This is a genomic window from Ideonella sp. (assembly GCF_041287625.1).
Classification (GTDB): domain Bacteria; phylum Pseudomonadota; class Gammaproteobacteria; order Burkholderiales; family Burkholderiaceae_C; genus Ideonella.
Window position 1 is genome coordinate 1 of sequence record NZ_JBGGNH010000052.1, and the last position, 57,671, is coordinate 57,671.

Consider the following 57,671-nt stretch of genomic DNA (forward strand, 5'->3'; position numbering starts at 1 on the left):
GATGGCCGAGGTGGCGTTCAAGAACATTGGCTCCACCGATCCGATCTATGCCTCGAAGATCGCCACGGCCCGCTTCTACTTCCAGCGGCTGCTGCCGCAAACGGCGGCACTCTGCGGCGAAATTCGGGCCGGGTCGTCCGCAGTGATGGAGCCGGCGATCGAACTCTTTTGATGGCGGCGCCACGGCAATGGCCCTGGGCAAGAAGATCAAGAAGACGTCGGTCGTGCCGGCGTATGCGACGGCTTCATCGGCAATCGCATGATCGAGCAGTACAGCCGCCAGGCCGGCTTCCTGCTGGAAGAGGGCGCCACGCCAGCGCAGGTGGACAAGGCGGCCGAGAAGTTCGGCTTCGCGATGGGGCCGTTCCGCATGGGCGACTTGGCCGGCAATGACGTGGGCTGGTACATCCGCAAGCGCCGCTACCTGGAGAAGCCGGACCTGCGTTACTCCAAGACGGCCGACCTGCTGTGCGAGATGGGCCGCTTCGGCCAGAAGACCGGGGCCGGCTGGTACGACTACGTGCCCGGCAAGCGCGACGCGATCCCGTCGCCGCTGGTCGAGCAGATGATCGCCGACTACCGCAAGGACCTGGGCATCACGCCGCGCAAGATCAGCGACGACGAGATCGTGCACCGCCTGGTGTTCGCACTGGTCAACGAAGCCGCGCGGCTGCTGGAAGAAGGCATTGCGCAGCGCGCGTCGGACGTGGACATGGTCTACCTGACCGGCTATGGCTTCCCGCTGCACCGCGGTGGCCCGATGTGCTATGCCGACACGGTCGGCCTCTACAACGTGGTGCAGATGATGAAGCGCTTCGCGCAGAACCCGCACGACGACGCGAGCTTCTGGCAGCCGGCTCCTTTGCTGGCCAAGCTCGCCGCCGAAGGCAAGAGCTTCAGCTGATGGCCCACCCCCGAGCGGCTTTGCCGCTCCCCCTCAAGGGGGCGACACCAGCGGCCCGGCAAAGCCGGTTCCGCGGCGTCCGCTTGATGGGTTTCTGCACCGCCCACGTTACGCAGTATTCAGGAGTCAACTCATGACCGATGCCGTCATTGTTTCCACCGCACGCACCCCGCTGGCCAAGAGCTGGAAGGGCGCTTTCAACATGACCCATGGCGCGACGCTGGGCGGCCATGCCGTCAAGGCCGCCGTCGAGCGCGCCGGCATCGAAGCCGGTGCCATTGAAGACGTGCTGATGGGCTGCGCGAACCCGGAAGGTGCCACCGGCGCCAACATCGCGCGCCAGATCGCGCTGCGCGCCGGCCTGCCCATCACGGTCAGCGGCGTGACCGTGAACCGCTTCTGCTCCAGCGGCCTGCAAACCATCGCGATGGCCGCGCAGCGCGTCATTGCCGGCGAGGGCGATGCCTATGTCGCCGGTGGCGTGGAAAGCATCTCCTGCGTGCAGCAGGAAATGAACCAGCACATGCTGCAGGAAAGCTGGCTGATGAAAAACAAGCCTGAGATCTACTGGAGCATGCTGCAGACCGCCGAGAACGTGGCGCAGCGCTACAAGATCTCCAAGGAGCGCATGGACGAATACGGCGCCGCCAGCCAGCAGAAGGCCTGCGCCGCCCAGGAAGCCGGCCTGTTCAATGCCGAGATCGCACCCATCACCGTGACGGCCGGCGTGGTCGACAAGGCCCTGGGCCTGCGCAGCAAGGAGGTGACCTGCAGCGCCGACGAAGGCTTGCGCCCGGGCACCACGCTGGAAGCGGTGCGCGGCATCCGCACCGCGCTGCCGGGTGGCGTGATCTCCGCCGGCAATGCCAGCCAGTTCAGCGACGGCGGCGGCGCCTGCGTGCTGGTCAGCGACAAGTACGCGCAGCAAAAAGGCCTGACGCCGCTGGGCCGGTTCCTCGGCTTTGCGGTGGCTGGCTGCGAGCCCGACGAGATGGGCATTGGCCCTGTCTTCGCGGTGCCCAAGGTCCTGAAGCGCCTGGGCCTGACGGTCGCCGACATCGACCTCTGGGAGCTGAACGAAGCCTTCGCGGTGCAGGTGCTGTACTGCGCCGACACGCTGGGCATTCCGATGGACAAGCTCAACGTCAACGGCGGCGCGATTGCGGTCGGCCACCCGTACGGCGTCTCGGGCCAGCGGCTGACCGGCCATGCGCTGATCGAAGGCAAGCGCCGCGGCGCGAAGAAGGTCTGCGTGACCATGTGCATCGGCGGGGGCATGGGCGCTGCCGGCATCTTCGAGGTCCTGTAAAGCCATGGCCAGCGGCACCGCGCGCCCTCAGCGCGCGGGCTGCTGCCGCATGGGCGGAGCGATGCTGCCGCCCGTCATTGCAAAGGAGGGGCCATGCGCGCCCTGGTGGACTTTTTGCTGCGTGACTGGCTGCATGCCGACACGCTGACCGAGCGGCCGCGTTTTGCCGACCACAGCCCCGAAACCTTCAACCAGGTGCTGGACACCTGCGAGCGCATCGCGCGCGAGAAGTACGCGCCGTTCAACCGCCTGGTGGACACAGAAGAGCCGAGGTTCGACGGCGAGAAGGTGATCCTGCCGCAGGCCACGCACGACGCAGTGAAGGCCTACGCGGCCTCCGGCATGCTCAGCGCTGCGCAGGACTACGAACACGGCGGCATGCAGCTGCCGTACACCGTTGAAGCCGCGGCGAATGCGTTTTTCGCCAAGGCCTCGGTGAGCATTGGCACCGGCATGCTGACCACCGGCAATGCCAACCTGTTGATGAAGCACGGCACCGAACTGCAGAAGACGGTGTTTGCGCTCAACGAGTTCAGCGGCCGCTGGTCCGGCACGATGTGCCTGTCCGAGCCGCAGGCCGGCTCCAGCCTGTCGGACGTGGCGACCAAGGCCGTGCCCGATGGCGACGACTTCGAGGCCGATCCCTTCGGCGCCCGTTATCGGCTCACTGGCAACAAGATGTGGATTTCGGCCGGCGAGCATGAGCTGAACGAAAACATCATCCACCTGGTGCTGGCCAAGATTCCCGGGCCGGACGGCAAGACTGTGCCCGGCACGCGCGGCATCTCGCTGTTCATCGTGCCGAAGAAGCTGGTGGACACGAAGGGCCAGCTGACGGGCGAGCGCAACGACGTGGCGCTGGCCGGCCTGAACCACAAGTGCGGCTGGCGCGGCACCACCAACACCTTGCTGAACTTCGGCGAGGGCAGGTTCCCGGTGCGCGGCGGCGCAGGGGCCATCGGCTACCTGGTCGGCCGGGCCGGCGAAGGCCTGCGCTGCATGTTCCACATGATGAATGAGGCCCGCATTGGCGTAGGAATCGCGGCGACCATGCTGGGCATGGCGGGCTATGAAGCTTCGCTGGCTTATGCGCGGCAACGGCCACAGGGCCGGCCGATGGCAGAGGGCGGAAAAGACGCGACCCAGCCGCAGGTGCCCATCATCGAACACGCCGATGTGAAGCGCATGCTGCTGGCGCAGAAGGCGTATTGCGAAGGCGCATTGGCGCTGGAGCTGTACTGCGCGCGGCTGGTGGACGAGTCGCACACCGGCACGCCGGAGGCAGTCGCCGAAGCCGCGCTGCTGCTGGAGGTGCTGACGCCGATTGCCAAGAGCTGGCCCAGCGAGTGGTGCCTGGAGGCCAACAGCCTGGCCATCCAGGTCCACGGCGGTTACGGCTATACGCGGGACTTCCCGGTCGAGCAGTACTGGCGCGACAACCGCCTGAACATGATCCACGAGGGCACGCACGGCATCCAGGCGCTGGACCTGCTGGGCCGCAAGGTGGTGATGCAGGGCGGCGCCGGCCTGAAGCTGCTGGCCACGCGTGTGGGCGAGGCCATCCAGCGCGCCGGCCACGTGGAAGGCCTGGCCGAGCCGGCCAACGGCCTGGCGGCGGCGCTGCAGCAACTGGGTGCCGCCACCAAGTCCGCCTGGGCTACTGGCGTGCCCGAAGAGGCGCTGGCCAACGCCACGCCTTACCTGCAGGCCTTTGGCCATGTGGTGCTGGCGTGGATCTGGCTGGAACTGGGCCTGGCCGCCAAACAGGCTGCGCCGGCGAGCGAGCAGGCCGCCGCGCGCAACGCCGGCCTGCTGGCCGCGATGCGCTACTTCCACGTCTACGAACTGCCCAAGATCGGCGCCTGGCTGGCCGTTGTCAGCCAACGCGAAGCGGTCTGCCGCGAAATGCAAGACGCCTGGTTCTGATCACACGCACACACAAGGAGACGCAGACATGAGCACCCCGATTGCCAAGTTGATGGACCTCACTGGCCGGACGGCCCTGGTCACCGGCGGCTCGCGCGGCCTGGGCCTGCAGATTGCCGAGAGCCTGGGCGAGGCCGGCGCGAAGATCGTGCTGAGCTCGCGCAAGGCTGGTGACCTGGAAGAGGCCGCGGCCATCCTGAAGGCCAAGGGCATTGACGCCAGCTGGATCGCGGCCGATGCCAGCCAGCCCGAAGACGCCAAGCGTGTCGTGGCCGAAGCCATGCAGCGCCTGGGCCAGATCGACATCCTCGTCAACAACGCCGGCGCCACCTGGGGCGCACCGGCCGAGGACCATCCGCTGGAGGCCTGGGACAAGGTGATGAACCTGAACATCCGCAGCCTGTTCGTCTTCAGCCAGCTGGTGGCGCAGGCCAGCATGATCCCGCGCCGCCACGGCCGCATCATCAACGTGGCCAGCATCGCCGGCCTGGGCGGCAACCCGAGCGAGATGAAGACCGTGGCCTACAACACCAGCAAGGGCGCGGTGGTGAACTTCACCCGCGCGCTGGCAGGCGAGTGGGGCGAATACGGCATCACCGTCAATGCGATTGCGCCGGGCTTTTTCCCCAGCAAGATGACCAAGGGCCTGCTGGCCGCGCTGGGCGAAGACAAGATGGCCGCCAAGGCGCCGCTGCGCCGCATTGGCGACGACGACGACCTCAAAGGCGCGGCGCTGCTGTTCGCCTCGGCTGCGGGCAAGCACATCACCGGCCAGATCCTGGCGGTGGACGGCGGCGTCAGTGCCATCCATGCGGGATGATCAGGGCTGTGCCGCCGGCTCGGTTTGTCGGCGGTTTAGCTTCCTGAGGATTGCATGTCCAACGCCACGCCCCAAGCCTTCCCGATCCCCATCCCGTTCGCCCACCACCTGGGCCTGCAGTTCTACGGCTGCACCGAAGACACTGCCGAGGTACGGGTCTGGCTGCAGCCGCCGCACCTGAACGGCTGGGACGTGGCCCACGGCGGCCTCTTGATGACCATGCTGGACATTTCGATGGCGCTGGCCGCGCGCAGCGGCCAGATGGAAGGCCCCGGCGTGGCCACCATCGAGCTGAAGACCAGCTTCCTTCGACCCGCCGAAGGTGAACTGCGGGCCATCGGCCATGTCTTGCAACGCACCGTGACGATGGCCTTCTGCGAGGGCCGCATCCTCAACAGCGCCGGCGACCTGTGCGCCCACGCCACCGCCACCTTCAAGTTTCTCCGCGCGATGCCGGTCAACCCGCATCGTGTCAACCCCGCTCAGCGCGGCACGCCCTCATCGGGCGACGCCTGAGCGCCCCCCACATCCACAAGGACCATCACCATGTCGCTCGTCAACCGCCAGATCCTGCTCGACAACCGCCCCACCGGCGAGCCCAGCGTCGCCAACTTCAAGCTGGTCGAGACGCCAGTCTCGGCGCTGGCCGACGGCGAGGTGCTGGTGCGCAACCACTACCTGAGCCTGGACCCGTACATGCGCGGCCGCATGAACGACGGCAAGAGCTACGCGCAGCCGCAGCCGCTGGGCGAGGTGATGATCGGCGGCACCGTGGGCGAGGTCGTCGAGTCGCGCAACAGCCATTTCAAGGCCGGCGACAAGGTGGTCGGCATGGGCGGCTGGCAGGAGTACCTGCGCGTGGACGCCAACCAGCGCGGCGTGCTGCAGAAGGTCGACACGACGCACATCCCCCTGTCCGCCTACCTGGGCGCGGTCGGCATGCCGGGCGTGACCGGCTGGTACGGCCTGGTGAAGATCATCAACCCCAAGGCCGGCGAGACGGTGGTGGTCAGTGCGGCCAGCGGTGCCGTGGGTGGCGCTGTGGGCCAGCTGGCCAAGGCGCGTGGCTGCCGCGTGGTCGGCCTTGCCGGTGGGCCGGACAAGTGCGGCCAGGTCGTCAGCGAGCTGGGCTTTGACGCCTGCATCGACTACAAGGCCCACCCGGACCTGAAGTCGCTGTCCCGGGCGCTGAAGGAAGCCTGCCCGGACGGCATCGACGGCTACTTCGAGAATGTCGGCGGCATGATCCTGGACGCGGTGATGCTGCGCTGCAATGCCTTCAGCCGCATTGCCTTCTGCGGCATGATTTCCGGCTACAACGGCGACCCGATCCCGATGACCAACCCGTCGTTGATCCTGGTCAACCGCATGAAGCTGGAAGGCTTCATCGTCAGTGAGCACATGGGTGACTGGCCTGAGGCGCTGAAGGAGCTGGGCGCCATGGTGGCCACCGGCCAACTGAAGTACCGCGAGACCGTGGCCCAGGGCATTGCCGCCGCCCCGGAGGCCTTCCTCGGGCTGCTGAAGGGCAAGAACTTCGGCAAGCAGCTGGTGAAGCTGGTCTGATGGGCGGGGCGCTGGCACTGCGCTGGCAGTGGACTCGCTTCGACGCGCTGTCGCTCCATGACCTGTACGACGCGCTGCGGCTGCGGGCCGAAGTCTTCGTGCTGGAACAGAACTGCCCCTACCTGGACGTGGATGGTGTGGACCCGCACAGCTGGCACCTGCTGGGCCACCTGGCGCAGCCGTTTGGCGAGCTGCCGGCCGGCCAGCTGGCGGCCTACCTGCGCATGGTGGACCCGGGCGTGAAGTACGCCGAGCCTTCGATGGGCCGTGTGGTCAACGACCCGCGGCTGCGCGGGCAGGGCGTGGGCCGGCTGCTGGTCGGCGAGGCCTTGCGCCGCGCCGATGAAGTGTGGCCCGGCCTGGGCAACCGCATCAGCGCGCAGGCGCACCTGGCGAAGCTGTACGGCGAGTTCGGCTACACGCTGGTGGGCGAGCCCTACCTCGAAGACAACATTCCCCATCACGAAATGTGGCGGCCCCCGGCGGTTCTGACGGGCCGCGCTTGAGTGGCCACACAAGGTGCAACGCAAGATAAGGAGACAGGCATGAAGACATTCCAAGGGCGCACCGCCGTCATCACTGGTGCGGGCTCCGGCTTCGGGCTGGAGGCTTCGCGCATTGCGGCCCGGGAGGGCATGCGCATCGTGATGGCCGACGTGCAGCAGGACGCGCTGGACAAGGCCGTGGCCGAGGTCCGCGGCCTGGGTGCCGAGGTGCTGCCGTTCCAGCTGGACGTTGCCAAGGCCGAGCGCGTGGAAGCCATGGGCGCGGCCACGCTGGAGACATTCGGCGCGCCGCACTTCGTGTTCAACAACGCAGGCGTTGGCGCGGGCGGCCTGATCTGGGAGCACACGCTGAAGGACTGGGAATGGGTGGTGGGCGTGAACCTGATGGGCGTGGCCCACGGCGTGCGCGTCTTCACGCCAATGATGTTGGAAGCTGCGAAGGCAGACCCGTCCTATGAAGGCCACATCGTCAACACCGCCTCGATGGCCGGCATGCTGAACGCGCCCAACATGGGCGTCTACAACGTGACCAAGCATGCGGTGGTGGCGATGAGCGAAACGCTCTACCAGGACCTGGCTTTGGTGACCGACCAGATCGGCGCCAGCGTGCTGTGCCCCTACTTCGTGCCCACCGGCATCCACCAAAGCGAGCGCAACCGGCCGGCAGACTTCAACGATGGCGACCACAAGCCCACCAGGAGCCAGCTGATCGCCCAGGCCATGTCCGACAAGGCGGTGACCAGCGGCAAGCTCACGGCTGCGCAGGTCGCGGAATGGGTGTTCGAGGCGATGCGCAAGCGCCAGTTCTACATCTTCAGCCACCCGCACGCACTGGGCGGCGTGCAGATGCGCATGGAAGACATCCTGCAGCTGCGCAACCCGACCGACCCGTTCAAGGAGCGGCCGGAGGTGGCCGCGAACCTGCGCGCGCAACTCCGCGGCTGAGCCACCATCCCGTTCGGACTGAGCCACCATCCCGTTCGGGCTGAGCCTGTCGAAGCCTTTCCCCTGCCGTTCAGGCTGCGCAGCCGGCTCAGGCCTTGAGGGTCGGGCTGCGCTTGCGGGCCACCTTGACCTGCACGGCCGGCGTGGACTCGTTGGCATGCGGCCCCGGCCTCACCGAGTCGCGCCACACCACCTCGGGCGGGAACTCGCGTTGCACCGGCAGCGAGAGGCCGTAGCAAAGGTTCAGCAGGAAGCGGCAGCCGTTGGCGGCCATGTCCACGCTGGGCACGCGCACGGTGCTCAGTGCGGGCGTGGTGTAGCGGGCCAGCACGCTGTCGTCGAAGCCCAGCACCGAGAGCTGGTCCGGCACCTTCAGGCCATGTTTGCTCAAGCAGGCAATCGCGGCCATGGCCATGGTGTCGTTCGCGCAGAAGAGGGCACTGAATTCCAACCCCTGTGCCAGCAGCGCTTGTGCGGCGGCATGCCCGCCGTCGAAGCTGAACTGGCCTTCGCGCTGGCGCGAGGCCGGGATGACGACGCCATGCTGCGCCAGCTCGGCATGGAAGCCGGCCATGCGCAACGCGTTGTCTGGCGCGGTCTGCAGGCCGCTGATGCAGGCCAGTTCGCGGTGGCCCTGCTGCAGCAGCGCATGCGCAGCCAGCCGGCCGGCGAGTTCGTGGTCGGTCGAAAAACAATGCTCCGGCCTGGACGAGCTGGTCTGGTTCAGGACCACCAGCGGCGCTTTTTCGCGCCACAGCATGTCCAGGTCTTCGGAGCTGAGGGCGTTGCTGACCACCAGCACGCCGTCGCACTCGCGCTCGATCAGGAAGCGGATGCCGTCCAGTGCACGCTGGCGGGAATCTGCGTCATCGGCACCGCCCATGCCACCCAGGCCGCAGCCGTTGGCCGCCACCATGTGCCGGTTCGCGCCGCGCAACTCGCCGTCCACTGCCTGCAGGATGGGGCCGAAGAAGTCGCCAGCGAAATCGTGCACGTAGATGCCCACCATGCCGGTACGCTTGGTGGACAAGGCGCGCGCGGCGTTCGAAGGCCGGAAGTTCAGCGCGGCCACTGCCTCGCGCACACGCTGCAGCGTCTCGGGCGCGACCGCGCCGTTGCCCGAGATGGCGCGCGAGGCCGTGCCTTTGCCCACGCCCGCGAGGCGGGCGACGTCAGCGATGGTGGGGGTGCGGGTCATCAGGGCAGGATTGTCCTGGAAACGCTCACAGTCGAACCTGTGTTTGCGGATCGAACAGCGACACGTGCGCGGAATCCAGCGAGAAGCCCACGTGGCCGTCCACGACCTGCGTCATCTCGGCCTGCAGGTCGGCCGCCAGCGACAGGCCTTGCGCGTCCAGCCAGATGATCTGGTGGGAGCCCATCGGCTCGACCATCGAGACCTGGGCCCGCCCTGCGGTGCCGGCGGCCTCCGACGATGTCAGCGTCACATGCTGCGGGCGCACGCCCAGCACCACGGGCTGGCCGGCCTCGGGCGGCTGGGCAAAGGGATAGGCCGTCACGTCGAGCTGCAGCGTGGGTGAGACGAAGCGCAGCGCGTCACCATTGCGTTGCAGCTGGCCGCTCACGAAGTTCATGCTTGGGGCGCCGAGGAAGCCTGCGACGAACATGTTGGCCGGCTTGGCGTAGACGGCGGCCGGCGTGTCGATCTGCTGGATCACGCCGGACTTCATCACCGCGATGCGGCTGGCCAGCGTCATGGCCTCGACCTGGTCGTGGGTCACGTAGATCATCGTCGCACCCAGTTCCTGGTGCAGTTGCTTCAGCTCGCGACGCAGCTCACCGCGCAGCTTGGCATCCAGGTTGGACAGCGGTTCGTCGAAGAGAAACACGGAGGCCTCACGGACCAGCGCGCGGCCAATGGCCACCCGCTGGCGCTGGCCGCCGGAAAGCTGGGCCGGCTTGCGGTGCAGCAGCTCGGTGAGCTGCAGCATGCTGGCCGCGCGCTTCACGCGCTTGGCGATCTCGGCCTTGGGCACGCCGGCAATGCGGGGCGCGAAGGACAGGTTCTTCTCGACCGACATCGTCGGGTACAGCGCATAGGACTGGAACACCATGCCGATGCCGCGATCCTTCGGGTCGGCCCAGGTCACGTCGCGCCCGCCGATGGCCATGCGGCCGTCGTGCACGTCGATCAGGCCGGCAATGCTGTGCAGCAGCGTGGACTTGCCACAGCCCGAAGGGCCGAGCAGCACCAGGAATTCCCCGGTGCCGACCTCGAGGTTCAGCTGGCGGATGATGTCGACGCCCGAGAGGCGGATGTCGAGGTCTTCGATGGTGACGGATGACATGTTCGGAAATCCTTTAGCCGATGCGGGACTGCCGCCGGGCCGCCCCAAGGCTGGCCCGCGCCCCCTCGGGGGGCTGTGAACGAAGTGAGCTGGGGGTCAACCTTTCACGGCGCCAGCGGCGATGCCGCGCACGAACCAGCGGCCGGAGACCAGGTAGACCACCAGCGGGACCAGCGAGGTCAGCAGCGTGGCGGCCATGTTGACGTTGTAGAGGCGCTCTCCGGTGGTGGTGTTGATCACGTTGTTCAGCTGCACCGTCATCGGCAAGTTCTCGCGGCCGGCAAACACCAGGCCCAGCAGGAAGTCGTTCCAGATGTTGGTCAGCTGCATGATGACGGCCACCGCGATGATGGGCAGCGACATCGGCAGCATCAGCTGGAAGAAGATGCGCCAGAAGCCACCACCGTCGATGCGCGCGGCCTTGAACAGCTCGCCAGGCACGCTGGCGTAGTAGTTGCGGAACAGCAGCGTCATCACCGGCATGCCGAAGATGGTGTGGACCAACACGATGCAGGGCAGGGTGCCGAACATGCCGGCGGCCGAGAAAATGCGCACCAGCGGGTACAGCGTGACCTGGTAAGGCACAAACGCGCCGAACATCAGCACGCCAAAGAGCACGCCGGCCCAGCGCACGCGCCAGAAGGACAGCGCGTAGCCGTTCAGCGCGCCGAAGAAGATCGACAGCACGGTGCTGGGCAGCACGATCTTCACCGAGTTCCAGAAGCCGACCTGGATGCCGTTGCAGTCCAGCCCGGTGCAGGCGCTGGACCAGGCGTCGACCCAGGCGGCGGCGGTGGCATGCGTGGGCAGTGCAAACAGGTTGCCCAGCCGGATCTCGACCATCGGCTTGAGCGAGGTCGAGATCATCACGTACAGCGGCACCAGGAAGAATGCCGCGGCGCTGATCAGCAAGGCGTACAGGCCGATGCGCGCCGGGCTGAACATGCTGCGCTTGGGCCGCGTTGCATGGCGCGACCCAGGCTTGGCCGGTGGGGCGACGGTGGGCATGGGGGTGGTGGCGGTGTTCATGCGTGACGCGCCTTCTTGGCCTGCACCGCGCGGGCATACCACCAGGGCGTGAGCAGGGCCAGCACGGTCAGCAGCATCACGGTGGAGGCAGCGGAAGCCAGGCCCACGTTGGCGCGGCCGAACAGGTTGTCCATGATGAACTTGGCCGGCACTTCGCTGGCATTGCCGGGGCCGCCCTGGGTCATGGCCACGACCACGTCGAAGACCTTGACCACGCCGACGGCCAGCAGCACGAACGAGGTGCCAATGGCGGGGCCCAGTTGCGGCAGCACGATGCTGAGGTAGTAGCGCCAGCGCGGCACGCCGTCGACCCGCGCGGCATGCCACAGCGATTCATCCACGCCGCGCAGCCCCGCCAGCAGCACTGCCATCACCACGCCCGAGGCTTGCCAGACGGCGGCGATGACGATGGTGTAGATGACCTGGTCCTGCTGCACGATCCAGTCGAACTTGAAGTCCGGAAAGCCCAGCGCCCGCACGGTGGACTGGATGCCCAGCTCGGGGTTCAGCATCCACTGCCAGACCAGGCCGGTGGCGACGAAGGACATCGCATAGGGGTACAGGAAGACGGTGCGCAGCACACCTTCGCCTCGCACATGCTGGTCCAGCAGCACCGCCAGCAGCAGGCCCAGCACCAGGCAGGCCGCGATGAACAGCACACCGAAGACGGCGAGGTTCTGCACCGAGACATGCCAGCGCTCGGTTTCGAACAGGCGCTGGTATTGCGACAGGCCGACAAAGTCGTCCCGCGGGAAGATGCGCGAGCTGCTGACCGAGATGCGCATCGACCACAACACGGTGCCGATGTAGACGCCCAGCGCGGTCAGCGCCATTGGCAGCAGCGCAATCTGCGCTGTCAAGGCCCGCCATGGCCGTGCCCGGCCCGGCCTGTGTCCGGAAGAAGAAGTGGCCATGGCGGTTCCTGTTTCAGCGCCTGGCGGCGCTCAGCCCTTGATGGCGCCTTGCAGCGCCTTCACGACGTCGTCAACCGACTGGTTGCTGTTCCAGAACTTGGTGATCACGTCCTGCACCGCGCCCACCATGTCGGGCGTCATCAGCATGTCGGGATTGGCAATCTGCCGCGACGCGTCCTTCATCGCCGCCACGCCAGCCTGGGCGCAGACATCCATCTTGCCGGTGTCGACGTCGGTGCGGATCGGGATCGAACCCTTCTTGTTGTTGAACGCCACCTGCGTGGCCGGCGAGGTGAAGACGGTGGCCAGCTTGTGCTGGGCGTCGATTTGCGCCTTGTTGGTCGTCTTCGGGAAGACGAAGACGTCGCCCGCCACCATGTAGGGTGCGCTGGGCCCGAAGCCGGCGAAGCAGCCGAATTCCTTGCCTGCTGTCTGGCCTGCGGCGCCGAACTCGCCCTTGGCCCAGTCGCCCATGATCTGGAAGCCGGCCTTGCCGCTGATGACCATCGCGGTGGCGTCGTTCCAGTTGCGGCCTGGCGAGCCGGCGTCCACATAGCCGTGCAGCTTCTTCAGCGCCGTCATGGCCTTGCGGAAGGGCTCGGAGTTGACGCTGGCCACGTCATGGTCGCGGAAGAACTTCAGGTAAGCGTCCCGGCCGCCCACGTGCAGCACGAAGCTGTAGAAGGTGATCCATTCCTGCCAGCTCTGGCCACCCAGGGCCAGCGGCACCAGACCGGCAGCCTTGAGCTTGTCCAGCGCGGCGAAGAATTCATCCACCGTCTTGGGCTCGGCAGCCACGCCGGCCTTGGCCAGTGCGGACTTGGAGTACCAGAACCAGGTCGGGTTGTGGATGTTCACCGGGACCGCGTAGTAGTGGCCCTTGATCTTGATGCTGTCGATGATGGGCTTGGGCAGGATCTTGTCCCAGCCTTCCTTCGCCGCCACCGGGTCGATGTCGTTCAGCAGGCCCTCGTCGATCACGTCGTGGTACTGCTTGGAGGTGTTGAACTGGGCGGCGGTCGGCGGGTTGCCGCCGGCGATGCGGTTGATGGCGGCGGCGCGGGCGTTGTCGGCACCGGCCACGGCCGCGTCGACCCAGGTGCCGCCGGCCTGGTTGTAGGCATCGGCCAGGGTCTTCACCGCGGCGGATTCACCACCTGATGTCCACCAGTGGATCACCTCGGCCTTCTGGGCGTGGGCGGCGTTGGCGGCCAGCGCGACGAAGGCGGCAGCAGCGAGGGTCTTGAACTTCATTTGGGCCATGGCTTGTCTCCAGTATCTGTCTTTGAAATGACCGGGGGAGGGGCCGCTTGGCGGCCTGTTGGGGAAAGCGAGAAAGGGGCCGGGTGCTCAGCCTTGCCTGCGGGCGGCGAGGAAGGACTGGAAGGCCAGCGCGCTGTCTTTCAGCGTGCGCTGCTGGGTCTGGTAGTCCACATGCACCAGGCCGAAACGGCGCTCGTAGCCGAAGGCCCATTCGAAGTTGTCCATCAGCGACCAGACGAAATAGCCGCGCACGTCCACGCCGGCTTCGATGGCCCGCGCCACTGCGGCGAAATGCCGGTTCAGGAAGCTGATGCGCTGCGCGTCGTGAACCTGGGCGGCTTCGACCTTGTCGTCCGAGGCCATGCCGTTTTCGGTGATGAAGACGGGCGGCAGGTTGGGGTAGCGGGACTTGAAGTCGCGCAACAGGTCTTCCAGGCCTTGCGGGTAGACCTCCCAGCCCATCTGCGTGCGCTCGACGTTGGGCACCTCGGTCTCGATGTAGCCGTGCCCGCCGTCGCTCTTCAGCTGGGTGCGGAAGTAGTAGTTGGCGCCGAGGAAGTCCAATGGCTGCGCGATGGTGGCCATGTCGCCTTCCAGCACCAGTGGCGCGCTGTCCGGCCACAGGCTGTCCAGGTCGGCCGGGTAGGCGCCCTTGAGCAGCGGGCCGAGGATCCAGTCGTTGTGCTGCAGCTCGAACAACTGGGCAGCGCGCACGTCGGCCGGGCTGCTGGTCTCGGGCGTGCCGCGGCCGAAGTTGGCCACGATGCCGCGCTGCGCGGCGGGGTCGTTGGCCTCCAGCGCCTGCAGCGCCAAGCCGTGGCCCAGCAGCAGGTGGTGCATGGCCTGGCGGGCATAGCGCACGCTGCTGCGGCCGGGGGCGTGGTGGCCGTTGCCGTAGCCCAGGTAGGCGGAGCACCAGGGTTCGTTCAGCGAGGCCCAGGAGGTCACGCGGCCCTGCAGCTCGCGGCTCATCAGGTCGGCGTATTCGGCGAAGCGGTAGGCGGTCTCGCGGTTCAGCCAGCCGCCGCGGTCTTCCAGGTGCTGCGGCAGGTCCCAGTGGTAGAGCGTGACGAAGCGCTGCAGGCCCTTGGCTTCGAGGCGGTCCAGCAGGTGCTTGTAGAAGTCGATGCCCTTCTGGTTCGGCCGGCCCTTTTCGTCCATGACCCGCGGCCAGGCCAGCGAGAGGCGATAGGCGTCCACGCCCAGCGCCGCGATCATGTCCACGTCGGCTTCCCAACGGTTGTAGTGGTCACAGGCATTCGCGCCGGTGTCGCCGTTCAGCACCTTGCCGGGCGTGTCGCAGAAGGTGTCCCAGATCGAGGCCAGGCGGCCGTCCGCATGCGTGGCACCTTCGATCTGGAACGAAGCGGTCGCCACGCCCCAGGTGAAGCCGGGCAGCGCCATGGGCGACTGCGGCGGCGGGGCGAGCGGCGGCAGGGTCGAAGGCGATGGGCTGGACATGAGACGTTCCTTGGTGGGAGCTTGCGGAGCCATGAGCGGTCCGGTTGTGGGTGCGTTGGGTGGATCGGCTATGGAACCGGTTCCAATGGCTCGCATTGCACCAACGTTGGCCATGGCCGTCATCAGGGAGAACCCGGGGTTGCGCTGTCCCGCGCCTCGCGTCGGCTGGCATGCCCAAAGCGTCCCTGGCGCTTGGCTTCTGGCAAACTGCAGCGCTCTCCCGGTCATTGAAGACACGAGTTTTGGAAAAGATCCTGTTGCAAATTGCGGCCGAGCTGAAAGCTCGGCCAGCGCAAGTCCAGGCGGCCGTCTCCTTGCTGGACGGCGGCGCCACGGTTCCCTTCATTGCCCGCTACCGCAAGGAAGCCACCGACGGGCTGGACGACATCCAGCTCCGCGAGCTGGAAGCCCGGCTGGGCTACCTGCGCGAGCTGGAAGACCGGCGCGAGGCGGTGCTGAAAAGCATTGCCGAGCAGGGCAAGCTGACGCCGCAGCTGCAGGCCGCCATCGAGGCGGCGCCGACCAAGCAGGAACTGGAAGACCTGTACCTGCCGTACAAGCAGAAGCGCCGCACCAAGGGCATGATCGCCCGCGAAGCCGGGCTGGAGCCGCTGGCGGACAAGCTGTTTGCCGACCCGACCCTGGACCCGATCACCGAGGCTGCGGCCTTCCTGAACGCCGACGCCGGCTTTGCCGATGCGTTTGCCGTGGTGGATGGCGTGCGCGACCTGCTCAGCGAGCGCTGGGCCGAAGATGCCGCGCTGGTCGGCAAGCTGCGCGAGTGGCTGTGGGCAGAAGGCCTGCTGCGCTCCAAGCTGGTCGACGGCAAGGACCCGAACAACGCGGACCACGCCAAGTTCCGCGACTACTTCGAGTACGACGAGCCGATCCGCACCGTGCCCAGCCACCGCGCGCTGGCCGTGTTCCGCGGCCGCACCCAGGAAATCCTGGACGCGAAGCTGGTGCTGGACGAAGAGGTCATCCCCGGGCAACCGACGCTGGCCGAAGGCCGCATTGCAGGCCACCTGGGCTGGCGCCATGCCAAGCGCACGGGCGACGAGCTGATTCGCAAGACGATTGCCTGGACCTGGAAGGTCAAGCTCTCGATGAGCCTGGAGCGCGATTTGTTTGCGCGCCTCCGTGAAGACGCCGAGAAGGTCGCGATCAAGGTCTTCGCCGAGAACTTGCGCGACCTGCTGCTGGCGGCGCCGGCCGGCAAGCGCGTGGTGATGGGCCTGGACCCGGGCATCCGCACCGGCGTGAAGGTGGCCGTGGTGAGCGACACCGGCAAGGTGCTGGACACCCACACCGTCTACCCGCACGAGCCGCGCAAGGACTGGGAAGGTTCCATCCACACGCTGGGCCGGCTGTGCGCCACGCATGGCGTGAACCTGATCGCGATCGGCAACGGCACCGCGAGCCGCGAGACGGACAAGCTGGCGGGTGACCTGATCAAGCGCATCCAGCAACTGGCCCCGGGCACGCTGATCGAGAAGGTGGTCGTCAGCGAAGCCGGTGCTTCGGTGTATTCGGCCTCCGAGTTCGCGTCGAAGGAGTTGCCTGATCTGGACGTGAGCCTGCGCGGCGCGGTCTCCATCGCCCGCCGCCTGCAGGACCCGCTGGCGGAGCTGGTGAAGATCGATCCAAAGAGCATTGGCGTAGGCCAGTACCAGCACGACGTGAACCAGAGCGAGCTGGCACGCACGCTGGACACGGTGATCGAGGACTGCGTGAACTCGGTCGGCGTGGACCTGAACACCGCCTCGGCGCCGCTGCTGGCGCAGGTCTCAGGCTTGTCGAATGCAGTCGCAGCAAGCATCGTGCGCTGGCGCGACGCCAATGGCGCATTCCGCAACCGCCAGCAGCTGATGGAAGTGGCCGGACTGGGGGCCAAGACCTTCGAACTGGCGGCCGGTTTCCTGCGCATCCGTGGTGGCGACAATCCGCTGGACTTCTCCGGCGTGCACCCCGAAACCTACCCGCTGGTGCGGCGCATGGCCGAGAAGCTGGGCCGCCCGGCGGGCGAGCTGATGGGCAAGAGCGACGTGATCCGCACGCTGAAGCCCGAAGCCTTTGCCGACGAGAAGTTCGGTGCCATCACGGTCAAGGACATCCTGGCCGAGCTGGAAAAGCCCGGCCGCGATCCGCGCCCGGACTTCAAGGTGGCACGCTTCAACGACGGCGTCGAAGACATCAAGGACCTGCAGCCCGGCATGACACTGGAGGGCACTGTCAGCAACGTCGCCCAGTTCGGCGCGTTTGTGGACCTGGGCGTGCACCAGGACGGCCTGATCCACGTCAGCCAGCTGTCGAACAAGTTTGTGACCGATGCGCGAGAGGTCGTGAAGACCGGCGACATCGTCAAGGTCAAGGTGCTGGAGGTCGACCTGTCCCGCCAGCGCATTTCGCTGACGATGAAGCTGGACGCGCCCACCGGCGCGAAGGCCCAGGCCGCCCGCGGTGACAACAATTACCGCCCGGCCGCCCGAGGCGAGCGGCCGCAGGGTGGCGGCCAGCGGCAGGCTGAGACGCCCAGCGCGATGGCGGCTGCGTTCGCCAAGCTCAAGCGTTGAGCCAGCCGGTGCGGGCACTGCGCATCCTCGCCGGTCCACGGGCGCGGCAGCACTTGCGCGAACGTGGGCTGTCGCCGGCGGATGTGCGCGTCATCCCTGCTGCGGCCGGTGGGCCGAAAGGCCTGGCGCTCAATCCGCTGGACCAGTTCCTGTTCGGCGACTGGTTGCCGCAGTCCTCGCAGACGGTGCACCTGCTGGGCGCTTCCATCGGCGCCTGGCGCATGGCCTCTGCGTGCATGAGCGATTCGAAAGCGGCGCTGGCACGGCTGGCGGAAGACTACATCGCGCAGGACTATCCGCATGCGCCAGGCAAGGCGCCGAGCGCAAGGGTGGTCAGCCAGATCTTTGGCGAGCAGCTGGGTCATCACTTCGGCGGACGCGAGGCGGAGGTGCTGCAGCACGCGCGCTACCGCCTGCATGTGTTCACCAGCCGCGGCCGGCATGTGCTGGGCCGGGAAGGGCGGCTGCGCACGCCGCTGGGCTACGGCGGCGCGTTTTTCACCAACCTGGTGGCGCGCAAGGCACTGGGCCACTGGCTGGAGCGCGTGGTGTTCTCGGACGCGCGCGACCCGCTGCCGATGCCGCTGGACGACTACCGCAGTCGCCAGGTGACGCTGGACGCCGCGAACCTGGCGCCGGCCATCCTCGCCAGCTGCTCCATTCCTTTCTGGCTGCAGGCGGTGCACGACATTCCCGGCGGCCCGCGTGGCGCCTATTGGGACGGCGGCATCACCGACTATCACCTGCACCTGCGCTATGCCCAGATGCAGGACGGCCTGGTGCTGTACCCGCACTTTCAACCCAGCGTGGTGCCGGGCTGGCTGGACAAGGCGCTGGTGCATCGCCACAGGCCCAGCGCTGCACTGGACAACCTGGTGTTGCTCGCGCCTCGCGCCGAGTGGATCGCCACCTTGCCCAATGCCAAGCTGCCGGACCGCAATGACTTCAAGTCGTTCGGGGACGACCTGCAAGGTCGCATCAAGGCCTGGCGGCGGGCCGTGGCCGAGAGCCAGCGACTGGCGGACGAGTTCGCCGCCGCGGTGTCCCAGCCAAGCGGCATTGACGCTGAAGCCTTGTCGTGAGGCCGCGCGATGGCGCATTTGTCATGCACCGCTTGAAAAGCTGCCGCTAGAATCCCAACTCCATCCAGATGCAAGAACGGGAAAGGCAGCACGGGTTATGACACCGCGAACTACGACCTTCGTCACTGAGGATTTAGTCGGCCGCGGCAGGTAAATACACGTCACTGTTTTTGTTCCTGCACCCAATAGCGCGGCCTTGATGCCGCGCTTTTGTTTTTCTGGGGCCCTGAAATGCGCCCCGCCCCTGGAGTCTCCTGATGATCACGATCACGCTGCCTGATGGCGCGAAACGCGAATATCCCGCCCCGCTGACGGTGGCCGAAGTGGCCGCCTCCATCGGCACCGGCCTGGCCAAGGCCGCGCTGGGTGGCCGTGTGGGCACTGGCGAGGCCAGCAAGCTGGTGGACACCAGCTACCTGATCGAGGTCGACACGCCGCTGGCCATCGTCACCGACAAGGATGCCGACGGCCTGGACATGATCCGCCACTCGACGGCGCACCTGCTGGCCTATGCGGTGAAAGAGCTTTTCCCCGAGGCCCAGGTCACGATCGGCCCGGTGATCGAAAACGGCTTTTTCTACGACTTCTCCTACAAGCGCCCGTTCACGCCGGACGACCTGGTGGCCATCGAAGCCAAGATGGGCGAGCTGGCCAAGAAGGACGAGAAGGTGCAGCGCCGCGTGCTGCCGCGCGACGAGGCAGTCGAGTACTTCAAGGGCCTGGGCGAGAACTACAAGGCCGAGATCATTGCCAGCATCCCGGAAGGCCAGGACGTTTCGCTGTACCGCGAAGGCGCCTTCGAGGACCTGTGCCGCGGCCCGCACGTGCCCAGCACCGGCAAGCTGAAGTTCTTCAAGCTGATGAAGGTGGCTGGCGCCTACTGGCGTGGCGACCACCGCAACGAGATGCTGCAACGCATCTATGGCACGGCCTGGGCCAGCAAGGAAGCGCTGCAGCAGTACCTGACGATGCTGGAGGAGGCCGAGAAGCGCGACCACCGCCGGCTCGGCAAGGACCTGGACCTGTTCCACATCGACGAGCATTCGCCCGGCACGGTCTTCTGGCACCCCAAGGGCTGGACGGTCTGGCAGGAGGTGGAGCAATACATGCGCCGCGTCTACCGCGAGAACGGCTACCTGGAGGTCAAGGGCCCGCAGATCCTCGACCAGGGCCTGTGGGAGAAGACGGGCCACTGGGACAAGTACCGCGAGAACATGTTCGTCACGGAATCGGAAAAGCGCGACTACGCGCTCAAGCCGATGAACTGCCCCGGCCACATCCTGATCTTCAAGCAAGGCATCAAAAGCTACCGCGACCTGCCGCTGCGCTACGGCGAGTTCGGCCAGTGCCATCGCAATGAGCCGACCGGCGGCCTGCACGGCATCATGCGCGTGCGCGGCTTCACGCAGGACGACGGCCACATCTTCTGCACAGAAGACCAGATCGAGTCGGAGGTGGTGGCCTTCACGACCTTGCTGCAAAAGGTCTACAGGGACTTCGGCTTCAGCGACATCATCTACAAGCTGTCGACGCGGCCGGAAAAGCGCATTGGGACAGAGGAAAGCTGGGACCGCGCCGAGGCAGCGCTGGCCAACGGGTTGCGTGCGGCGAACTGCGATTTCGAGTACCTGCCAGGCGAGGGCGCGTTCTACGGTCCGAAGATCGAATACACGCTGAAGGACGCGCTGGGCCGGCCCTGGCAGTGCGGCACGATCCAGATCGACCCGAACATGCCAGAGCGCCTGGACGCCGACTTTGTCGGTGAGGACGGGGCGCGGCATCGGCCCATGATGCTGCACCGCGCCATCGTCGGCAGCCTGGAGCGTTTCATCGGCATCCTGATCGAGCAGCACGCTGGCGCGCTGCCGGTGTGGCTGGCGCCGACGCAGGTCGTGGTCGCCTCCATCACCGACGCACAGGCCGACTATGTGCACGAAGTGGTGAAAGCCTTGCAAAAACAAGGAGTTAGGGTGAGCGCGGATTTGCGCAACGAGAAAATCACGTATAAAATACGCGAGCATTCGTTGCAAAAGGTCCCGTTTATCCTGGTCGTAGGTGACAAGGAAAAGGCAAGCGGGGCCGTCGCGGTGCGCGCCCGAGGCCAGCAGGACCTGGGTGTGATGGCCCTCGCAGACTTCCAGTTGAAGCTCGCAGGTGACATCGCAGCCAAGGCCTGAGCAGTCGCTTTGGTGCCGCGCGCCGATTTTATTTTTTTGGGCCCCTCTCTTGCCTGGGCGCCTGTTTGAGGGGTTTGCACCATCGCTACCTTTGCCGACCGTCGGATGCCTAACGTCGAGCGCAAGCATCGACTGAACCGTGAGATCACTGCCTTGAATGTGCGCCTGAACGGCGTCGAAAACGAGCCTTTGGGCATCGTCAGCATTCAGGACGCCTTGCGCATGTCAGCCGAAGCCGACGTGGATCTGGTCGAAATTGCCGCCACCGCCGATCCGCCCGTTTGCCGGCTGATGGACTACGGCAAGTTCAAGTACCAGGAGCAGAAGCGCGCCGCTGAAGCCAAGTCCAAGCAGAAGGTCATCGAGGTCAAGGAAGTCAAGTTCCGTCCGGGCACGGACGAAGGCGACTACAACATCAAGATGCGCAACCTGCGCCGCTTCATTTCGGAAGACGGCGACAAGGGCAAGGTCACGCTGCGCTTCCGCGGACGCGAGATCACCCACCAGGACATCGGCATGCGGCTGCTGGAGCGCATTCGCGATGAGTTGTCTGACGTGGCGCTGGTCGAGCACATGCCCAAGCTCGAAGGCCGGCAGATGATCATGGTGCTGGCTCCGAAGAAGAAGTCCTGATCGTTCTGATTTAGAGATTCACGCCGCGGTTTCGCGACCGCGGTGTTGAAGAGAAGCCACTGCAGGCCATCAAGCACGTTGCAATCGCAGCGTCGCCCAGCAGAGGTGTCAAAAAGGAGCATGCAATGCCCAAGATGAAGACCAAGAGCAGCGCCAAGAAGCGCTTTCGCGTTCGCCCGGGTGGCACCGTCAAGCGCGGTCAAGCCTTCAAGCGTCACATCCTGACCAAGAAGACGACCAAGAACAAGCGCCAGCTGCGCGGCTCAGTGAATGTGCATGAGACCAACATGGGTCACATGGCGCAGATGCTGCCGTTCGCCGGCCTGTAATTCCACCAAGACTCAAGGAGAACTCACATGCCTCGCGTCAAACGTGGTGTTACCGCTCGTGCTCGTCACAAGAAGATCCTGGCCCTGGCCAAGGGCTATCGCGGCCGTCGCAAGAATGTCTTCCGCATCGCCAAACAGGCGGTGATGAAGGCTGGGCAATATGCCTACCGTGACCGCCGCGCCAAGAAGCGCGTCTTCCGTCAGCTGTGGATCGCGCGCATCAACGCCGGTGCTCGCAGCCTGGGCCTGACCTACAGCAAGTTCATGGCCGGCCTGAAGAAGGCCTCGATCGACATCGACCGCAAGGTCCTGTCGGACATGGCCATCCACGATCCGGCAGCTTTTGCCAGCATCGTCGACAAGGTGAAGGCCCAACTCGCTTGATTCCCTAACAGGGCCCGGTCGTCTGTCTGCAGGCGGTCGGTTGCCCGATCAGGCTCTCGAAGGCCGTCACCTCGTGGTGCGGCCTTTTTTATTTTTCCGCAGACATTTCCCCTCTTCATGAACGATCTCGATCAACTGGTGGAGAACGCGCGCGCCGAGTTCGCGGCGGCTGCCGCGCCTGCCGAGCTGGAGAATGCCAAGGCCCGTTACCTGGGCAAGTCCGGTCAGGTGACCGAGCTGCTCAAGGGCATGGCGGCGCTGTCGCCCGAAGAAAAGAAGACCCGCGGCGCCGAGATCAACCAGACCAAGCAGCGCATCGAGGCCTTGCTGACCGAGCGCCGCCAGGCCCTGGCCGACGCCGAGCTGGCCGTCCAGCTGAAGGCAGAGGCGCTGGACGTCACGCTGCCGGGCCGGCAACGCGGCAGCAGCGGCGGCCTGCACCCGGTGACACGCGCGATGGAGCGCATCGAGGCCATCTTCGGCTCGATGGGTTTTGACGTTGCCGATGGTCCCGAGATCGAGATCGACTGGTTCAACTTCACCGCGCTGAACACGCCGGCGGATCACCCCGCGCGTTCGATGCACGACACCTTCTATGTCGAGGATGGCCACGTCCTGCGCACCCACACCAGCCCGATGCAGATCCGCTACGCGGTGCAGCACGTCAAGAAGCACCAGCACCTGATTGATGCCGGCGAGCCCATGCCCGAGATCCGCGTCATCGCGCCGGGCCGCACCTACCGCGTGGACAGCGACGCGACGCATTCGCCGATGTTCCACCAGGTCGAAGGCCTGTGGGTGGGTGAGAACATCAGCTTCAAGGACCTGAAGTCGGCCTACATCAACTTCATGCACGCGTTCTTCGAGACGACGGACATGGAGATCCGCTTCCGTCCCAGCTACTTTCCGTTCACAGAACCCAGCGCCGAGATCGACATGATGTTCGGCTCCGGTCCGCTGAAGGGCCGCTGGCTGGAAGTGTCCGGCTCGGGCCAGGTGCATCCGCAAGTCATCCGCAACATGGGCCTGGACCCGGAGCGCTACATCGGCTTTGCCTTCGGCTCCGGCATCGACCGGCTGGCCATGCTGCGCTATGGCGTCAACGACCTGCGGCTGTTTTTCGATGGCGACCTGCGTTTCCTGACGCAGTTCAAGTGAGTCCCGCGCGGCTTTGAGTGCCGCGCCCGCAGCCTTCGAAAAACAATCATCCGGAACCTTTCATGCAATTCCCCGAATCCTGGTTGCGCGAGTTCTGCAACCCGCCTGTCAACACCGAAGAACTGGCCCGCCTGCTGACCATGGCGGGCCTGGAAGTGGAAGAGCTGCGGCCTGTGGCGCCAGCGTTCCACGGCATCGTCGTGGCCGAGATCGTCGAAGCCGAACAGCACCCCAACGCCGACCGCCTGCGTGTCTGCCGCGTGGACGCCGGCCCGCACAGCAAGGACGGCCCGCTGCAGATCGTCTGCGGTGCACCGAATGCGCGTGTCGGCATCAAAGTGCCGCTGGCCATCGTCGGCGCCGAGCTGCCGCCAGGCGAGGATGGCAAGCCGTTCAAGATCGGCACCGGCAAGCTGCGTGGCGTCGAGAGCTTTGGCATGCTGTGCTCGGCTCGCGAACTCAAGCTCAGCGAGGACCACGGCGGCCTGCTGGAACTGGCGGCCGACGCGCCGCTGGGCCAGGACATCCGCGAGCACCTGAGGCTGGACGACACGCTCTTCACGCTGAAGCTCACGCCCAACCTGGCGCATTGCCTGTCGGTCTACGGCGTGGCCCGCGAGGTCTCGGCACTGACCGGCTCGCCGCTGCTGCAGCCCGACCTGCAAGCGGTCGTGCAGGCGCACACCGACGTGCTGCCGGTCACCGTGCAGGACAGCGACCTCTGCGGCCGCTTCTCCGGTCGCATCGTGCGCGGCGTGAACCCCACGGCAGCCACGCCGGCCTGGATGGTCGAGCGCCTGGCGCGCTGCGGCCAGCGCAGCGTCTCGCCGCTGGTGGACATCTCGAACTACGTGATGTTCGAACTGGGCCGCCCGTCGCACATCTTCGACCTGGACAAGATCCACGGTGGCCTCGCCGTGCGCTGGGCCAAGGAAGGCGAAAGCCTGAAGCTGCTGAATGGCAACACCGTCGCGGTGGACGCGCAGGTCGGCGTGATCGCCGACGACCAGGCCGTCGAATCGCTTGCCGGCATCATGGGCGGCGACGCCACGGCGGTTTCCGACGACACGCGCAACATCTACATCGAGGCGGCGTTCTGGTGGCCCAAGGCCGTCATGGGCCGCTCGCGCCGCTACAACTTCTCGACCGACGCCGGCCACCGTTTCGAGCGTGGCGTGGACCCACAGCACACGGTCGAGCACATCGAGCGCATCACGCGCCTGGTCCAGGAAATCTGCGGCGGCGAAGCCGGACCGGTGGACGACCAGCAGCCGGCCATGCCGGTGCGTGAGCCAGTGACGCTGCGCGTGTCACGTGCCTGCAAGGTCATCGGCATGCCGGTCACCCAGGCCGAATGCGCCAGCGTGTTCCAGCGCCTGGGTTTGCCGTTCGTTGAAGGCGATGGCACCTTGACCGTCGCGCCACCAAGCTGGCGCTTCGACATCACGCTGGAAGAAGACCTGATCGAAGAGGTCGTGCGCATCCTCGGCTACGAGCGCCTGCCGGCCACGCCACCGCTGGCGCCGGTGACTGCGCGCGTGCGCAGCGAGTCGCAGCGGGCGCCGTTTGCGGTGCGCCATGCGCTGGCTGGCCTGGACTACCAGGAAACCATCAACTTCAGCTTCGTCGAAGCCCGTTGGGAGCTGGAACTGGCGGGCAATGCCGATCCGATCAAGGTGCTGAACCCGATCGCCGCGCCGCTGTCGGTGATGCGCACCAGCCTCTTGGGCAGCCTGATCCAGGTGCTGAAGTACAACCTGGCCCGCAAGGCGCCACGTGTGCGCGTGTTCGAGCTGGGCCGCGTGTTCCTGCGCGACGCCAGCGTGCAGGACACCGACCACAGCGTAGCCGGCGTGCACCAGCCGCTGCGCGTGGCCGGCCTGGCCTACGGTCCGGCGGCAACGCCGCAATGGGCCCAGGCCGACAAGGCGGTGGACTTCTTCGACGTCAAGGGCGACATCGAAGCCCTGCTGGCGCCGCGCAAGGCCGTCTTTGTCGCTGCCGAGCATCCAGCCATGCACCCCGGCCGTTGCGCCGCAGTGCAACTGGACGGCACCACCATCGGCCACATTGGCGAACTGCATCCGAAGTGGCGCCAGGGCTACGAACTGCCGCAGGCGCCGGTGCTGTTCGAGCTGGACCTGGCCGCGGTGCAGAAGCGCGAGCTGCCGGCCGCTCAGGGCGTGCCGCGCCAGCAAGTCATCCAGCGCGACCTGGCGCTGGTCGTGGCCGACAAGCTCACGCACGACGCGCTGATGACCACGCTGCGCGACGACTCGCTGGTGCGCGCCGCCTGGCTGTTCGACGTCTACAAGCCAGCCCAGCCGACCGCCGACATCGCCGCCAGCGAACGCAGCCTGGCTGTGCGGCTGGAGTTGCTGGACGACAGCACGACGCTGACCGAAGAGCGCATCGACGCTGCGGTCGCCGCGGCGATTGCCCGGGTGCAGGCCGCGCACGGCGCGCGCCTGCGGGCTTGAGGGAAGGGCGCCACACCATGACCAGCATGATGGGCAACGACAGCAACGACGCCCCGTCTTCGGACGACCTGCAGCCGCCGGAGCGCCTGCTGCTGACCTCGGTCGAGACGCCGACCCTGACCAAGGCCGAGCTGGCCGAGCTGCTGTTCGAGCGGCTGGGACTGAACAAGCGCGAGTCCAAGGACATGGTCGAAGCCTTTTTCGACATCGTGAACCAGGCGCTGGTCACCGGCGACGACGTGAAGCTGTCCGGTTTCGGCAACTTCGCGATCCGCCGCAAGGCGCCGCGCCCTGGGCGCAACCCTCGGACCGGTGAATCGATCCCCATCAAGGCTCGCAACGTCGTCACCTTTCACGCCAGCCACAAGCTCAAGGCTGTCGTGCAAGGGGATGTCCCGCCGGCCGAAGAGTTCGAGTAAAGTCATAGCGCCCCGCGAGAAATCGTTGATATCTCGTTGATTGCGGGCCACTTTTTGCCATGCACCATGAAGCCGCACCGCTGCTGCCGGCCATCCCGGCCAAACGCTACTTCACCATTGGCGAAGTGAGCGAGCTGTGCGGTGTCAAACCGTACGTGCTGCGCTACTGGGAGCAGGAATTCACCCAGTTGCGCCCGATGAAGCGCCGCGGCAACCGCCGCTACTACCAGCACCACGAAGTGCTGTTGATCCGCCGCATCCGTGAGCTGCTGTACGACCAGGGCTTCACCATCAGCGGTGCCCGCAACCGCCTGCAGGAAGCCGGTCACATCGAAGGCGGCGAGTTCTCCAGCAGCGACATCACGATCGATCCACCGAGCGACGAACTGGGCATGCAGGCCTTTGTGCCGACCTTCCGCCCTGAATCGCCAGCTTCGCACCCTCACTTCGCAATGGCCGCGCTCGATGCCAGCGGCCTGGCAGCCGAACTGCGCGTGCACCCTGTTTTGCCGGAAAACCCGAGCGCCGCTCAGGTGCGAGAAGAATTGCTGGCGATCCGGGACCTGCTTTCAATCCAGTGATTTTTCTGCCTATAATGTAAGTCTTGTCGGGGCGTAGCGCAGCCTGGTAGCGCACTTGCATGGGGTGCAAGGGGTCGCGAGTTCGAATCCCGCCGCCCCGACCAAAGACAGCGAGAAAAATCAACGGGTTAGCCTTACCAGGGGCTAACCCGTTTCTCGTTTCTGGGGTTGAAAACGCGGTTGGTGCCCATTGCCCTCGGCCACTGCGTGATCGGCGCTTTCGTCGAGGATTCAGCGCCGGTGCAGTTTGAGTTCGACGTCATCGATCCGCGACGACCTGCGGTCGCAAAGCCTTCGATTGAACACGCGCGCGGCCACCGGCTCACGCCCTGCCGCGCACCATGTCGAGCAGATGGCCCACGACGCGCTCACCATCGGCACGCAGTCCATTGTGGACGTACTCGTTGGTGATCCACGCGCGCAGCCCACGCACGCGAAGCGCGGTGTCCTCGGCGAATGCTCGCTCCACGTACATGTCGTCCACATACACGGTTGCAGCGACCGGCACGTCGTTGCGCGCCAGCCGGTCGGCGTCGTACAGGCGCGGCCAGGGATGTTCGGCCAGCAGCTGCGCTGCTTCGCGGTGCGCGTGCAGCCCTGCGTAGTCGTCCCACATCCAGGGGAAGACATGCTCGCCGCCGAGCAGTTCACCGTTCACCGCGTCTTCAGGGGCCAGCCGGTGCGCCGACCAGCGTGTGGCGCCGCCGTCGGCATACGAGGACTCATGCAGCGTCGCGTAGATCGGGTTTCGTTCCCATGCCGACGCCTGCTGCGCGTCCCACAGGAACGCCTGCGAGGCGAACGGCAGCTCCAGCAGATGATGCAGCCGCTCGAACCCGGCGCTGTCGCCCAGCCACATCCCGGTCTGGCGGAAGCGGCGCGCCGTGAGGCGGTCGCCGTTGGGCAGGCGAACGTCCTCGCCGTCGAGCCGGCGCAGGATGGTGCGCAAGCGATCGAGGTCGCCCGGATACCGCGCGTGGTAGCGCTGGTTCGCTTCGCGTGTGCGCACCCAGGTGGCCGCATAGACCTCGTCGACAGGCCGGCCTGTCACCGGCGCGAGGCCACCGGTGATCAGCACCTCTCGCAGACCCTCGGGCGCCAAGGACAGGTAGGTGAGCGAGGTGAAGCCGCCGAAGCTCTGGCCGAGCAGGCTCCAACGCTCGACGCCAAGTTCGGCGCGGATCAGTTCGAGGTCGTGCACGATCGAATCCGCGCGAAAGTGCGTGAGGTACTCGGCCTGGTCGGCCGGCGTTGCACCGGGAAGCACAGAACCGACAGGCGTGGAGCGCCCGGTGCCGCGCTGGTCCAGCAGCAGCACGCGAAAGTCGACCAGTGCCCGCGCCAGCCAGCCCGATGGCGGGCTCGTGGGGCGCGTGGCCTCGAAGCCGGGGCCGCCCTGCAAGAAGACGAGGTAGGGCCGGTCGCCGCCGTCAGGCGCTGCCACCTCGCGGGTGAATACGCTGATCCTGCCGCGCTGCGGGTCGCCGTGAACCAACGGAACGGCGTGCTCGCGCTCGGTCAACACGGCGCCGGGGATGAGGTAGGTGGTGCCCATGGCGACACGATAGCCAGATGGCGATGCGATTTGGCGTAAAGACGATCAGTCTCGTGGGTAGATTCGGCGGACGATCTCGAGTTCTTCCTTTCGTGTCGCGTGGCGTGGCACTGAAGTGCCGAAAACGCCCATCGCGGCCCCCCTCGCGTAATGCTGGAGGCAGTTTGAAGCACAGGTTCCCAGGGTGTGGCCCGCCAGGCGCTCTCGTCCGGGCGCAGGTTGGCCCGGGCAACGAACTCCGAGGGATCGAACGCGGACTGGCGGGCAAGCCGCCGCGCGCGATGGCTGCGGCGCTTGGGTCTGCTCAGATCTGTCAGCGCGCGAAGACCTGCAGGTGGTACGGCGGTGTTGCTTGCCCGGTCTCGGTGCCGAAGGCATAGCCCAGGCGCGACTCGTTGACGAGTAAATAATTTCTGCCGCCCACCGAAGCCGTCGTGACGCCGGAGGGATCGAACAGGTTTTCCTGCACCACGGTGCGGCGTGCCGTGGTCTTGTCCGTGAAGGCGATGCGGAATACGCTGCCGTGCGCACCGGGCACCATCAGGTCGTTCTCGGCGTAGTAGATGCCGCCATCGACCCAAGTCATCCCATCCGCGAAGATGACCGGATCGCCCTCGATGCTGACCTGCGCCGGCGTCGCTGCCGAGCCGTCGGCGTTGATGCCGATGAACCAGAGTTTGTTGTTGTGCGCCGCGTAGATGCCGGTTCCGTCGTAGACCATGCCGCCAATACCAAAGCCATTGAGCACCCAGCGTGGGTCGGTGGCCCAGACGGTCACCGAGTCGTTGGCCGGGTTGATCTTCACGATGCGCGTCTGGGGGCCAATGTCGCCGACATAGAGGTTGCCGTCCTTGTCGACGTCGACCGAGTTGCCGACCGTCTGCGCCGGCAAGGCCCAGCTGCGTACCTTGCCGCCAGAAGTCAGGTCAAAAGCCGACAGCCGACCCGCCTGCGCATGGGTCGGGTTGAAGTCGTAAGGCACGTTCTTCAATGACAGCAGCCAATTCTGCGCAGGCACCACGCGCAAACCCCAGGCCGAGCTGAGGGCATCCGTGGCGGGCGCAATGAACGTCGAAGACGCACCGCCATTTGCCAAGTCCAGCTTCAGCACGGAGCCGTCGTTGAGGTTGGAGACATAGGCAACGCTGCCGTTGACAACGACGTCCTCCGGAATGCCGCCGCCGACATCGAGTGTCGACGGCACCGGTGCGACTGGCGTCGCGTCGTCGGAGCCACCGCAGGCGGCAAGCACCATTGCTTGGGCGACAAGGGCGGCGAGCGCTGCGAGGCGCAGTGGGTGGGTGATCTTCAATTGCTTCCTTCAGTGCGAACAGAAAGTGTTCTGACTGAAGGTTATCCAGGGGACTCCATTGCGAGTAGCCGGTCAAAATCCAAAATACTTTCTCATGGATGGGAAACGATTCGCGGCACAGAACCATATGGAACTCGTCGCGAATGAGAAGGCGATGGGAGGTTTCACGCCAAGGGATTGCTTTCGAAGTACGTCGCGCAAAAGTCCTTGAAGGCACGCACAAGGGGCGAGAGATATCTGTTGCTGGGGAACGCCGCGGCCACCTTGACGCCCGCAAACTGCCACTCAGGCAGGACCTCCACGAGTCGACCCTCTCGCAGCGCCGCCTTGCAAAGGAAGCTGGGCAGCTCCGAGACGCCCAGTCCGTCGATCAGGCCCTGCAGGACGCCTGCATAGTCGTTGATCACCAGCCGTGGTTCCAGCTCGATCCGCACAGACGCGTCGCCACAAATCAGGCGCCACGCCACCGGCTGCTCCCACCGGGAAAACGCAATATGCACATGCGGGACCACATCTTGAAGCCGCGTGATGGGTTCAACGCGTGCCATGTAGGTCGGGGATGCAAGGAGTCGAGGGCGGTGCACTGTCATCGTGCTGGCAACCACGTTGCTGTCCCGGTTGCTCGGCTGCTCCACGCGGAGGGAAAGGTCGATGCCGTCGGCGATGTAGTCGATGTATCGCTCCGTGACCAGGCAGTGAACGGTCGCCTTTGGATAGCGCTCCTGAAAGGCGCTCACAAGAGGAACGATTGCGAGATCCGACATGCTGGGGGGTATGGAGATTCTCAGCCGGCCCGAGATCTCGGCCTGACGCTGCGTCACCAAACTGTCGGCCGCCTCGAACTCCGTCAGGCCGCGGCGACACAGCTCGAAGTAGCCTCGACCGATCTCGGTCATTCGCAGCTGTCGGGTGGAGCGCTCGAGCAAGCGAACCCGCAGCGCCTTCTCCAAGTCAGCAATCTTTCGGCTGATGGTCGACACCGGCACACCCGCACGCGCAGCCGCTTTGGAGAAGCTCCCTGCCTCGACCACCTGTACGTAGAGCGCCATCGCATTCTTGTCGGTGTGCATCTGTTTTCCGTGACTGAAGAGAGAGTGTCAGTGGATTTCCGAACCCATTTGTCTCTCAATTCCGGACAGTGCATCGCATGCCATGGCATCCAGTGCGGGAACTGGGGCAGCGCTTACCAACGCACGGCCATGGGGCGGCTCAGCGCGCCCGACATGGCCGTGTTTTCAGGGCTGAGCTGCCGCCGGCACGGCGTTCACGGTCGGGATCCAGTCGGAGGCCCAGATCTCGAACGGCTTGTCGGGCGTGGACAGCCACAGCGACGGGTACAGGTGCGCGCCGGCGGGCAGCTTGGTGACCTGCGGCAGCCCCTTGGCGATGTGGCGCGTCTCGCCCGGCTGCAGCGTGACCAGCGTTTGCGCCTGGCCACCGTCGCCCGGCACGGCGAAGCTGGTGTTGTTGTTCGGGGACCCGGTGGGCAGCACGTTGTCCGAGGTCCAGAACGCGAGGGTGCGCGCCGTCGTGCCGGTGTTGCGCAAGTCGAAGCCGTAGCTGCACTTGCTGCCTGCAGGCAGCGCGTCGCTGTTGCTGCATGCGGTGATGTTGGCGATCTCGATGTGCTTGGGCGGCAGCGTGAAGTTCACAGCCGCCGGGGCGGTCTTGCCGTCGTAGTCGAAAGCCGCCGAGTAGCCGATGTCGAAGCCCGGCGTGCCAAGGGCCCAGAACTGGTAGCGGCCGGCCGGCGCGCGGCGCATGTCCATGGTGAAGCTGCCGTCCAGCCCGACCTGCACGCTCTTCAGGTAGCCGGTGCAGAGCGCGTAGCCGGGGGCCGCGCAGACGTAGAGGCTGGCGTAAGGAGGGGCAGGGTCGGTGACCGGCTGGCCGGTTTCCGCGTTCAGCAGCGAGCCGCGGAAGCTGACCTGGGGCGCCGGAGCGGCGGCCTGGGTGGTCTGCCTGGCCTGTCGGCCTGCCTGCATGCGCCACGCCTGGCCTTGCTTACGCTGGGCGAACTGCGCCTCCGTCATGCCGGTGGCGCCATCGGCCGTCACGGTGAAGCCGAAGAAGAGCTGGCCCAGCGTGGCCAGCGGCTTGCCGGCCTTGCTCACGTAGACGGTGCCCTGGCTCAGGATGCCGGTAGGCGCACCGGCGATGGGCAGCAGCTGGGTGACGATGGTGGAAGTGCCCGGGGCCAGCTGCACGTGGGCGGGCGTGTAGAGCGCCGTGCCGGTCATGAAGGTCGACGTCCCATACGGGCCGCCGCTCGTGTTGGCATTGACCATGGTCCAGACGTCCGCGTCGATCGCGTTGGCCGTGATGTTGGTCAAGGTGACGGTGTACTCGCAGTCACCGCCCTCGGCCGCACGGGTGCAGTTGGTCGGTGCGGACACCGTCACCGGCAGGAGTTTGGCCTTCAGCGCCTCTTTGATCACGGTCTCCGGCCCGTCGTAGTGGAACGGCGTGCCGTAGGTGGTGGCATAGCCGGTGGGCGATGTGCTCAGCTGGTAATACCCGGTGTCGATGCCGGACAGCGACAGGGCGAAGCTGCCATCGGCGCCAACGGGCAGCGTCATCAGCTCGGTCTGGCAGATGTCGTAGCCGGGGCCGTCGCAGCGGCGCAGTGTGACCGGCCCGATGTTCAGCGGCAGCGGGAGACCGGTCACCGCATCCTTCACCGTGCCGGTGGCATAGGGCGCTTGTGCCTTGAGCACCTTCAGGGAGTAGGTTCCCAGCTCGCTGGTATCGCCGGTGAACGAGAAGTCGGGAAAGCCCGCCGCGGCGAAGATGACGGTGCCATCGGCCGGCACCCTGAACAGCGCACGCGAGTCCATGTCCGGCCCCGCATAGTCGTTCTGGCTGATCTGCTGGCAGCTGCTGTCGAACACGCCGACGATGCTGTCTGCCAGCGTGCCGCCGCCACCCAGCGCCGCCGACAGATTGACCTGCAGCAGCTTGCCTGGTGTCGCAGTCACGCGGAAGAAGTCCACATCGCCGGCGGCGATCTCTCCGCTCACCGACACGCCGGGCGCGGCGCCAATGGATTGCGCAACGGCGCAACGATTGTTGGGTTCGACCTCGGCCACCTTGGCGTGTACCCAGGAACTGGTGGCGGCCAACGCCAGCGCAATGGCAGCGGGTCGCAGGGGGGTTCTGTTCATGTCCAAAAGACTCCGTGTGGGAATGCGCTGGCGTGTCTTGTCAACGCCGCGTGTCAATGACGTGCCAGGTGCGTGTCAGCTCAGGATAGAGCGGGCTCAAAACAGCGGCAAGAAATTTCTAAGGAAATTCTGAGCATATCCCTAGTGTGTCGGCGGCTCACCCGTCATCGCCGAAATGAACCTGATTTCCGAAGCGCGCGACAGCCCGCTTCCGTCCACGCGAGACGGTGAGGCGCTTGGGAAGGTGGTGGCCCATGACGCGGCGCTCGCGGGCCGGCCCGGTATTCGCAGGCGCCCGTCCAGCATCTGCGGGCCCTTGCAGCAGGGAGAAGGGCTTGTCCTTTCCCGCATTGCGTGCATTGGTCACACGCTCGTCGTATTGAATAATAATCATTCTTATTATGATTCATTGGTAGGGCCTCGCGGTTGCGGCCTGACAGGCGTGTGGAGGCGCCGACAGCATGTCTTGCTTGCCCAGCAGTTCCCTGGCCGAGGCCTTCATTGGCAGCCGCCTGCAATTGCGGATGCTCGCCCAGCGCATCGTCGGCACCCTCGACCTGGCCGAAGAGGTTGTGCAGGAGGCGTACCTGAAGGTGGTCGAGCGAGCCAGCATCGAGGTCGTGAGCAAGCCGCAGGCGTTCTGCAGCCAGGTGGTGCGCAACGTGGCGCTGGACCACTACCGTCGGCAGAAGGTCGAATCGACTTACCGCATCTACTCCGACGATGGCGAACTGCCGCCCGTGGCGGGCGGTTTCACGCCGGACCAGCTGGTGCAGGACAGGCGCATGCTGGCGGCGGTCGACCGTGCGCTGGACACGCTGCCCGCTCGCACGCGCCATGCGTTCGAGTTGTATCGCCTCAGCGGCATGACGCAGCGCGACATCGGCAAGACGCTCGACTGCTCGGCCACGCTGGTCAACTTCATGATCAAGGATGCGATGCAGGTCTTGATGAGCTGCCCGGTGCTCAGGACCGGCATGGCGGACTGACAGCGCTGGTTTGGACGGGCGGCGTGCATGTGCCGCACAAACGGGTGTCGTGAGGTGCCTCGCCTCTGAAACACCGCGTGTTGTGAGGTAAAACGCGCTGCATGGATCACGATATGCAGCCGCCGCATGATGCTGTCTGGCAGGCCGCCTGGGCCTGGGTGCAGCGGCAGCATGAGATGCCTGATCTGCCTGCCGCCGAGCAGGCCGCTCTCGTGGCCTGGTTGAACCAGGCCCCCGGGCATGGGGCCGCCTACGAGCGGGCCAGCAAGGTCTGGCTGATGGCCGGACTGGTGCCGCCCGTCAACGACATCGAGTTGCCGGACGACAAGGGCGGCTGAGCCCGTCCCTAAACAAACTGCCGTTCCGCGCGTCTTGAAGAACGACGGCGCATGCGCAGGCCCTCCGGCCTCGCCCATGCGTCTTCGCTCCCTTCAACCGCGCGAGGACGCCGATGTCAACCAGCTGCTTTGACCGAGAGGACGAAACCTTCATCGTCCTGGTCAACCACGAAGAACAGTATTCGATCTGGCCTGAATGGAAGGCCGTGCCCGGTGGCTGGAAGGCCGTCGAGGGCGTGAAGGGCGACAAGAAGACGGTGCTCGCGTTTGTCGAGCAGACCTGGGTCGACATGCGCCCGCTGTCGCTGCGCCAATGGATGGCGGCGCAGGCCGAGGCAGGACAGGGCGAAGCCACCACGGCACCCGTCTCGCTGCAGTGAACATGCCCGCCATGCCGGCTTCCGGCGTTGAACTGCTGTGCCTGCCTTGCGCAGGCGCCAGCGCCACCATGTACCTGCGCTGGCGCCGGCAGCTGCCAGCCTGGCTGCGCGTGCAGCCGGTGGAACTGCCGGGTCGCGGCTCTCGCCTGGACGAGCCCAGTGCCACGGACTTCGACACGCTGGTGGCGCAGCTCTGCGCCGAGCAGCAGGCCGCCATGCGCGGTCGCTGCGTGCTGCTGGGTCACAGCATGGGTGCGCTGCTGGCTTACGGCATGGCCTTGCGCCAGCAGCAGGCCGGCGCGCCGATGCCGCTGGCGCTGGTCGTCTCCGCCAGCCCGGCGCCCGGCGCGCGCGACCCGGCGCGTTTCGAGAACCTGCAGGGCGACGAAGCGCTGATGGCCGACCTGCGCCGCCAAGGCGGCACGCCCGAGGAAGTCTTCGCCCACGCAGAGCTGCGCCGCATGACATTGGATGTGCTGGCGGCCGACTACGCCGTCTGCCAGAGCTTCGAGCTGGCGCTGCAGCAGGCAGCGCAGCCCTTGCCGCGCCTGTCATTGCCGCTGCAGGTGCTGGCCGGCCGGCAGGACGACATCAGCGCCGACGCGGTCGAAGCCTGGCTGCAGGTCAGCACCGGCCCGGCCAGCGTGGACTGGTTCGACGGTGGGCACTTCTTCATTCGCCAGCAGGAAGCGCAAACGCTGGCCTGCCTCACCCGTTCGCTGGCCCGCTTCGCGCCAGGCGCCGACCATGCAACGCCTGCCTTTGCCTGAGCCGCTGCAGCACAAGGTGCAAGTGCACCTGCTGACGCTGGACCTGCAGGCGCCGCTGGCCGATGCGGACTGGCAACTGCTGGACGATGGCGAGCGTCGCCGCGCCCAGGCCTTCTGGCGCCACGCGGACCGCCAGCGCTTTACCGCCACGCGAGCGGCCTTGCGCCGCCTGTTGGCACAGGCCAGCGGGTGCGATCCGCGCAGCCTGTGCTTCGAGGTTGGGGCGCATGGCAAGCCGCAGCTGCGAGGCGCAGCCGCATCGGTGCCCGCCTTCAACGTCGCCCATGCCGGCCGCCATGCCTTGCTCGCACTTGGCCATGTGGACTGCCTGGGCGTGGACATCGAATGCTGCGACGCGGTGGCCGACTGGGCCGAACTGGCGCCGCAACTGCTCTCGCCGCGCGAGCAACGGCAAGACCCGCACGCCCGGCCCACATTGCCTGCCACCTGGGCCGCCAAGGAAGCCGTGCTGAAGGCCATGGGCCTGGGCATTGGCGAGCACCTGGGCGCTTGCTCGGTACTGGCCGCACCAGCCCACGCCGCTTCGCCTTATCAACTCGAACTGCCGCCGCACTGGCCGGCGCTGTCGGTCTGGCCGCTGCCGGTGCCGCACGGCCATGTGGCCGCGCTGGCCGCATCGCCTTCTTTTCCCTTGATGCTGCAGGACGCCGCATGACTTTCACCGCCGTGCCAGCCGCCAATCTTGTCGACCACCTGCGCCTGCTCGCCGAGCGCCGGCCCGGTGTCACCGCGCTGACCGCGGTCGCCGCCGATGCGCAAGGTGCAGTGCACGAGCAGGCCTTCAGCTACCAGCAGTTCGAGGCCCGGGTTCGCGCGTTGGCGGCCTGTCTGCAAGCCTCGTTTGCGCCCGGCGCGCGACTGCTGGTGGCGCTGGACAACGACCCGCACTACGCCTGCGCCATGTTCGCCTGCTTCTACGCCGGCATGGTGGCGGTGCCGGTGTTTCCGCCCGAACCTCACCGGCCGCAGCACATGGCAAGGCTGGCCGGCATTGCGGCCGACGCACAGGCCGCAGGCGTGCTGACCCTGGCCGCGCTGCGGGTCGGCTGCGCCGCGCTGGGCGAGCTGCAGCCGGTCGCGGTCGACACCATCGACGCTGCCGCGGCCCAGGCCTGGCGCCCGCACAGCCCTGCACCCGAGGACCTGGCCTTCCTGCAGTACACCTCGGGCTCCACCGCCGCGCCCAAGGGCGTGATGGTCAGCCACGCCAACCTGATGGCCAACGAGCAGGTGATCCAGGCCTGCATGGGTGTGGCGCCTGGCGACGCGATGTTCGTCTGGTCGCCGCTGTTCCACGACATGGGGTTGATCGGCGGTTTGCTGCAGCCCTTCTTCAGCGGCATCCCTTGCGTGCTGGCCTCGCCTGCGTTCTTCCTGGAGCGGCCCATCCGCTGGCTGGAAACGATCGCCCGCCACCGCATCACCCTCAGCGGCGGGCCGGACTTCGCCTACCGCCTGTGCCTGGAGCGCGTGAAGGACGCACAGCTCGCCACGCTGGATCTCTCGCACTGGCGCGTGGCCTACACCGGCGCCGAGCCGGTGCGCGCCGACACCATGCAGCGTTTCGCCAGGCGCTTCGCAGCCGCGGGTTTTCACGCCGCAGCGATCTACCCGTGCTACGGCCTGGCCGAAGCCACGCTGATGGTCACAGGCGGCCGGCGAGGCGATGGCCTGCAGGTGCAGACCTTCGATGCCGATGCATTGGCGCAGGGCCATGCCCGCGCCGCGCCGCAAGGGCCGCAACTGGTGGCCTGTGGTGCCATCGCGCCCGGGCATGTGCTGCAGCTTGTGTTGCCCAGCACGTGCGAGCCTGTCACGCCGGGCCAAGTGGGCGAGGTCTGGGCCAGCGGCGCCAGCATCGCCCAGGGCTACTGGCGCCGGCCGGAGGCCACCGCGGCGACCTTCGTGCAGCAGGCCGGCCAGCGCTGGCTGCGCACCGGCGACCTGGGTTTTGTGCACGGTGGGCAGCTCTACCTCGCCGGCCGGCTGAAGGACCTGATCATCGTGCGCGGGCACAACGTCTACCCGCAGGACATCGAGGCCGCCGTCGAAGCTGAAGTGGAAGCGGTGCGCAAGGGCCGTGTCGCGGCCTTCCCGGTCGAGCTGCCAGATGGCGATGGTGAGGGCATCGGCCTGGCGGTCGAAGTTTCGCGCGGCATGCAGAAGCTGGTGCCGCCGCAAGCCCTGGCCGCCGCGCTGGCGGCTGCCGTCAGCGCCCAGTGCGGCGAAGCGCCTGCAGTGCTGTTGTTGCTGAATCCGGGTGGCCTGCCACGCACCACCAGTGGCAAGCTGCAGCGCAGCGCCTGCCGCCTGGCCTGGCAGGACGGCAGTGCCGATGCCTACGCCATCCATGCCCACGGTCGTTTCGTGCGTGGCGCTGAGGATGCGCGGCCAGCAGGCGCAGCGCCGCTGACCGGCGTGGAAACCGCGCTGGCCGGGCTGTGGCAGCAGGTGCTGAACCTTGGCGGTGAAACCCCCGTTCCGCTCTCACGCGAATCCAACTTCTTCACCTGCGGCGGCCAGTCGGTGCGGGCCGCGCAGCTCGCCGCCCGCGTGGCCGAACGTTGGTCGCTGGCGTTCTCGCCGCAGGCCGTGTTCGCCCATCCCGTGCTGGCCGAGCAGGCGGCAGAGATTGCCCGGCTGCAGGCCGGCGGCGCGCAGCACGCGCTGCAGCGCATCGCCACTTTGCCCGCCGCATTGCGCGAAGGGCCGCTGCCGCTGTCGCCGGCCCAGGCGCGCCAATGTTTCCTGTGGCAGCTGGACCCGGCCAGCCCGGCCTACCACCTGGGCGGCACGCTGCAGCTGGACGGTCCGCTGCAGGTGCCCGCCCTGCAAGCCGCGCTGGACGCGCTGGCCCAACGCCACGAAGCCTTGCGCACAGTCTTCGACCCAGCCGCCGGCCTGCAGCGCATCCAACCAGCTCAAGCGCTGAGCCTGCCGCTGATCGACCTCGCCGGTCAGCCACCAGGGGCGACCGCGCAGGTCGTCGAAGCGCTGCACCGCCAGCCTTTCGACCTCACACGCGGCCCGCTGTGGCGCGTGGCGCTGATCCGCCATGCCGCGGACCGCCACATGCTGGCGCTGGTGCTGCACCACGTCGCGGCCGACGGTGCGTCCATGGCCGTGCTGCTGGGCGAGCTCGCGCATCGCTATAGCGCAGCGGTGCAGGGCCATGCCGATGTCGACTTGCCGGCGCTGTCGCTGCAGGTGGCCGACCATGCCGTCTGGCAACGCGACTGGCTGGCCGGCCCCGAGGCAACGCGCCAGCTTGCCTGGTGGCGCGAACAGCTGGGCGACGAGCAGCCGCTGCTGCGCCTGCCGGCCGACCACGCGCGCCGCCCCGGCGTGCCGCAGCGCTCGGCCTGCCATGCGCTGCCGCTGCCGGCGGCACAAGCCGCACGCCTGCGCGCCGCAGCCCAGGCTGGCCGCTTCACGCCGTTCATGCTGCTGCTGGCCGCCTACCAGTGGCTGCTGCACGAACACACCGGCCTGCAGGACTTGCGCGTTGGCGTGCCGGTGGTGAACCGGCCGCAGCCCGCGCTCGAAGCGCCCATCGGCATGTTCGTCAACACCGTCGTGCTGCGCACCGAGCTGCATGGCGGCCTGCGCGTGGCGCAGCTGCTGGAGCGGGTGAGGGCGGCATCGCTGGGCGCGCTGGCCCACCAGGCCTTGCCGTTCGAAGCGCTGGTGCAAGCCCTGCAGCCGCAGCGCGACCCGGCCCACAGCCCCCTGTTCCAGGTCATGTTCAACCTGCAGCCTGCGTTGCCGCAACCTGGCTTCACCGGTCTCACCGCGCAGGCCAGTCGCCTGCCGGACCTCGCGGCCGCTTTCGAGCTGAGCCTGGACGTGAACGAAACCGCCGACGGTGGTTGGCAACTCGAGTTCCACCATGCGGCCGATCTGTTCGAGCCGGCCACCGTCGCCGGCTGGGCCGTGCGCTACCTGCGGCTCATCGACGAGGTGCTGGACGCCGCACTGGGCGGTTCCGACCGCCGCCTGGCCGACGCCACTGTCACGCCGCCCTTTGTGCAGGAGACGGCCGTCGTTCCGGCGCTGCTGGTGCCCGCCGCCATCGCCCAGCGGGTCCACCAGCAGCCCGAAGCCGCGGCCTGGCGCAGCGAGGCCGGCGAGCCGGTCACCTATGCCGAACTGCAGCGCCGGGTCGACCGCCTGGCCGGCCAGTTGCTGGCGCTGGGCCTGCCGCGCGAGGCCCCGGTGGCCGTGGCCTTGTCGCGCTCGCCTTCGCAAGTCGTCGCTTTGCTCGCGGTGTTGCAGGCCGGCGGCGTCTACCTGCCGCTGGAGCCCACGCTGCCTCCTGCGCGCCAGGCCGAGCTGCTGCAGGACAGCGCCGCCTGCTGGCTGTTGACCGACACAGCGCTGGCGCCCGGCCTGCAGCCGCTGGCATTGCCCGGCATGCAACTGCTTTGCGTGGACGCACCGGCCGAGCCGGGCGCGCATGCCGCAGCCATGCCAGCCCCGCACCCCGCGCAGCTGGCCTACCTGCTCTACACCTCCGGCACCACCGGCAAGCCCAAGGCGGTCGCCGTGAACCATGGCGCGCTGGCTTTGCACCTGGCCGCGATGGCGCAGCGCTGCAGCCTCACCGCCGATGACGTCTGCCTGCAATTCGCGCCCTCGCATGTGGACGCGGCCATCGAGCAGTGGCTGATGCCGCTGTGGGCCGGCGCGCGCCTGGTCTGCCCACCCGAGTGGCCTTCGCAGGCCGATGACCTGGCGGCGCTGTGCACGCGCCACGCCACCACGGTGGCCGACCTGCCGCCGGCCTACCTGCGCCAGTTGCTGCAGGACCAGGCGGCGCCGCTGGCCGCGCCACCGCTGCGCCTGCTGCTGTGCGGCGGCGAAGCCTGGACCGCGCAAGACCTGGCGCTGGCCCGACGAGTGCTGCGGCCACAGCAGGTGCTCAACGCCTACGGCCCGACCGAAGCCGTCATCACGCCCACCGCGTGGGTTGCGCCGACAGACTTCAACGAGGCAGCCGACGATGCGACGCGTGGCTTGCCAATCGGCACGCCCGTCGGCGCGCGCCAGGCCTGGGTGCTGGGCGACAGCCTGCAGCCGCTGCCGCCCGGTGTGCCCGGCGAGCTCTACCTCGGCGGCGAGATCCTCGCGCGCGGCTACCTCGGCCGCGCCGCGCTGAGCGCCGAGCGTTTTGTCGCCAATCCATTCGACGCCGCCGGCGGCCGGCTCTACCGCACTGGCGACCGCGCCTGCCTGCGAGCGGACGGCCAGCTGCTCTGCCTGGGCCGCGTGGACGACCAGGTCAAGCTGCGCGGCTGGCGCATCGAGCTCGGCGAAGTGGAGGCGGCGCTGTGTGCGCTGCCCGGTGTGCGCGAGGCGCTGGCGGGTCTGCAGGCGGGTCCGCAAGGGCCGGTGCTGGTGGCCGCCGTGGTGCCGGCGGCCGGTGCCACGCTGGTGGCCGACACGCTGCGCCAGGCGCTGCGGGAACAGCTGCCCGAACCCATGGTGCCCAGCCTGCTGGCCGTGCTGCCACAGCTGCCGCTGACCGCTGGCGGCAAGCGCGACCGGCGCGTGCTGGCCGAGCTGCGCCTGCCTGCGCGTTCGCCTGCGCAAGACGTGGCGCTGCCGCAAGGCGAGCTGCAGCAAGCCCTGGCGGCAGCATGGGCCGAAGTGCTGGGCCTGGCGCGTGTCGGTCTGCACGACAACTTCTTCGACCTCGGCGGCAACTCCTTGCTGCTGATGCGCCTGCACGGCCAGCTGACCCAGCGCCTGGCGCCGGCCCTCACGCTGATGGCGCTGTTCAGCCATCCCACCGTGGCCGCGCTGGCAAGCCACCTTGGCGAGCCCGGCGAGACCGCCGCGCCCAACAACGCTGACGACCCGCAGGCCCGTGCGCTGCGCCAACGCGCTGCACAACGCCAACGCCAGGCCGTTCGACCCAGGACCTCGTGATGAACAGCGCCTCCGCTTCCCCCTTGCATGACACCGCCGTGGCCGGCACGGACATCGCGATCATCGGCATGGCCGGCCGCTTCCCCGGCGCGCCGGACCTGGCCAGCTATTGGCGCCTGATCCGTGACGGCGCCGAGGCGCTCACGCCCTTGAGCGACGCCACGCTGCGCGCGCAAGGCGTCGGCGACGCGCAGCTGGCCGACCCCGACTTCGTCAAGGCCGGCCTGCTGCTGCCCGGCGTGGACCAGTTCGACGCCGCGCTGTTCGGCTACTCGCCACGCGAGGCCGCGCAGCTGGACCCGCAGCAGCGCCTGTTCCTCGAATGCGCCTGGGAGGCGCTGGAACACGCCGGCCACCATGGCGAGGCGCGCGCCGCTTCGGTCGGCGTCTATGCCGGTGAAGGCCCCAACCTGTACCTGATGCAGCACCTGCTGCCCGGCGCTGGCCTGGCCCCGGGCGCGGGCATTTCAGACCTGCTGGGCCTGATGAGCGGCAACTCCTCCGGCTCGTTGTGCACCCGCGTGGCCTACAAGCTGGACCTGCGCGGCCCGGCCGTCAGCGTGCAGACCGAATGCTCCACCTCGCTGGTGGCCGTGCACATGGCCTGCCAGGCGCTGCTGAGCCAGGAGTGCGACATGGCACTGGCGGGCGGCGTGTGGCTGAACCTGCTGGCCGAAGGCGGCTACCAGCACCAGCCCGGCGCCATCCTGTCGCCCGACGGGCACTGCCGCGCCTTCGACGCGCAGGCCGCGGGCACGGTGATCGGCAGCGGCGCCGGCATCGTGGTGCTGAAGCGCCTGGACGAAGCGCTGCGCGACGGCGACACGGTGCATGCCATCATCAAGGCCACGGCCGTCAACAACGACGGCGCCGACAAGATCGGCTTCACCGCGCCCAGCATTGCCGGCCAGTCCGCCGTGATCCAGGCCGCGCTGGCGCTGGCGGGTGTCTCGCCACGCAGCATCGGCTACGTTGAGGCCCACGGCACCGGCACCGTGCTGGGCGACCCGATCGAAGTCGCCGCGCTGACCGATGCTTTCCGCGTGGGCACGGCAGACAGCGGCTTCTGCGCCCTCGGCTCGGCCAAGACCCAGATCGGCCACCTGGACGCTGCCGCCGGCGTGGCCGGGCTGATCCGCGCGGCGCTCGCGCTGCAGCACGCCACCTTGCCGCCCAGCCTGCATTTCACGCAGCCCAATCCGCGCATTGATTTCGCGCGCAGCCCGTTCTACGTCAACACCCAGGCCAGGCCCTGGCCGGCCGGCGACACACCGCGCCGCGCAGGCGTCAGCTCGTTTGGCATTGGCGGCACCAATGCGCACGTGGTGCTGGAAGAAGCGCCGGCCGTCGTGGCCGAGCCAGACGACGGCGCGTGGCAGGTGTTGCCGCTGGCTGCGCAGAGCGCCACGGCCGTTCGCCAGGCCGGCCTTCGGCTCGCCACCGAGCTGCAACAAGCGCCAGGCCTGGCGCTGGCCGACGTGGCCTTCACGCTGCAGACCGGCCGCCGCGCGTTTGCGCAGCGCGGCGCAGTCGTGGCGCGTGAGCTGGCGCAGGCGGCGGCAGGCTGGGCCGCGCCGCAACTGCAAATCCGCACGGCCGGCGAGCAGCCGCCCGAGGTCGTCTTCCTGTTTCCCGGTGGCGGCACCCAGCATGCCGGCATGGGCCTGGCGCTGTACCAGCAAGACGCGGCATTCCGTGCCGAGATCGACGCCTGCTGCGCGCTGCTGCAGCCCGAGCTGGGGCTGGACCTGCGCACGCTGCTGTTTCCCGCGCCCGGCCACGAGGCCGAGGCCAACCGGCTGCTGGCGCGCATGGACATCGCGCAGCCGGCGCTGTTTGTCATCGACCATGCCCTCGCCCAGTGGTGGCTGCGCCGCGGTGTGCGGCCGGCCGCGATGCTGGGCCACAGCCTGGGCGAATACGTGGCCGCCTGCGTGGCAGGCGTGTTCACGCGCGACGACGCACTGCGCCTGGTGGCCGCCCGTGGCCGCCTGCTGCACAGCCTGCCCGCCGGTGCGATGAGCGCCGTCACGCTCGCACCCGAGGCGCTGGCCCCACTGCTGCAGGACAGCGGCTGCGACCTGGCGGCGGTCAACGCCGAGCAGGTGTGTGTGTTCTCCGGGCCCGAAGCCGCAGTCGCCACGCTGGCGCAGCGGCTGCTGGCGCTGGGCCATTCGCCGCGCCGCCTGCATGTGGCGGTGGCCTCGCATTCCGCCATGACGGAGCCGCTGCTGCCGGCGCTGCAGGCGCTGGTCGCTTCCGTGCCGCGCCAGGCGCCAGGCTGGCCGTTCATCTCGAACGTCACCGGCCAGGCGATCACCGCGGAACAGGCACAGGATCCGGCGTATTGGGCCGCCCACTTGCGCAGCACGGTGCGCTTTGCCGACGGGCTGAATGAGGCACTGCGCGTGCCGGGCCGTGTGCTGCTGGAAGTCGGCCCAGGCGAGACGCTGGCTGCGCTGTCGCGCCAGCATGCGCAAGCCGAAAGTGCCGCAGCCATCGTCGCCAGCCAGGCCCATGCCCAGCAGCCCGAGCGCCATGCGCAGCAACTGGCGCAGGCCCTGGCCACGCTGTGGACCGCCGGCGTGGCGATTGACTGGCGGGCGCATCACGCGGGCCACAGCCGCCGCCGGGTGCCGCTGCCGGGCTATGCCTTCCAACGTCGCCGCCATTGGGTCGAGCGCTCTGGCGGCGCTGGCACCGCCGCGCCCGCCGAAGTCTTCCATGCGCCCACCTGGTCCCGCCTCCCGCGGCCCGACGGTGCGCGGCCGGTCGACTGGGTGCTGGTGCTCGGCGAGCTGCACTGCAGCCTGGCCACTGCCGTTTTCGAGCAGGCGCGGCAGCAGGGCAGGGCAGCGCTGTGGGCGCAACCCGGCGCCAGCTTCCAACGCCATGGCCCGCAGCATTGGACCTTGCCGTTTGACAGCCGCGAGGCCCTGGCCCGGTTGTTGACAGAAGCCATCGCCGCGCACGGCCCCGCTGGCCAGGTGCTGCACCTCGCCAGCCTGGGGACCATCGCTGAAGGCGGTGAGGACGGCTGGCTGGCCCGACACTACGCCGGCCTGCTGGCCTTGGCCCAGGCACTGGACGCGGCCGAGCCGGGTGTTGCGCGCCAGCTCGCGCTCACGCTGGTGGGCCAGGGCATGGAGGACATCACCGGCAGCGAGCCTTTGTGGCCCGAGCGCAGCATGCTGCAAGGCCTGGCCAAGGTCATGGGCCAGGAATCGCCAGGCCTGCAGGTGCGGGTGCTGGACCTGCTGCCGCCCGCGCCTGAAAGCGCCGCCGAGCGCCAGCTTGCCGCCGCTGTGCTGGCCGAAGCGTTGTGTGCAGACACGGCTTCGCCGCTCGCGCTGCGCGGCCCGCACCGCTGGCACAAGACCTGGGCACCGCTGGCGCTCACGCCGGCCGCCAGCCCGCGCCTGCGCCGGCAAGGCGTCTACCTGATCACCGGCGGCCTCGGCGGCGTGGGCCTCGCGCTGGCCCAGCACCTGGCGCAACACTGGCAGGCCAGTCTGGTGCTGCTGGGCCGCAGCGCACTGCCGCCGCGTGCGCAGTGGCCCGCCATCGCCGAGGACCCTGCCCAGCCGGCGCCTTTGCGCGAGCGCCTGGCCACGCTGCTGGCCCTGGAGGCCGCAGGCGCGCAGGTGCTGACGCTGGCCGCGGACGTGGCCGACGCTGCCGCGGTGCGCCAAGCCATTGCGCAGGCGCGCCAGCACTTCGGCCAGCTGCATGGTGTGGTGCACGCCGCTGGCGATGCGGGCGGCGGCATGATCGCCCACCGCAGCCTGGCGCAGGCCCAAGCGGTGTGGGCCGCCAAGCGCCTGGGCAGCCGCGCGCTGCTGGCCGCGCTGGACGAGGCACCGGCCGCGCAGGCCCCGGACTTCGTGCTGCTCTGCTCCTCCATCGCCAGCCTGGCCGGCGGCCTGGGCATGAGCGACTACGCCGCGGCCAACCTCTACCTGGACGCGCTGGCCACCGCGCGCCACCGGGAAGGCGGCTACCCGGTGATCTCGGTCAACTGGGATGCCTGGCGCGAGCTGGGCATGGCCCGCGGGCTGGTGCTGCCCGAAGGCCTGGGCATGAGCGGTCCGGAAGGCGCACTGGCCTTCGAGCGCATCGTCAACGGTCCTGCGGTGCCGCAGGTCGTCATTGCCACCACCGACCTGGCACGCCGCCTCGGCCCGCTGGACAGCAGCCTGCTCGAAGGGCTGGACGAGGCTGATGCGTCGGCCCCAGCGCCCGCTGCCGAGCGCCACGCCCGCCCGGCGCTGGCCACGCCTTTTGTCGCCCCGGCCAGCGCGCTGGAGCAGTTGTTGGCGGCGGCCTGGTCCGAGCGCCTGGGCCTCGCGCCCGTCGGCCTGCACGACAACTTCTTCGAGCTGGGCGGCGACTCGCTGGTCGCGATCCAGCTGCTGTCCCGCCTGCGCAAAAGCCACGGCCTGGCGCTGCACCCCAGCGAGTTCTTCAAGGCGCCCACCCTCGCCGCGCTGGCTGCCCACATGGGCGCGCAGCAGGCCGAGCCTGCGGCCAGCCAGCTCATCGCGCCGGTGCCGCGCGATGCTGCCTTGCCGCTGTCGCCGATGCAGCGCCGGCTGTGGCTGGTGGACCGCCTCGGCAGCGCGGACGATGCGCTGGGCCGCGCGGCCTACAACATGTCGGCCGCACTGGACTGGCATGGCGCGCTGGACCCTGTCGTGCTGGCCCAGGCCATCAACGCCATCGTCGCGCGCCACGAGACGCTGCGCACGGTTTTCACTGAAGACGGCGATGGCGCACCGATGGCCCAGGTGCACGCGGCGCTGCAGATCCCCTTGCCCTTGACCGATCTGTCGCCGCTGCCCGAGGCCGAGCGCGAGTCGCGTTTCCTGGCCGGCTTCGATGCCTTCATCCGCGAGCCGTTTGCACTCGACCGCGGGCCGTTGATGCAGGCCGCGCTGGTGCGCCTGGCGCCGCAGCATCACGTGCTGATGCTCTCGCTGCACCACATCGTGTTCGACGGCTGGTCCATCGCCGTCTTCGCGCAGGAGCTTGGCCAGAACTACGCAGCGCTGCTGGCGCATCGGCCGCTCGCCCGGCTACCGCTCGCGGTGCAGTACCTGGACTACGCAGCCTGGTACGCCGCCAGCCTGGCCGCACCCGAAGGCCAGGCCAGCGCGCGGTTCTGGCGCGGCCAGCTGGCCGGCGCGCCCGCGCTCAGCGCCTTGCCGGCGGACCACGCAAGGCCCGCCCGCGCCTCGCAGGTCGGCGCCGTGGTGTCGACCCGCCTGGACCCTGGGTTGACCGACGCCCTGCAGCGCCTCGCCCGCGCCCACGAGGCCTCGTTGTTCCAGGTGCTGCTGGCCGCCTTCCTCGCCTTGGCGCACCGCGCGTGCGGCCAGCAAGACCTGGTGATCGGCACCGACGTGGCCGGCCGCCGTCACCCGGACCTGGAGCCGCTGATCGGCTTTTTCGTCAACGTGGTGCCGCTGCGCTCGCGGCTGCCCGCCGCCACCGGCAATGAAGCCTGGCCCTCGTTCACCGAATGGCTGCAGGCCAGCCAGCGCGCAGCGCTGCAGGCGCTGGACCACCAGCTCACGCCGTTCGACGAGATCGTCGAGCTGGCCGGCGTGCCGCGCCAGCGCGACCGCAACCCGCTGGTGCAGACGCTGTTCGTGCTGCAGAACACGCCCGAGGTGCGCTTCGAGCTGCCGGGCGCGCGCATCGAGGTGTTGCCGCAGCAGCTCAACGAATCCAAGTTCGACCTCGCCGTCTTCGTGCGCCAGGACGGCGGCACGCTGCAGGTCGACTGGGTCTACGCCACCGCGCTGTACCGGCGCGAGACCGTGGCCCGCCATGCCCAGGCCTGGCAGCAGTTGCTGCAGGCCATCGTGCAGCAGCCCAACGAGCCGCTGCACACCTTGATGCCTTCTCCGGAACGTCTGCCCATGACCGCTGACCCTTCTTCGCCCACAGCCACGCCGCCGCGCAAGCTCGACACCTCCGCCAAGCTGGCCGCGCTGCAGGCGCTCAAAGGCGCGCGCGCTGCGGCGCCGGTGCAACTGGTCGGCGGCGCGTTGCAGGCCCGCCCGCTGCAGCCCGGCCGGAACTTCCCGCTGGTGTTGCAGGCGCAAGCGCCTGGCCTGGACCTCGCCGCCTGGGCACGCGGCCATGCGGATGAGGTGGAAGCCTTGCTGGCGCGCCACGGCGGCCTGCTGTTCCGCAACACCGGCCTGCACACGCCGCAGGACTTCGAGCGCTTCGCCGAGGCCATCGAGCCGCAGCTCTACGGCAGCTACGGCGACCTGCCCAAGAAGGAGGGCGGGCGCAACACCTACCGCTCCACGCCGTATCCCGAGGACGAGATGATCCTCTTCCACAACGAGAGCGCCCACCTGGAGCGCTGGCCGCGCAAGCAGTGGTTCTTCTGCGAGCTGCCATCGCCGGTCGGCGGCGCCACGCCCATCGTCGACGGGCGCGAGATGCTGCGCCGCCTGCCGGCCGAGCTGGTGGCCGAGTTCGAGCGCCGCGAGCTGCTGTATGTGCGCACCTTCCTGCCGGGCCTGGACGTGCCCTGGCGCGAGTTCTTCAAAACCGACGACCGCGCGGCCGTCGAAGCCCGGCTGGCCGCCGCCGGCATCGCCTGGCGCTGGTTCGAGGACGACGCATTGCAGACCCGCACCCGATGCCCCGCGGTCATCGTTCACCCGGTGACCGGCGAGCGGGTCTTCTTCAACCAGGTGCAGCTGCACCACACCAGCTGCCTGGCGCCCGAGGTGCGCGCCGACCTGCTGGAAACGGTGGGCGCAGCGCGCATGCCGCGCCAGGTCTGTTTCGGCGACGGCGAGCCCATTCCGGACGCGACCATGGCCACCATCGGCCAGGCCTACGAGGCCTGCGCGGTGCGCTTCGACTGGCGCCAGGGCGACGTGGTGATGCTGGACAACATGCTGGCCGCCCATGCGCGGGACCCGTACCAGGGCCCGCGCAAGATCGTCGTCGCGATGGGCGCGATGTTCGAGCGCACAGCCCTGGCGCCGCTGGCGTCGGCCAAGGTGGAGGACTGAACGATGGCCGATCACCACCTGGCCGCCTGGCCCGCCGAAGCCGCACCCAGCCCCGAGCAGCGCGCGATGCGCGCCGCGCTGCAGGCCTTGCCTGCCGATGCTGCCTTGCCCTGGCGCGTGCTGCAGCTGGAAGTGCCCGCCACGCTGCACGCTGACGCGCTGCAAGCCGCGTTGAATGCGCTGTGGCCAGCGCATGCGCAATGCGCGCTGTCGGCCCTGCCACGTCTGCAACAGGTGGACCTGCCCGCGCTGCTGCAGCCCGCAGCGCAGCCCGGCGAAGGCCTGCGCGTGGGCTTGGCCGCAGGCCGGCTGCTGTTGGCCGCGCACCCGCTGTGGGCCGATGCGGGCAGCCTGCTTGCGCTGGCGCAGCAGCTGGCGGACGTTTGCGCTGGCGCGCTCGCGCCGGAAGTCGACAGCCTGTTCCAGTACCCCGCCTATGCCGAGTGGCGCCAGGCGCTGACCGAAGGCGAAGACGCCGCGCCAGGCCGCGCCTATTGGCAGCAGGCGCTGGCCGGCACCGAAACCTGGCCCGCAGCACATCCGGCCCAGCGCGGTGATGCCTCGGCAGAACACGCCGCGGTCGCCACGCTGAGCGCCACGCAATCCGAGCGCATCACCGCCGCTGCCGGGTCGGCCGGCCTGTCGCCCTGCGACTGGCTGCAGGCCGCGTGGTGGTCGCTGCTGGTGCGGCTGGCAGGCTTCGAGCCGCGGCTGGCGCACTGGCAGCACGACTGCCGCGATGACTACGACGTGATGCAAGGGGCCGTCGGCCTGTTCGACAAGCCGCTGCCGCTGCGGCTGGACCCGCGAGCAGACGAGTCGTTTGCCGGCTGGCTGCTGCGCTGGCAGGCCGACGCCGCAGCCCACCTCGCCGCGCAGGAATACTGGCCGGTGCAGGCGCCGCCCTCGCAGGTGCATCTCGCCGCGGGCTTTGCCGGCCACACGCTGCCGGCCCTGGCTGGCGGCTGGCGGGTGCGGGCGCTGCAAGGCGACTGGCCTGGCAGCGCGCTGGGCCTGCAGGTGCTGTGGTCGCCAGCCGGTGCGCAGCTCACGGTGCGGGCGCAGGCGGCGTGCGATGCACAGGTGCTGCTGGCGCAATGCCAGGCCTGGATCACTGCCTTGCTCGCTGAGCCGGCCACGCCGCTGGCCGAATTGAACCCGCTGAGCCCCGCCGATCAGCAGGCCCACGCCGCGCTGCAAGGCCCCGCCGCCGCGCCTTGCACGCAGGGTGTGGACGCACTGTGGATGCATTGGGCCGAGCACACGCCAAACGCACCGGCGATCGAGGCCGATGGCAGCCAACTCAGCTACGCCGAACTGGCCGCGCAGGTGCGCCAGGCCGCGTTGGCAATGGCGCAAACCATGTCGGCCGCAGAGCCCGGCGAGCCGCGCCTGGTCGCGCTGGCCTTGCCGCGTTCGCCGGCCTTGCTCGTCGCCATGCTGGCCGCCTGGCAAGCCGGTGCGGCCTACCTGCCGCTGGATCCGGAATGGCCGGCCGCGCGCCGCGCCGCGGTGCTGGCCGAGGCCCGCCCGTCGCTGCTGGTCAGCGACACGCCGCAGCCCGGTGCCGCCTGTCCAGTGACGAGCTGGGCCGCGCTGATGGCCGGCCCCACATCCGCTGCGGCCCTGCCGCCGGGCCGTCACCCGCAAGACCTGGCCTACGTGCTCTACACCTCCGGCTCCACCGGCCGGCCCAAGGGCGTGATGATTTCGCACGGCGCCTTGCGGCACTACGTGGCCGGCGTGGCGCAGGCACTGGATCTGGCCGGCCCGCAGCGCTGGGCGCTCACTGGCACGGTTGCGGCCGACCTGGGCAACACCGCGCTGTTCGGCGCGCTGTGCCACGGCGGCTGCCTTGTCATCGCCAGCGCCGGGGACATGCAGGACGCCGCGCACTTCGCGCGTTTCCTGGCCACCGGCCGCATCACCGCGCTGAAGATCGTGCCCTCGCACCTGCAGGCCTTGCTGGAAGGCGAGCAGCCACTGCTGCCGGCGCGCATCGTGCTCGGCGGCGAACCGGCGCCGCGTGCGCTGCTGGCGCGCATCGCCGCGCTCGCGCCAGTCACGCGGGTTGCCAACCACTACGGGCCGACCGAAGCAACAGTCGGCGTGATGGTGCATGCCTGCCCGCCCGGCGCGCCGTGGCCCGAGCGCCTGCCGCTGAGCCAGGTGCTGGCCGGCAGCGCCGTGCGTGTGCTGGACCACCAGCGCCGGCCGGTGCCCATCGGTGCGGTAGGCGAGCTGTTCATCGGCGGCGCGCAGCTCTGCGACGGCTACCTGAACCGCCCCGAGCTGAACCAGCTGGACGGGCCTGACAGCGTGTTCATCCAAGATTCCCTCGGCCAGCGCCTGTACCGCAGCGGCGACCTGGCCTGCCTGTTGCCCGAAGGCGGCCTGCGCCTGCTCGGCCGGGCCGACGATCAGCTGAAGATCCGCGGCTTCCGGGTGGAGCCGGCCGAGACCGAAGCCGTGTTGCGCGCGCAAGCCGGTGTGCGCCAGGCCGCCGTGCTGGGCCTGGCCGATGCCACGGGCCAGACGGTGCTGGCTGCCTTCGTCGTCGCTGAAACCGGTGTCACGGCTGACGGCCTGCGCGAGGCGCTGGCCGCCGCGTTGCCCGCACCGCTGCTGCCGGCCCAGTGCCACCTGCTGGCCACGCTGCCGCGCCTGGCCAACGGCAAGCTGGACCGCCAGGCGCTGGCCGCGATGGCGCGCCAACCCGAAGCCGCACCTGCCTCGCCGCAGCGTGCGCCGCGCGATGCCGTCGAGGCCTTGTTGGCCGCCGGCATGGGCGAGCTGCTGGGCCGTGGCGCACTGGGCGTGGAAGACGACTTCTTCGACCAGGGCGGCCACTCGCTGCTGGTGATCCGCCTGGTGGCCCGCCTGCGCAAGCAGCTTGCGGTGGAGGTGCCGCCGGCCTGGGTTTTCGATCACCCCAGCGCGGCCGCCTTGGCCGCAGCCCTGCAGGCGCGCGAAGACGCGGCCGAGCTGCTGCAGCGCGCCCAGGCCCTGCAGCCCGCCTGAGTTCCCACCCCAAGTGCCTTCGACATGACCCTGCCGCCCCACGCCCATCCCTTGTCCTTCGGCCAGCAGCAGCTGTGGCTGCTGCAGCAGCTCGCGCCGGGGCAGACGGCCTACAACCTGCCGCGCGTCTTCACGCTGGACGGTCTGCTGGACGCCGAAGCGCTGGCCCGTGCCTTCCAGGCCGTGGTCGACCGGCATGCCGTGCTGCGCACCCGCTTTGCCGAGCATGGCGGCCAGGTGCTGCAATGGGTGCAGCCCTCGCTGGCCTTCACGCTGCAGCGGCAGGACCTGCGCGGGCTGGCGGATGCAGCGCAGCAGGCCGCGCTGGACGCTGCGGTGCGCGAGTTGGCACTGCATGTCTTCGACCTGGCCCAGGCGCCGGTGATGCAGGCGCGGCTGGTCCAACTGCACGAGACCCGCCATGTGCTGGTCGTCTGCCTGCACCACATTGCCTCGGACGCCGGCTCCAATCCCGTGCTGGCCACGGACCTGGCCGAGGCCTACCGGCTGGCCCGCCAGCAGCCAGGCGCCGTGGCGCTGCCGCCGCTGCCCTTGCAATACACCGAGCACGCCACACAGCAACGCGAAGCCCTGCAAGGCGAAGCGCTGGCCGCGCGGCTGGCGCACTGGAATGCCTACCTCGGCCCCGAAGTGCCGGCGCTGGCGCTGCCCACCGACCATGCACGCCCCGCCTTGCCGCGCTTCGAAGGCCGCGCGCTGGGCTTTGCATTGCCCACGCCGCTGTGCTTGGCGCTGCGCGAGTTCTGCCGCGCCGAGCGCTGCACGCCGTTTGTCGTGCTGCTCACCGCCTGGCAGCTGCTGCTGGGCCGCTGGAGCGGGCAGCAGGACTTCGCCATCGGCGTGCCGCATGCCGGCCGTGACGACGAGGCCTTGCAAGGGCTGATGGGATTTTTCGTCAACACGCTGGTGCATCGCGTGCGGCTCAGCCCCGCGGCCAGCCTGCGCGACATCTGCCGCCGCGTGCGCGCCGATGCGCTGGACGCGTTGGCCCATGCCGACCTGCCATTCGAGCTGCTTTCCGCGCAGCGCAGCGAGCGCCGCGAGCCCGGCCGCAGTCCGCTGTTTCAGGTGATGCTGGGCGTGCAGATGGCGCAGTCCGCCACGCTGGCGCTGGACGGTTTGCAGGCCGGCTTCGTCGAGTTCGACGACAGCGGCGCCAAGTTCGACCTCTCGCTGGATTTCTACATCGGGGCGGAGGGCGTGCAGGGTCGGCTGGAGTACAGCAGCGCACTGTTCGAGCCCGCCACCGCGCAGTGGCTGGCCCGCGCCTTCGAGGCGGTGCTGGGCCAGTTGCTGCACGCGCCCGAGCAGCGCTACGGCGCGCTGCACCTGGTCGACGAGCCGGCGTTGGCCCAGCTCGCTCGCTGGGGCGATGGCGGCCCGGCCATGCCCGGCGTGCAGCCGGTGCACCAGCAGATTGCCGCACAGGCCCGCGCCACGCCAGCCGCCATCGCGCTGGTGATGGCAGGCGAGGGCGGCGAAGCACAGTCGCTGCGCTACGACGCTTTGGAGGCGCGCGCCAACCAACTCGCCCATGCGCTGCTCGCAGGCGGCCTGCAGCCCGAGCAGCGGGTTGGCGTGGCCATGCCACGTTCGCTGGAATTGGTGATCGCGCTGCTGGCGGTGCTGAAAGCCGGCGCCGCCTTTGTGCCGCTGGACCCGACATTGCCGGCCGAGCGCCTGGCCTACATGGCGACGGACAGCGGCGTGGCGCTGGTGCTCACGCTGCCTGGCGAAAGCCTGCCGGCGCTGGCTGCGTTCCCGCAGCAGGCGGTGAGCGCCACGCTGGCCGCCACAGGCCCCACGCACAGCCCCGCGCTGCCGGTGCACGCTGCGCAACTGGCTTACGTGCTCTACACCTCCGGCTCCACCGGCCGGCCCAAGGGCGCGGCCAATGTGCACGGCGCGCTGCACAACCGGCTGGCCTGGATGCAGCAGGCCTACCCATTGGCCGTGGGCGAAACCGTGCTGCAGAAAACCCCCATCGGTTTTGACGTGTCGGTCTGGGAGTTCTTCTGGCCCTTGACGGTGGGCGCGAGCCTGGCGCTGGCCGCACCCGAGGCGCATCGCGATCCGGCCCGTCTGGCCGAGGCGATTCGCCGGCACGCGGTGAAGACGCTGCACTTCGTGCCCTCGATGCTGCAGGCCTTCCTCGCTGACGAAACGGTGGCGCGCAGTTGCACCGGCGTTCGCGACATCGTCTGCAGCGGCGAAGCCTTGCCGGCCGAGCTGCAGCGCCGCCTGGCCGCCTGCCTGCCTCAGGCGCGCCTGCACAACCTCTACGGTCCCACCGAGGCCGCCATCGACGTCACCCACTGGACCTGCCGGCCCGAGGACGCGCCGTTGGCTCGCCCCGTGCCGATTGGCGCGCCCATCGCCGGCCTGCGGCTGCGCGTGCTGGACGCCGACCTGAACCCGGTTGCGCCCGGCACTCCCGGCGAGCTGTTCCTCGGCGGCGTGGGCCTGGCGCGCGGCTACCTGGGCAAGCCCGGCCTCAGTGCCGAGCGTTTCGTGGCCGACCCGCTGGCCGCAGACGGTGCGCGCCTCTATCGCACGGGCGACCTGGTGCGACACCGTGAGGACGGCCAACTCGAATACCTCGGCCGGCTTGACCACCAGCTCAAGCTGCGTGGCCAGCGCATCGAGCTGGGCGAGATCGAGGCGCAGTTGCTGAGCCAGCCGGGTGTGCGCGAGGCCGTGGTGGTGGCGCTGCCGGCTGCCGGAGCGCCCGCTGGCGCTGCGCCGGAGCGCCTGGTCGCCTACCTCGCGCCGGAGATGGCGGGCGACGCCGTTGCCGCGCACCAGGCCGCGCTGGCCCGTGTGCTGCCGGCCTACATGCTGCCGGCGCGTTTTGTCACGCTGCCGCGTTTGCCGTTGAATGCCAACGGCAAGATCGACCGCAAGGCCTTGCCCGAACCACAAGCGCCAAGCGGGCAGGCCGCCGGCGGCGCGCCGCTGCAGCCAGGCGAGGCCGCGCTCGCAAAGGTCTGGGCCGAGGTGCTGAACCTGCCGATGGCGCAGCTGGGCCGGGACGCCAACTTCTTCGACCTCGGCGGCCACTCGCTGCGCCTGGTCGCGCTTCAAGCGGCGCTGAAGCAGCAGCTGGACTTGCAGGTGCCGCTCGTCGAGCTGTTTGCCCACACCACCATCGCCGCGCTGGCGCGGCACCTGGCTGCGCGCGAGCAACCTGCCGTCAGCACCGCGCTGCAGGCCGCGGGAGACGACGCGGCCCGCCAGCGCGAGGCCTTGATGCGCCGCCGCCGTGCCGCCGCGGCAGGAGCGCTGCGATGAACGAGTCCCTTGACATCGGCGAGATGGACATCGCCATCGTCGGCCTGGCCGGGCGTTTCCCCGGCGCGCCGGACCTGGCCACCTTCTGGCAGAACCTGCGAGACGGCGTGGAGTCGGTGCAGCGTTTCAGCGACGAGGCCTTGCGCGCGCAAGGCGTGCCCGAGGCCTTGCTGGCCGACCCTGCCTATGTGAAGGCCGGCGTGGTGCTGGACGGCATGGCGCTGTTCGACGCCAGCTACTTCGGCCTGGCTGCCGGCGAGGCCCAGCGCCTGGACCCGCAGCAGCGTGTGTTCCTCGAAACCGCCGCGCACGCGCTGCAGCATGCCGGTTACGACGGCCCCTCGCGCCCGGTGCGCACAGGCGTCTACGCCGGCAGCAGTGCCAACCAGTACGTCTGGCGCCAGCTGCTGCCGGCCGGCGCGCTGGCCGACGAGGCCGCATTGCCGGCGCTGCTGAACGGCAATGACAAGGACGCGCTCGCACTGCGCACCGCCTACGCGCTGGACCTGCGCGGCCCGGCCGTGTCGGTGCAAACCGCTTGCTCCACCTCGCTGGTGGCCGTGCACCTGGCCTGCCAGGCGCTGCTGAATTTCGAGGCCGATCTGGCGCTGGCCGGCGGCGTGTCATTGAACCTGGCGCAAGGACAGGGGTATCTCTACCAGCCCGGCGGCATCCGTTCGCCCGACGGCCATTGCCGGGCCTTCGACGCGCAAGCCGCCGGCACGCTGAGCGGCAGCGGCGCGGGCGTGGTCGTGCTCAAGCGCCTGGCCGAGGCGCTGGCCGATGGCGACACGGTGCACGCCGTGATCAAGGGCTCGGCCATCAACAACGACGGTGCCGGCAAGGTCGGCTACACGGCGCCCAGCGTGGAAGGCCAGGCGCGTGCCATCGTCGCCGCGCAGCGCGTGGCCGGCGTTTCACCGGCCAGCATCGGCTACGTGGAGGCACACGGCACCGGCACGCCCATGGGCGACCCGATCGAGCTGGCCGCGCTGGTCCAGGCCTTTGCCGCGAACAGCGAAGGCCAGCCGGCCCGCGCCGCGCCCTGTGCCATCGGCTCGCTGAAGACCAACATCGGCCACCTGGACGCTGCGGCCGGCGTTGCCGGCCTGATCAAGACCGTGCTGGCGCTGCGTCACGCCACGCTGCCGGCCAGCCTGCACTTCGAGCAGCCCAACCCGCAGATCGACTTTGCCGCTGGTGGCTTCGAGGTCAACGCCCGCACCCGGCCCTGGCCGGCCGGCGCCACGCCGCGCCGCGCGGGTGTCAGCTCGTTTGGCATGGGTGGCACGAACGCGCATGTGGTGCTGGAGGAAGCGTCGCCGCGCCCTGTGCAGGTGGCGCGTGCCGAAGGCTGGCAACTGCTGCCGCTGTCGGCCCGCAGCGCTGCCGCGCTGCAGCAGGCCCAGGCCGAGCTGGACGTCTGCCTGGCAGCACCCGGCGCACCGGCCGCGGCCGACGCCGCGTTCACGCTGCAAACCGGCCGCCGAGCGCTGGCCCACCGCAGCGTGCGCCTGGTGCCGCCCGGCGCCGCGCCAGACCAGGGCCAATGGCTGGCCGCCACCCAGGTCGGCGCGCAGTCGCCCGTGCTGGTCTTCCTGTTCCCGGGCCAGGGCGCGCAGCATCTGCGGATGGGCCGTGCGTTGCATGCGCAGGCCCCCCTGTTCCGCAGCCTGGTGGACCAATGCGCCGAGCAGTTGCGCCCGCGCCTGGGCCTGGACCTGCGCGACTGCCTGTTCCCGGCCGCCAGCGACGAGCGCGTGGCCGCCGAGTCCCTGGCCCAGACCGCGCTGACCCAGCCGGCGTTGTTCGTCGTCGAATACGCCATGGCCAGGCTGTGGATGAGCTGGGGCCTGCAGCCCACGGCCATGCTGGGCCACAGCGTGGGCGAATACGTGGCCGCCTGCCTGGCGGGCGTGTTCAGCCTGGAAGACGCTTTGGACCTGATCGCCGAACGCGGCAGGCTGATGCAGGCCCTGCCGACCGGCGCGATGACCGCTGTCGCGCTGGCCGAATCCGCGCTGCCGCCCGAAGTGCTGGCGCAGGGCTGCAGCCTGGCGGCGGTGAATGCCGAAGGTTTGTGTGTGCTGGCGGGCCCGTTGGCATGCATTGCCGCGGCCGAGCAGTTGTTGCAGGCGAGGGGCGTGGCCGTGCGGCGGCTACAGGTCTCGCATGCCTTCCATTCGGCGATGGTCGAACCTGCGTTGCCGGCCTTCGAAGCGGTGCTGGCGCGGGTCACGCTGCACCCGCCGCGCCTGCCTTTCATCTCCAACCTCAGCGGCCGTTTCATCACCGCCGAAGAGGCCACCAGCCCGGCCTACTGGGTGCGCCATCTGCGCGGCACCGTGCGCTTTGCCGATGGGCTGGACAGCTTGCTCGCCACGCCGGGCAGGCTGTTGCTGGAAGTCGGCCCCGGCGAGGTGTTGACCGGCCTGGCGCGCCGCCATGCCCGCGCAGGCGAGGCGGCGGCGCTGCTGGCCTCGCAGCCGCATCCACGCGAACAGGCGCAGGCCGAAGCCCACCTTGCCGGCACGCTGGCGCGGCTGTGGCAAGCGGGTGCGCCGCTGGACTGGGCCGCCTGCCGGTCCGCCGAGGCCAGGCCACGCCGCGTGCCGCTGCCTGGCTATCCGTTCGAGCGGCAGCGGCACTGGGTCGAGGCCGGTCCGGTGGCGTCGATGGCGCCAGTCACCGCCGGCCCCCGCCCGCTGGACGACTGGTTCGAGGTGATGCGCTGGCAGCGTGCCGAGCCGGTGTCCGCGTCGGTGGCCCGCACCGCTGGCCCGGTGCTGCTGCTGGGCCAGCACAGCGGGTTCGACGAAACCCTCGCCGCGATGCTGAGCGCGGCAGGCCATGCCGTGCAGCGCGTCACGGCGTTCGAAGGCGATGCCGACGCGCTGGCCGGCCTGCTGCAACACGCCGCCGCGGCCCACGGACCGCTGCAACACATCGTGCACACCGGCAGCCTGCCAGCCGCGGACGACGCGCAGGACGAAGCCGTCTTGCAGAACGGGCTGTACAGCCTGCTCGCGCTGGTGCGGGCGCTGCACCGCGCCGGCCCGGCGGTGCG

The 57,671-nt window shown here is 68.7% G+C and carries 39 protein-coding genes, 1 tRNA gene and 1 pseudogene (1 of these 41 running past the window's edge); 30 read left to right on the forward strand and 11 right to left on the reverse strand.

All coding sequences use genetic code 11. The features are described from left to right. The first annotated feature begins 1 nt into the window (after nt 1). From ACAH41_RS19280 to ACAH41_RS19320, 9 genes and pseudogenes are all read left to right on the forward strand, one after another. Nucleotides 2-172 carry an acyl-CoA dehydrogenase C-terminal domain-containing protein gene (locus tag ACAH41_RS19280; protein ID WP_370538432.1) on the forward strand — a complete coding sequence of 57 codons (171 nt, stop codon included), beginning with the start codon at nt 2-4 and terminating at the stop codon, nt 170-172. A gap of 7 nt (nt 173-179) precedes the next feature. Then, a pseudogene (locus ACAH41_RS19285) lies at nt 180-904 on the forward strand (3-hydroxyacyl-CoA dehydrogenase family protein); the annotation flags it as partial. A gap of 133 nt (nt 905-1,037) precedes the next feature. Further along, on the forward strand, nt 1,038-2,213 hold the full coding sequence (locus ACAH41_RS19290; RefSeq protein WP_325651728.1) for an acetyl-CoA C-acyltransferase: 1,176 nt from the start codon (nt 1,038-1,040) through the stop codon (nt 2,211-2,213). A gap of 93 nt (nt 2,214-2,306) precedes the next feature. After that, entirely contained in the window at nt 2,307-4,139 is a 1,833-nt protein-coding gene (locus tag ACAH41_RS19295; protein ID WP_325651726.1) for an acyl-CoA dehydrogenase, read from the forward strand. Between the two features lie 28 nt (nt 4,140-4,167). Further along, nucleotides 4,168-4,959 carry an SDR family oxidoreductase gene (locus ACAH41_RS19300; protein WP_325651724.1) on the forward strand — a complete coding sequence of 264 codons (792 nt, stop codon included), beginning with the start codon at nt 4,168-4,170 and terminating at the stop codon, nt 4,957-4,959. 54 nt (nt 4,960-5,013) lie between these two features. After that, nucleotides 5,014-5,475 carry a PaaI family thioesterase gene (locus ACAH41_RS19305; protein WP_325651722.1) on the forward strand — a complete coding sequence of 154 codons (462 nt, stop codon included), beginning with the start codon at nt 5,014-5,016 and terminating at the stop codon, nt 5,473-5,475. Nucleotides 5,476-5,505: 30 nt separating this feature from the next. Continuing rightward, nucleotides 5,506-6,525 (forward strand): NADP-dependent oxidoreductase, encoded by a 1,020-nt coding sequence (locus ACAH41_RS19310; protein ID WP_325651720.1) that lies wholly within the window; start codon nt 5,506-5,508, stop codon nt 6,523-6,525. Next, a complete protein-coding gene (locus ACAH41_RS19315; protein WP_325651718.1) occupies nt 6,525-7,031 on the forward strand; it encodes a GNAT family N-acetyltransferase in 507 nt (168 codons plus the stop codon). Before ACAH41_RS19310 ends, ACAH41_RS19315 begins: the two co-directional genes overlap by 1 nt. Nucleotides 7,032-7,070: 39 nt before the next feature. Continuing rightward, nucleotides 7,071-7,976, forward strand: coding sequence for an SDR family oxidoreductase (locus ACAH41_RS19320; protein ID WP_325651716.1), 906 nt, complete (start codon nt 7,071-7,073; stop codon nt 7,974-7,976). Between the two features lie 88 nt (nt 7,977-8,064). Here the strand turns inward: ACAH41_RS19320 and ACAH41_RS19325 are convergent, their stop codons facing one another. From ACAH41_RS19325 to ACAH41_RS19350, 6 genes are all read right to left on the reverse strand, one after another. Next, the gene (locus ACAH41_RS19325; protein ID WP_325651714.1) at nt 8,065-9,174 is read right to left on the reverse strand and encodes a LacI family DNA-binding transcriptional regulator; all 1,110 of its coding nucleotides are present in this window, start codon (nt 9,172-9,174) and stop codon (nt 8,065-8,067) included. A 25-nt stretch (nt 9,175-9,199) separates the two neighbouring features. Then, nucleotides 9,200-10,285 carry an ABC transporter ATP-binding protein gene (locus ACAH41_RS19330; RefSeq protein ID WP_325651712.1) on the reverse strand — a complete coding sequence of 362 codons (1,086 nt, stop codon included), beginning with the start codon at nt 10,283-10,285 and terminating at the stop codon, nt 9,200-9,202. A 96-nt stretch (nt 10,286-10,381) separates the two neighbouring features. Further along, complete coding sequence (locus ACAH41_RS19335; RefSeq protein WP_370538433.1) at nt 10,382-11,230, reverse strand: carbohydrate ABC transporter permease; 849 nt, start codon at nt 11,228-11,230, stop codon at nt 10,382-10,384. A gap of 80 nt (nt 11,231-11,310) precedes the next feature. Next, nucleotides 11,311-12,228, reverse strand: a complete 918-nt coding sequence (locus ACAH41_RS19340) for a sugar ABC transporter permease (protein WP_325651709.1) — start codon at nt 12,226-12,228, stop codon at nt 11,311-11,313. Nucleotides 12,229-12,258: 30 nt separating this feature from the next. Then, the gene (locus ACAH41_RS19345; RefSeq protein WP_370538422.1) at nt 12,259-13,491 is read right to left on the reverse strand and encodes an ABC transporter substrate-binding protein; all 1,233 of its coding nucleotides are present in this window, start codon (nt 13,489-13,491) and stop codon (nt 12,259-12,261) included. Between the two features lie 87 nt (nt 13,492-13,578). Further along, entirely contained in the window at nt 13,579-14,952 is a 1,374-nt protein-coding gene (locus ACAH41_RS19350) for a GH1 family beta-glucosidase (RefSeq protein ID WP_370538423.1), read from the reverse strand. Nucleotides 14,953-15,194: 242 nt separating this feature from the next. Here ACAH41_RS19350 and ACAH41_RS19355 point away from each other — a divergent pair, with 242 nt between their 5' ends. From ACAH41_RS19355 to ACAH41_RS19405, 11 genes are all read left to right on the forward strand, one after another. Further along, nucleotides 15,195-17,525, forward strand: a complete 2,331-nt coding sequence (locus ACAH41_RS19355; RefSeq protein WP_325651707.1) for a Tex family protein — start codon at nt 15,195-15,197, stop codon at nt 17,523-17,525. Between the two features lie 8 nt (nt 17,526-17,533). Then, nucleotides 17,534-18,607, forward strand: coding sequence for a patatin-like phospholipase family protein (locus tag ACAH41_RS19360; RefSeq protein ID WP_325651919.1), 1,074 nt, complete (start codon nt 17,534-17,536; stop codon nt 18,605-18,607). Between the two features lie 257 nt (nt 18,608-18,864). After that, nucleotides 18,865-20,784, forward strand: a complete 1,920-nt coding sequence (thrS, locus tag ACAH41_RS19365; RefSeq protein WP_325651706.1) for a threonine--tRNA ligase — start codon at nt 18,865-18,867, stop codon at nt 20,782-20,784. Nucleotides 20,785-20,889: 105 nt separating this feature from the next. Next, on the forward strand, nt 20,890-21,417 hold the full coding sequence (gene infC / locus ACAH41_RS19370) for a translation initiation factor IF-3 (RefSeq protein WP_325651705.1): 528 nt from the start codon (nt 20,890-20,892) through the stop codon (nt 21,415-21,417). A 125-nt stretch (nt 21,418-21,542) separates the two neighbouring features. Further along, complete coding sequence (rpmI, locus tag ACAH41_RS19375; RefSeq protein ID WP_325651703.1) at nt 21,543-21,746, forward strand: 50S ribosomal protein L35; 204 nt, start codon at nt 21,543-21,545, stop codon at nt 21,744-21,746. A 27-nt stretch (nt 21,747-21,773) separates the two neighbouring features. Then, nucleotides 21,774-22,130 (forward strand): 50S ribosomal protein L20, encoded by a 357-nt coding sequence (gene rplT, locus ACAH41_RS19380; RefSeq protein ID WP_141288451.1) that lies wholly within the window; start codon nt 21,774-21,776, stop codon nt 22,128-22,130. A gap of 117 nt (nt 22,131-22,247) precedes the next feature. Further along, entirely contained in the window at nt 22,248-23,288 is a 1,041-nt protein-coding gene (pheS, locus tag ACAH41_RS19385; protein WP_325651701.1) for a phenylalanine--tRNA ligase subunit alpha, read from the forward strand. A gap of 62 nt (nt 23,289-23,350) precedes the next feature. After that, the gene (gene pheT, locus ACAH41_RS19390; RefSeq protein ID WP_325651699.1) at nt 23,351-25,768 is read left to right on the forward strand and encodes a phenylalanine--tRNA ligase subunit beta; all 2,418 of its coding nucleotides are present in this window, start codon (nt 23,351-23,353) and stop codon (nt 25,766-25,768) included. Nucleotides 25,769-25,794: 26 nt separating this feature from the next. Beyond that, entirely contained in the window at nt 25,795-26,187 is a 393-nt protein-coding gene (locus ACAH41_RS19395) for an integration host factor subunit alpha (RefSeq protein ID WP_325651917.1), read from the forward strand. A 59-nt stretch (nt 26,188-26,246) separates the two neighbouring features. Continuing rightward, nucleotides 26,247-26,768 (forward strand): MerR family transcriptional regulator, encoded by a 522-nt coding sequence (locus ACAH41_RS19400; RefSeq protein ID WP_325651697.1) that lies wholly within the window; start codon nt 26,247-26,249, stop codon nt 26,766-26,768. A gap of 27 nt (nt 26,769-26,795) precedes the next feature. Then, nucleotides 26,796-26,872 (forward strand) — tRNA-Pro (locus ACAH41_RS19405). A gap of 218 nt (nt 26,873-27,090) precedes the next feature. On the opposite strand, the gene ACAH41_RS19410 is transcribed toward ACAH41_RS19405, so the two are convergent. The 5 genes from ACAH41_RS19410 to ACAH41_RS19430 form a co-directional block, all read right to left on the reverse strand. Next, complete coding sequence (locus ACAH41_RS19410; protein ID WP_325651695.1) at nt 27,091-28,323, reverse strand: alpha/beta fold hydrolase; 1,233 nt, start codon at nt 28,321-28,323, stop codon at nt 27,091-27,093. Between the two features lie 313 nt (nt 28,324-28,636). Then, a complete protein-coding gene (locus ACAH41_RS19415) occupies nt 28,637-29,635 on the reverse strand; it encodes a hypothetical protein (RefSeq protein ID WP_325651693.1) in 999 nt (332 codons plus the stop codon). 164 nt (nt 29,636-29,799) lie between these two features. Further along, a complete protein-coding gene (locus tag ACAH41_RS19420; protein WP_325651691.1) occupies nt 29,800-30,705 on the reverse strand; it encodes a LysR family transcriptional regulator in 906 nt (301 codons plus the stop codon). A gap of 165 nt (nt 30,706-30,870) precedes the next feature. Continuing rightward, entirely contained in the window at nt 30,871-32,799 is a 1,929-nt protein-coding gene (locus tag ACAH41_RS19425; protein WP_325651690.1) for a hypothetical protein, read from the reverse strand. A 157-nt stretch (nt 32,800-32,956) separates the two neighbouring features. Further along, nucleotides 32,957-33,193, reverse strand: coding sequence for a hypothetical protein (locus tag ACAH41_RS19430; protein ID WP_325651689.1), 237 nt, complete (start codon nt 33,191-33,193; stop codon nt 32,957-32,959). A 76-nt stretch (nt 33,194-33,269) separates the two neighbouring features. On the opposite strand from ACAH41_RS19430, the gene ACAH41_RS19435 reads away from it, so the two are divergent. From ACAH41_RS19435 to ACAH41_RS19480, 10 genes are all read left to right on the forward strand, one after another. Further along, nucleotides 33,270-33,788 carry a sigma-70 family RNA polymerase sigma factor gene (locus tag ACAH41_RS19435; protein ID WP_325651688.1) on the forward strand — a complete coding sequence of 173 codons (519 nt, stop codon included), beginning with the start codon at nt 33,270-33,272 and terminating at the stop codon, nt 33,786-33,788. 176 nt (nt 33,789-33,964) lie between these two features. Continuing rightward, nucleotides 33,965-34,126: a DUF4880 domain-containing protein gene (locus ACAH41_RS19440; RefSeq protein WP_325651686.1), complete on the forward strand. Its 162-nt coding sequence runs from the start codon at nt 33,965-33,967 to the stop codon at nt 34,124-34,126. Between the two features lie 113 nt (nt 34,127-34,239). Then, entirely contained in the window at nt 34,240-34,506 is a 267-nt protein-coding gene (locus ACAH41_RS19445) for an MbtH family NRPS accessory protein (protein WP_325651685.1), read from the forward strand. Nucleotides 34,507-34,508: 2 nt separating this feature from the next. After that, on the forward strand, nt 34,509-35,276 hold the full coding sequence (locus tag ACAH41_RS19450) for a thioesterase II family protein (protein ID WP_370538424.1): 768 nt from the start codon (nt 34,509-34,511) through the stop codon (nt 35,274-35,276). Next, complete coding sequence (locus ACAH41_RS19455) at nt 35,254-35,952, forward strand: 4'-phosphopantetheinyl transferase superfamily protein (protein ID WP_325651681.1); 699 nt, start codon at nt 35,254-35,256, stop codon at nt 35,950-35,952. Before ACAH41_RS19450 ends, ACAH41_RS19455 begins: the two co-directional genes overlap by 23 nt. Next, a complete protein-coding gene (locus ACAH41_RS19460) occupies nt 35,949-41,228 on the forward strand; it encodes a non-ribosomal peptide synthetase (RefSeq protein WP_325651679.1) in 5,280 nt (1,759 codons plus the stop codon). Before ACAH41_RS19455 ends, ACAH41_RS19460 begins: the two co-directional genes overlap by 4 nt. Beyond that, entirely contained in the window at nt 41,228-48,271 is a 7,044-nt protein-coding gene (locus ACAH41_RS19465; RefSeq protein ID WP_325651678.1) for an SDR family NAD(P)-dependent oxidoreductase, read from the forward strand. Before ACAH41_RS19460 ends, ACAH41_RS19465 begins: the two co-directional genes overlap by 1 nt. 3 nt (nt 48,272-48,274) lie before the next feature. Then, on the forward strand, nt 48,275-51,292 hold the full coding sequence (locus tag ACAH41_RS19470; RefSeq protein WP_325651677.1) for an amino acid adenylation domain-containing protein: 3,018 nt from the start codon (nt 48,275-48,277) through the stop codon (nt 51,290-51,292). Between the two features lie 24 nt (nt 51,293-51,316). Beyond that, the gene (locus ACAH41_RS19475; RefSeq protein WP_325651675.1) at nt 51,317-54,604 is read left to right on the forward strand and encodes an amino acid adenylation domain-containing protein; all 3,288 of its coding nucleotides are present in this window, start codon (nt 51,317-51,319) and stop codon (nt 54,602-54,604) included. Beyond that, nucleotides 54,601-57,671, forward strand: partial view of an SDR family NAD(P)-dependent oxidoreductase gene (locus tag ACAH41_RS19480; RefSeq protein WP_325651673.1) — the 5' portion only. The gene runs 1,411 nt beyond the window's last position; only the first 3,071 of its 4,482 coding nucleotides appear in the window; the start codon lies at nt 54,601-54,603; the stop codon falls past the right edge of the window. The genes ACAH41_RS19475 and ACAH41_RS19480 overlap by 4 nt, the downstream gene beginning before the upstream one ends.

Coding starts and splice junctions, on each gene's coding strand:
- ACAH41_RS19280 (WP_370538432.1), top strand. CDS start 2: ATGGCCGAGGTGGCGTTCAAGAACATTGGCTCCACCGATCCGATCTAT.
- ACAH41_RS19290 (WP_325651728.1), top strand. CDS start 1,038: ATGACCGATGCCGTCATTGTTTCCACCGCACGCACCCCGCTGGCCAAG.
- ACAH41_RS19295 (WP_325651726.1), top strand. CDS start 2,307: ATGCGCGCCCTGGTGGACTTTTTGCTGCGTGACTGGCTGCATGCCGAC.
- ACAH41_RS19300 (WP_325651724.1), top strand. CDS start 4,168: ATGAGCACCCCGATTGCCAAGTTGATGGACCTCACTGGCCGGACGGCC.
- ACAH41_RS19305 (WP_325651722.1), top strand. CDS start 5,014: ATGTCCAACGCCACGCCCCAAGCCTTCCCGATCCCCATCCCGTTCGCC.
- ACAH41_RS19310 (WP_325651720.1), top strand. CDS start 5,506: ATGTCGCTCGTCAACCGCCAGATCCTGCTCGACAACCGCCCCACCGGC.
- ACAH41_RS19315 (WP_325651718.1), top strand. CDS start 6,525: ATGGGCGGGGCGCTGGCACTGCGCTGGCAGTGGACTCGCTTCGACGCG.
- ACAH41_RS19320 (WP_325651716.1), top strand. CDS start 7,071: ATGAAGACATTCCAAGGGCGCACCGCCGTCATCACTGGTGCGGGCTCC.
- ACAH41_RS19325 (WP_325651714.1), bottom strand. CDS start 9,174: ATGACCCGCACCCCCACCATCGCTGACGTCGCCCGCCTCGCGGGCGTG.
- ACAH41_RS19330 (WP_325651712.1), bottom strand. CDS start 10,285: ATGTCATCCGTCACCATCGAAGACCTCGACATCCGCCTCTCGGGCGTC.
- ACAH41_RS19335 (WP_370538433.1), bottom strand. CDS start 11,230: ATGTTCAGCCCGGCGCGCATCGGCCTGTACGCCTTGCTGATCAGCGCC.
- ACAH41_RS19340 (WP_325651709.1), bottom strand. CDS start 12,228: ATGGCCACTTCTTCTTCCGGACACAGGCCGGGCCGGGCACGGCCATGG.
- ACAH41_RS19345 (WP_370538422.1), bottom strand. CDS start 13,491: ATGGCCCAAATGAAGTTCAAGACCCTCGCTGCTGCCGCCTTCGTCGCG.
- ACAH41_RS19350 (WP_370538423.1), bottom strand. CDS start 14,952: ATGTCCAGCCCATCGCCTTCGACCCTGCCGCCGCTCGCCCCGCCGCCG.
- thrS (WP_325651706.1), top strand. CDS start 18,865: ATGATCACGATCACGCTGCCTGATGGCGCGAAACGCGAATATCCCGCC.
- infC (WP_325651705.1), top strand. CDS start 20,890: ATGCCTAACGTCGAGCGCAAGCATCGACTGAACCGTGAGATCACTGCC.
- rpmI (WP_325651703.1), top strand. CDS start 21,543: ATGCCCAAGATGAAGACCAAGAGCAGCGCCAAGAAGCGCTTTCGCGTT.
- rplT (WP_141288451.1), top strand. CDS start 21,774: ATGCCTCGCGTCAAACGTGGTGTTACCGCTCGTGCTCGTCACAAGAAG.
- pheS (WP_325651701.1), top strand. CDS start 22,248: ATGAACGATCTCGATCAACTGGTGGAGAACGCGCGCGCCGAGTTCGCG.
- pheT (WP_325651699.1), top strand. CDS start 23,351: ATGCAATTCCCCGAATCCTGGTTGCGCGAGTTCTGCAACCCGCCTGTC.
- ACAH41_RS19395 (WP_325651917.1), top strand. CDS start 25,795: ATGATGGGCAACGACAGCAACGACGCCCCGTCTTCGGACGACCTGCAG.
- ACAH41_RS19400 (WP_325651697.1), top strand. CDS start 26,247: ATGCACCATGAAGCCGCACCGCTGCTGCCGGCCATCCCGGCCAAACGC.
- ACAH41_RS19410 (WP_325651695.1), bottom strand. CDS start 28,323: ATGGGCACCACCTACCTCATCCCCGGCGCCGTGTTGACCGAGCGCGAG.
- ACAH41_RS19420 (WP_325651691.1), bottom strand. CDS start 30,705: ATGCACACCGACAAGAATGCGATGGCGCTCTACGTACAGGTGGTCGAG.
- ACAH41_RS19425 (WP_325651690.1), bottom strand. CDS start 32,799: ATGAACAGAACCCCCCTGCGACCCGCTGCCATTGCGCTGGCGTTGGCC.
- ACAH41_RS19430 (WP_325651689.1), bottom strand. CDS start 33,193: ATGATTATTATTCAATACGACGAGCGTGTGACCAATGCACGCAATGCG.
- ACAH41_RS19440 (WP_325651686.1), top strand. CDS start 33,965: ATGCCTGATCTGCCTGCCGCCGAGCAGGCCGCTCTCGTGGCCTGGTTG.
- ACAH41_RS19445 (WP_325651685.1), top strand. CDS start 34,240: ATGTCAACCAGCTGCTTTGACCGAGAGGACGAAACCTTCATCGTCCTG.
- ACAH41_RS19450 (WP_370538424.1), top strand. CDS start 34,509: ATGCCCGCCATGCCGGCTTCCGGCGTTGAACTGCTGTGCCTGCCTTGC.
- ACAH41_RS19455 (WP_325651681.1), top strand. CDS start 35,254: ATGCAACGCCTGCCTTTGCCTGAGCCGCTGCAGCACAAGGTGCAAGTG.
- ACAH41_RS19460 (WP_325651679.1), top strand. CDS start 35,949: ATGACTTTCACCGCCGTGCCAGCCGCCAATCTTGTCGACCACCTGCGC.
- ACAH41_RS19465 (WP_325651678.1), top strand. CDS start 41,228: ATGAACAGCGCCTCCGCTTCCCCCTTGCATGACACCGCCGTGGCCGGC.
- ACAH41_RS19470 (WP_325651677.1), top strand. CDS start 48,275: ATGGCCGATCACCACCTGGCCGCCTGGCCCGCCGAAGCCGCACCCAGC.
- ACAH41_RS19475 (WP_325651675.1), top strand. CDS start 51,317: ATGACCCTGCCGCCCCACGCCCATCCCTTGTCCTTCGGCCAGCAGCAG.